This is a genomic window from Stenotrophomonas sp. GZD-301, from assembly GCF_049310345.1.
In the GTDB taxonomy this organism is placed as follows: Bacteria; Pseudomonadota; Gammaproteobacteria; order Xanthomonadales; family Xanthomonadaceae; genus Stenotrophomonas.
The window spans coordinates 1-53849 of the sequence record NZ_JBMOWY010000061.1 but is presented as its reverse complement, the minus strand read 5'-3'; the positions used below and the strand labels follow the sequence as shown (position 1 = coordinate 53849).

The following is a 53849-nucleotide window of genomic DNA, read 5'->3' as shown; positions in this document are numbered from 1 at the left end:
GGACGAACTGCTGCACCGTGGCGTCAACGAAGGCTTCTCCGGTGGCGAGAAGAAGCGCAACGAGATCTTCCAGCTGGCCGTGCTCGAGCCGAAGCTGGCGATCCTGGATGAAACCGATTCGGGCCTGGACATCGACGCGCTCAAGAGCGTGGCCGACGGCGTCAACGCACTGCGCTCGCCGGACCGCTCGTTCCTGGTCATCACCCACTACCAGCGCCTGCTCGACTACATCAAGCCGGACGTGGTGCACGTGCTGGCCGACGGCAGGATCGTGCAGAGCGGCGGCCCGGAACTGGCGCTGGAACTGGAAGCCCACGGCTACCACTTCCTGAAGGACCGCGTGGTGCCGGAGGCGGCGGTCTGATGAGCGCCCTGCTCGATTCCCTCGCCAGTGGCTTCTGCGGCAGCGACGCCCGTCGCGCCGAGCTGGATGCGGCGCTGCAGGCCGGCCTGCCGGGTCCGCGCACCGAAGCCTGGAAGTACACCTCGCTGCGCCAGCTCGAGCGCCGCAGTTTCAGCCCGGCGCCGCTGGCCGCCGCCGACGTCGATCCCGCGCTGCTGGCCGACATCCCGTCGCCGCGCCTGGTGTTCGTCAACGGCCGCCCGTCCGAGGCACTGAGCGACCTGGCGGCCCTGCCGGCCGGCGTGCAGGTGCAGACCCTGTCCGCGGCCCTGGCCGGCGGTGAAGACGCCCTGCGCTTCCTCGGCCGCCGCTTCGAGCGCAGCGACGAGATCTTCGCCCGCCTCAACGCCGCCCTCGCCGATGAAGGCGTGCTGGTGCGTGTGGACGACAAGGCGCAGATCGACCTGCCGCTTCAGCTGGTGTTCGTCAGCGTGGCCGGCAGCGCCGACCTGGCCTGGCACCACCGCCACCTGATCGAACTGCGCGCCGGTGCCTCGCTGGGCGTGATCGAGCACCACCTGCATGTGGGCGATGTCGCCCACCTGGGCAACACGCTGGTGCATGTGCACCTGGCGCAGGACAGTGTGCTGGCCCACGCCCGCGTGCAGGCCGACGGCGTGCGCGCCACCGCGCTGCTGCGCACCGACGCCGTGCTGGCCCGCAACGCCCAGTACCGCCGCATCGACCTGGAGCTGGGCGCCGCACTGAGCCGCCACGAGCTCAACGTGCGCCTGGAAGGCGACAACGCCCAGCTGACCGCCAACGGCGTGCTGCTTGGCAATGGCCGCCGCCATGTCGATACCCGCCTGGGCATCGACCACATCGCGCGTGATACCGCCTCGGAAATGCTGTGGCGCGGCGTGGCCGCCAACCGCAGCCGCGTGGTCTTCCACGGCGGCATCCACATCCGCGAAGGCGCCGATGGCACCGACGCCAACCTGTCCAACAAGAACCTGCTGCTCTCGGCCGATGCCGAGATCGATACCCAGCCGACGCTGGTTATCGACGCCGACGAGGTGAAGGCCGCGCACGGTGCCACCGTGGGCCAGCTCGACGCCAATGCGCTGTTCTACCTGCGCTCGCGCGGCCTGCCCGCCGACCAGGCGCAGCAGCTGCTCAGCGCCGCGTTCTGCCACGAACCGCTCAAGGTGCTCGACGCGCGCCTGACCGAGCAGCTCGCCCGTCACCTGGACCGCGCACTGGCACAGGCAGGCCTGGCATGAACCTGTCCACGCCGCGCCCGGTCGTGCCCACCGACAGCGCCCCCGACTGGGAGCGCGTGCGCCTGGACTTCCCGCTGCTGATGCGCGAAGTGCACGGCAAGCCGCTGGTGTACTTCGACAACGCCAATACCGGCCAGAAGCCGGTGCAGGTGATCGGCGCGGTGGACGAGTTCTACCGCCGCTACAACGCCAATGTCAGCCGTGCCGTGCACGCGCTGGGTACCGAAGCCACCGACGCCTACGAGGGCGCGCGTGCAAAGCTGGCGCGCTTCCTCAACGTGCGCGCCAGCGAGCTGGTGCTGTGCAGCGGCACCACCTTCGCGCTCAACCTGGTGGCCTACTCGTGGGCGCTGCCGCGCCTGAAGGCCGGCGACGTCATCCTGGTCTCGCGCATGGAGCACCACGCCAACATCGTGCCGTGGCAGCTGGTCGCCCAGCGCACCGGCGCGACCATCCGCGTGGCCGAGATCACCCCGGAGGGAGCGCTCGACCTGGACGCCCTGCGCAAGGCGATGACCCCCGAGGTCAAGCTGCTTGCCGTCGCCCACGTCTCCAACGTGCTGGGCACGGTGAATCCGGTCCGCGAGATCTGCCGGGAAGCGCGCAAGCGCGGCATCATCACCGTGGTGGACGGCTCGCAGGCGGTGCCGCACCGCAAGGTCGACGTCGCCGCGATCGGCTGCGACTTCTACGCCATCACCGGCCACAAGATGTGCGGCCCCACCGGCACCGGCGCCCTGTGGGCCCGGCGCGAGCACCTCGATGCCATGCCCCCGTTCCTGGGCGGCGGCGAGATGATCAAGGAAGTCAGCTTCGAGGGCACCGTGTTCAACGACGCCCCGCACAAGTTCGAGGCCGGCACCCCCAACATCGCCGGCTTCATCGGCCTCGGCGTGGCGGTGGACTACCTGGAAGCGCTCGGCCTGGAGCACGTGGAAGCACGCGAGGCCGACCTGCTGGCGCACTTCACCGAAGAGCTGAACAAGGTTGACGGCCTGCGCATTTTCGGCACCACGCCGGACAAGGCCGCCGTGGTCTCCTTCCTGATCGACGGCGCACACGCGCACGACCTGGCCACCCTGCTCGACCTGGAGGGCGTCGCCGTACGCTCCGGGCAGCACTGCGCGCACCCGCTGCTGCAGTACTACGGTGTGGCCGCCACCTGCCGTGCTTCGTTGGCGTTCTACAACACGCATGACGAAATCGAGCGCTTCATCGCGGCGTTGAACAAGGTGCGCAAGTTGCTGGGGTGATCATCCGGGGAGTACCGGGCACCAGCCAAAACGCCGCGAGAGATCGCGGCGTTTTTTATTGCCTCTGCACCGTGGCCATCCCTCTACGCCGCTACGTTGACTGGCCACGCAGACCTGGGGATTGGCGGACAAACGCGATGCGATGTCAGCGTTCGATAGTGACGCCCTCCAGGACACCCATTCGGCCCGAATCGATCGGATCTGCGTGAGCGTTGCGGACACCCTGCTGATTCCAATGAAAGACACCGCTGGCCCGGACATACCTCGCGTCATCAGGCATGGCCTTGAACGAGATTGCGCCCATGCCCGGACTCTTTCCCCGGTAGACCACCAATGAGCTGGACGATTCCCGCATTTCCAACGCCTCACGCGTCGGGAAGAGGAGAACGGCGTCGTTGACCTCATCCACCCATACGCCAACCGATATCTTCATTCCGTCGAATCGATCCGGCGCAGCAAGCACACTGGAGAGGGTGGTCATGCAGGTCGGCGGGCCATTGCCGTCACCGCGCATCCTGCATGCCGCGGGCGGCTGACGGATCTCTTTTCCATCCGGTGAATACCCGCACCCTGGAAGCGCGACGAAACCTGCGGCGAGCAGGAACAAGCGTAGATAGGACGTCATCGTAGGGTCGGTAGCCTCCATTCTGACAAGCAGCCGGCGGGAAGCAATCCCGCTGATCCATGCGGCTGGATGTATGAGCGTGAGAATGATCATGCGGCGCCGCGCAGCCTACAGACTGGCTTTATTGATCAGCTGCGTTCAACCGTCAACATTCCATTGACTATCGAAAACCGTCACGCGATGCACCTGCCCCCGCCCTCCCGGCCCGCCCCCAATCATGCAATAATGCGAACACTTCTCATTTGCATAGATCGCAATGTCGTCCCCGGTCGTCTCCCCCGATGCGCTCGCCTCGCTGTTCCGTGAGCATCACCGCTGGCTGCTGGCGCGCCTGAGCCGCCAGATGCGCTGCCGCTGGGACGCCGAGGATCTGACCGCCGAGACCTTCACCCAGGTGGCGGCCTCGCGCACGCCGCTGGCGAGCATCGTGGAGCCGCGTGCGTTCCTGACCACCATCGCCAAGCGGCTGCTGTTCCACCTGCGCCGCCGAAGGGATCTGGAGCAGGCCTGGCTGGAACAGCTGCGGCACAGCCCGGACGCGTTCTCGCCCTCGCCGGAGGAGCGCGCCCTGCTGCTGGAAACGGTGCTGCTGGTCGACCGGGCCATGCAGGGGCTGCCGGCCGCCGCCCGTGCCGCTTTCCTCTACAGCCAGCTGGACGGCCTGGGCCACGACGAGATCGCGGCTCGCCTCGGGGTGTCGGTGCGCACGGTGGGCCGCTACCTGCGCCAGGCCTGGCAGTGCTGTCTGGAGGATCTGCGCGAGGCGGCCGCTGGATGAGCGCGACCACGCCCGAGCGGGCCGCGATGGCCGCGGCGATCGACTGGATGGTGCTGCTGCAGTCCGGCCGCGCCGGGGCCGATGCGCCCGGGCGACTGCAGCACTGGCTGGATTCGGCCCCGCTGCATCGGCAGGCATGGGACGAACTGCAGCAGGTGCAGCACCGCTTCGAACGGCTGCGCGACGTCGCCGCGCAGCACCCGGGTCAAACCCAGCAGGCCCGCGAGCTGCTGCTGCGCCCGGCGCGGCGGTCCGCGCTGCGCTCGCTGGCCGTGCTCGCCGTGACCGGCGCAGGCGCCGCCGCGTGGGCCGACCGCCAGTTCCCGCTACGCGAGCTGGGCGCGGACCTGCGCACCGCTACCGCGCAGCGCCGCCGCTTCGCGCTGGACGACGGCAGCAGCGCGGTGCTTGATGCGCGCAGCGCGGTGGATGTGGTCTTCGACGGCAGCCGTCGCCAGCTGTGGCTGCGCCGTGGCCGGGTGTTGCTGGAGGCCGCTGCCGACCCGCGCCCGCTGCTGCTGCATGGCCTGTACGCGCAGGTGGCACTGCTGCGCGGCAACGTGATGCTGGAGCGCGACGATGAGGGCAGCACGCTGTCGGTGCTGCGCGACCACGCGCTGCTGCACGGCGAAGACGGCAGCCGCCTGCAGGTCCAGGCCGGCTTCTCGGCGCGCGCCACCGCGCGTGGGCTGGCCGCCAGCGGCGCGCATCCGGCGCAGGTGGCCGACTGGGTGCGCGGACAGGTCAGCCTGGACAACGCTCCGTTGTCGGCCCTGATCGCGCGGCTGCGCCCATATCGCCCGGGTTTCCTGCGCGTCTCCGATGCCGCCGCCGCGCTGCGCGTGCAGGGCGTGTTCGCGCTGGACGACAGCGACCGCACCCTGCGTGCGCTGGCCGAAACCCTGCCGCTCACGATCCGGACGTACGGCCCGATCACGCTGATCGACCGCCGATGAACGTTTCTTCGCATGTTGCTGCCGTCGCCGTGTCCGGTTTCCCGCGCTCGATACACACCTCTATCCGAACCCCCTATTCGGACGCCATATCGATGCCCGCTTCACGCCTGTTCCGCCCTTCCTGCCTCGCCCTGGCCCTGTCGCTGGCCGCCACCGCCCCGCTGGCACACGCGCAGACCGCACCCAGTGCGTCCGCCGCGCTGGACTACCGCATCGCGGCCGGCCCGCTGGGTGCCACGTTGAACCGCATTGCCGCCGATGCCGGGCGCACCCTGTCGGTGGACCCGGCGCTGGTCCGTGGCCTGCGCGCGCCGGCCGTCGAAGGCCGCATGTCCGCCGAGCAGGCCGCTGCGCAGGCACTGCAGGGCAGCGGGCTGGAGCTGGTCACCACCGCCAGCGGCGCGCTCACCGTGCAGCGCGCGCCGGCCAACGGCGTGCAGCGCGTGGGCACCTTGCGCGTGCAGGGCGACCAGGGCAACCGCACGCTGCTGGGCAATGACCACCTCAGCCCGGCCGACCGGCCCTACGCCTCGCCGCAGTCCGGCGCGTACCTCTCGCAGGAGCAGATCGAGCGCTTCCGCGGCACCCAGGCCGGCGACATCTTCAAGAGCGTGCCGGGCGTGCTCAACGGCGACAACCGCAACTCCGGCGCACTGGATCTCAACATCCGCGGCATGCAGGGTTTCAACCGCGTGCCGGTGGTGATCGACGGCAGCCAGCAGCAGGTCACCGTGTACCGCGGCTACGCCGGCGTGGCCGGGCGCAGCTACATCGATCCGGACATGATCGGTGGCATCAACATCGAGAAAGGCCCCAGCGCGGGCGCCGAAGGCGTGGGCGCGATCGGCGGCGTGGTGAGCATGCGCACGCTCAACGCCGAGGACATCATCACCGGCGACAAGGACTGGGGCATCCGCCTCAAGGGCGGTTTCAGCGACAACAGCACCTCGCCTCCCCCCGCCTACACCACCGGTGGCCTGCGCAACGGCGGGCAGTTCCTGACCGACTGCGGGGGCGGCCGCACCTGCACGCGCCAGCCGGTGCCGACCACCTTCGCCGACGACACCGGCATGGACCGTCCGAGCACCGGCACGCCCACCGGCGGCAGCGGCAGCCTGGCCGTGGCCAGGCGCTGGGACCAGTTCGAGGTGGTGGGCGTCTACGCGCGCCGCAAGACCGGCAACTACTTTGCCGGCGAGAACGGCCCCAACGCACCGGAACCGGTGTTCTCCACCCGGCGCACCACCGACAGCCGCGGACGCTGGGTCGAGTACACAACGGTCAACTTCGAGGGCCTGAACCGCTTCCGTGCCGGCGAGGAAGTGCTCAACACCTCCGTGGACAACCAGTCGTGGCTGCTCAAAGGCACCTGGAAGCCCACCGCGCACCAGGCGCTGGAGGTGGGCCACATGAAGTTCCAGAGCCGCTACGGCGAGCTGATGCCCTCGGCGATCCTGCGCGGTGAAGGTGCGCTGCAGTCGGCCCTGAGCGATGTGGATGCCGATACCTGGACCGCGCGCTACCGCTGGAACCCGGACAACGACCTGATCGATTTCAAGGCCAACGCCTGGAAGACGATGCTCGACAACACCATCCGCAACACCTACTCGTTCCCGGCGCTGCCGCCGGAGTTCACCTATATCGAAGTGACCTACCGCCAGGCCGAACGCTGGGGCATCGACGCCACCAACACCTCGCGCTTCATCACCGGCTGGGGCGACATGGCGCTGCAGTACGGGTTCACCCACGGCAAGGAAGACGTGCATCCGATCAGCGAGACGCAGAGCTTCAGCAGCAACAACGCCAAACGCGAGGAAAGCAGCGCCTTCCTGAGCGGTGAGTGGGTGCCCACCGACTGGCTGAAGGTGGATGCCGCCGTGCGCCACACCCGCTACAAAAGCTACGACCGCCTGATCAGCCAGGTCCCGTCGAACACGCGGCCGATCACCTATACGCCCACACACCTGGAAGGGCGCGGCAATGGCACCACGCCGATCGCCGCGCTGACCTGGACGCCCCTCGACGGGGTGCAGGTGTACGCGCGCTACGCCGAAGCCATGCGCATGCCCGGGCTGTTCGAGACCAGCTCGGGCCCGGTGCCGACCACGCGCCCGATGGATCTGCGTCCCGAGCACGCCAAGAACCGCGAGTACGGCGTCAACCTGCTGCGCGATGGACTGTTCACCGGCAGCGACAAGGCGCGCCTGAAGGTGGCCTACTTCGACAACCACGTGAAGGACTACCTGACCCGCACCACGATGCAGCTGGACGGCTGGGTCTCCGCACCGGTGATCGAGAGCATCGACCGCGCCGACTTCAAGGGCTATGAGCTCAGCGCCGAGTACAGCACGCCGCGCTTCTTCGGCGAGCTGTCGGGCACGTACTACACGTACACCAACTTCTGCCACAGCGGCCGCGCGTATCCCACCCGGACCGAGGCGTGCCACGCCGGCGGCGTCAACGAGAGCTATGCCAGCAACCACATCCCGCCGCGCGCGGCCGGTGCGCTGACCCTGGGCACCCACCAGTTCGAGCAGCGCCTCACCGCCGGCACGCGGGTCAGCTACACCGGCCACCGGCCGATGCGCGAGGCCGGCGCCAGCCTGATTCCGGTGGTGGATTGGGGCTCCTACGTGCTGGTGGACCTGTTCGCCAACTACCGCCTCAACGACCACGTCGCCGTCGACCTCACCGTCGACAACCTCACCGACCGCTATTACATGGACGCCATGACGCTGGGCCTGATGGCCTCGCCGGGGCGCACGGTGCGGTTGGGCTTCACCGTGAACTTCTAAGGAGCGCCCGCCCATGTCCACGACCTCGCCCATTGCCGTCACCCCCACCCGCAGCCAGCGGCTGAAGGCGGCGACCCACGCCACCCACGACCGGCTCGACCAGCGCATCATGCGTGGCGATCCGTTCGCCTCCACCGACAACTACCGCCGCTTCCTGCGCGTGCAGTACCGCTTCCACCGTGACATCGCCGCGCTGTACGCGATGCCGGCGCTGCACGCGCTGGTGGACGATCTGGCCGAGCGCCAGCGTCTGCAGGAGCTGGTGGCCGACCTGGCCGATCTCGGCGAGCCGGTGCCGGCCGATGACGGCCGCGCACTGCCGGCCGACGTCGATCTGGCCACGGCGCTGGGATGGCTGTACGTCGCCGAGGGCTCCAACCTCGGCGCGGCGATCCTGTTCAAGCTGGCCGCACGCATCGGTCTGGATGACACCCGCGGCGCGCGTCACCTGGCCGGGCATCCGGAAGGGCGCGCCCGGCACTGGCGGCAGTTCACCGCCGCGCTGGACGGCGCCGCACTGGACCCGGCGCAGGAGCAGCACATGATCGACGGCGCCACCCAGGCATTCGTGCGCGTGCACGGCTATGTCGAACAGGCGTTCGCTGCCTGAGATGGACGCCACCCTGCCCACCCTCGCCATCCCGGCCGCCCGCCCACGCCACCGCGTGGTGCGCGTCGGTTACCTGCTGCTCGGGCTGCTGATGGTGGGCCTGGGCATCATCGGCGCGCTGCTGCCGGTGATGCCCACCACCATTTTCATGATCCTGGCAGCGGCCTGCTTCGGCAGATCCTCGCCCCGCTTCGAACGCTGGCTGCTGCAGCACCCCAGATTCGGCCCGCCGCTGGTGCTGTGGCGCGAGCAGGGAGCGATGTCGCGCCGCGCGAAGGCATTCGCCTGCGGTGGCATGGCCGTCGGCTTCGCCACGTTCTGGACCTTCGCCCATCCCTCATTCGTGCTGTGGATCGCCGTGGCGATCGGCATGGGCGGCTGCGCGCTGTACCTGCTGTGCCGCCCGGTACCGCGCGGCACCCCGCCCAGCCGGCTGCTGCAGATCGCCGAACGCCATGCACATGGCCTGGCCGCGGTACTGACAGTGCTGGCCCACGTCACCTTCTTCGCCCTGCTGCTGTGGACCCGCGCGCATACCGCGCCGGACCTGCCGCCGCCGCCCACCGAACGCACCCAGCTGGTGCTGTTGCCACCCCGTGCGCCGGAGGTGCCGCTGGAAGAGATCGTTGCGCCCACCCCGAGCACCGCCGCGTCGGTGCAGAAGCAGAAACCCGAGCCACCTCGCCCGCTGCCGGACACCCCGCCGCGCGCCGCGGCGAACTGGGTGATTCCGCCGCCGACGCCGCCGCTGCCCACCGTCGAATCGCCCGCGCCGCGACAGCAGGAGGCCTCGGTCGCCGCCGCACCGGTCACCCCGCCGCTGCCGCCCGGCCCCAGTGAAGCCACGCCCGGCCGGGACAGCTGGGAAGGCCGCGTCATGGCCCGGCTGGAGCGCTTCCGCCGCTACCCCAATGCAGCGCGCGCGCGCCGCCAGGAAGGCATCGCGCAGGTGCGCGTGAGCCTGGCCCGCAACGGCACCCTGCTGGCGCTGTCGCTGGAACAGTCCTCCGGCTTCCCGCTGCTCGACCAGGCCGCGCTGGAAACCTTCCGCCGCGCCGCGCCATTGCCGGCCGTGCCGGACGAACGCCCGGCGCCGGTGGAACTGTCGTTCCCGGTGGAGTTTTTCATGCGCTGAGGGCGGCCGACACGGCGATGGCGGGTTCCGGGGCCGCGCATGCCCGCCTAGAATGTGCCCATGACCACCCTCACCTTCCGTGCGGCCACGCTGGCCGACATCCCCGCCCTCGTCGCCCTTGTCACCTCTGCCTACCGGGGCGATGCCAGCCGGGCCGGCTGGACCACCGAGGCGGACATGCTCGACGGCGCCCGCATCGACCCGCAGGGCCTGCAGGCCGATATCGACCGCCCGCGCAGCACCATCCTGCTGGCCGAACGCGAGGGCCGCCTGCTGGCCTGCGCGCATGTGGCCGACGACCAGGGCAAGGGCTATTTCGGCATGTTCGCGGTCGAACCGACCCTGCAGGGCGGCGGCGTGGGCAAGCAGGTGATGGAGGCCGCCGAGGCCCATGCGGCCGCGACCTGGCAGCTGGACGTGATCCAGATGACGGTGATCGACATCCGCGACGAGCTGATCGCCTTCTACGAGCGCCGCGGCTACCGCCGCACCGGGATCAAGAAGCCGTTCCCCTACGGCGACGAACGCTTCGGCATTCCCAAGCGCGACGATCTGCAGTTCGAGATCCTCGAAAAGCCGCTGGTGGCCCAGGCATGAGCGAGACCTGGACCTTCGTCTGCGCCAGCGCCGAGCTGCTGCCCGGCGAGATGAAGAGCACCTTCGACGAGGTGACCGGCACGCCGATCGTGGTGTTCAACCTGGACGGCGAGCTGTATGCGCTGGAAGACCAGTGCACGCACGACGAGTTCGAGCTGTCCTCGGGCACCTTCGACACCGCCGAGGGCAGCATCGAGTGCGTGCTGCACGGCGCGCGCTTCGACATCCGCGACGGCCGCGCCCTGTGTGCGCCGGCCTACTCGCCGGTGGCCCGGTTCCCGGTCAAGCGTGAGCACGATGCGGTCTGGGCCCGCGACGACCGCGACTGACCGGTTCTGACGCCTGAATGGCGGGTCTTTGATAACGCGAATTGTTGCTATTAACATAGGCGTTGCGGCACTACGCCCGCTCCTGCCCGGTCCTTCGTGCTTCGTCGCCGCCCCAGCTTCGGTATCGCCGCCCTGTGGGCCACGCTCTGCGTGGTGCTGCTTGGCCTGGCGTGGCTGGGCGACAGCGGCCGCCCCGGCACGCCGGGCAGCCCGGCCGCCGCGTTCGAGGCGCCCGGCCACAGCGCCCTGAGTCTCCTGTCCCATGTCCCGCCTGCGCCGGCACCCGGCCCCGAAGCGGTACACACCGCCGGCCTGGGCAGCGAGAGCGGCGGCGACGCCGAGTCGGACCGCACCGCCATCCGCCGCGCCAGCCACCGTACCCCGTGGATCGCCCGGGTGCCGTTGTGGCGCGCCGACGCGCTGCGTTGGCAGCGGCCGGAACCCGCACTGCGGCTCAACCCCGGCCACGCCCCTCCCTACGCCTGATTCCGGCGTCAACGCCCTGCGTTGATGCCCTGCACGCCTGCGCGCCGCGCCGTTGTGGGCCGCGCCTGCCCGTTCGTTTCCGCTGTCTTCCCGCCTATCCCCAGGAAATCCCATGACCGTCCGTCCCACGCCGCTGTCGTCCGCCCTGCTGCTGGCCATCGCCGCCCCCGCCCTGGCCCACGCCGAAACCGATGCCGCCGCCGATCCGCAGCGCGCCACCGAGCTGGATGGCGTGGATGTGCACGGCGAGCGTGTGCGCCCGCAGTCGTCCAAGTTCACCGCGCCGCTGCTGGACACCCCCAAGTCGGTCAGCGTGATTTCCCAGCAGGTGATCGAGCAGACGGCCGCCACCACCCTGCTCGATGCGCTGCGCACGGTGCCGGGCATCACCTTCGGTGCCGGTGAAGGCGGCAACCCGACCGGTGACCGTCCCTTCATCCGTGGCTTCGACTCGGCCTCGGACATCTATGTGGACGGCCTGCGCGACGCCGGCAGCCAGACCCGCGAAGTGTTCGCGATCGAGCAGATCGACGTGGTCAAGGGCCCGAGCTCGGCCTACTCCGGGCGTGGCTCGGCCGGCGGCACCATCAGCCTGGTCAGCAAGACCCCGAAGCTGGACAGCTTCGTGCGGGGTTCGCTGGCCGCCGGCACCGACAGCTACCGCCGCGGCACGCTGGACGCCAACGAGGTGATCGGCGACGGCATCGCCGCCCGCGTGAACATCATGAGCCACGACGCGGACGTGGCCGGCCGCGATGCGGTCAACACCAGCCGCTGGGGCATCGCGCCGTCGCTGGCGTTCGGCCTGAACGGCCCGACCCAGGCGGTGATCAGCCATTACCACATGGAAACCGACGACCTGCCCGATGCCGGCGGCTTCCCGTTCAACAACCCGTTCAACAGCGGCGCCAACGTACCGCTGAACGGCGACGGCAGCCCGATCGTGACCAACCGCGATGCGTTCTATGGCCTGGTCGACCGCGACTTCCAGAAGACCCGGGCGGACATCACCACGCTGAACCTGTCGCACGACTTCGGCGGCATCGTCCTGCGCAACATCACCCGTTACGGCGACACCCGCAACAACTACCTGTGGACCCAGCCGGACGACAGCAAGGGCAACCCGAACCTGTTCGGCACCGTCTGGCGCCGCACCAACTCGCGCGCCACGCAGACCGACAGCTTCGTCAACCAGACCAGCGTCACCGGCGAACTGGAGACCGGCCCGCTGCGTCACAGCTTCACTGCCGGTGTGGAATACAGCGATGAGAAGACCGTGCGCGGCAGCTACCTGATCGGCGATGTGGTGCGTCCGAACGGCCAGACCACCGGCGGCACCAACAATCCGGTCACCGGCAACCAGAGCTGCCCGACCACCGGCGCCGCCACCGGCTACAACTGCACCGACCTGACCAACCCGAACCCGAACGACCCGTGGTCGGCGACCCACACGGTGACCCGCAGCAATCCGCTCAACGATGTGCGCCAGACCACCCGCACCACGTCCGCGTACGTGTTCGACACCATCAGCTTCAACGACCAGTGGATGCTGAACCTGGGCGCGCGCTTCGACGACTACAGCACCCACCTGTTCAACCCCACCGCAGCGGCCAACGTGCAGTACCTGCGCAACGACAGCTCGTTCTGGAACGGCCAGGCCGGCCTGGTCTACAAGCCGGTCGCCAACGGCAGCATCTACCTGTCGTGGGGCACCTCGTCCACCCCGGTGGGCGTGGACGGCGGCGACGGTGCCGACGGCATCACCGCCACCATCAAGGATCTCGAACCGCAGCGCAGCCGCAACATCGAGCTGGGCACCAAGTGGGACCTGTTCGATGCCCGCCTGTCGCTGACCGGTGCGATCTTCGAGACCGAGATGACCAACGCGCGCGTGCTCAATGACGCGGGCACCACCCAGAACGCCGGCCGCAAGAAGGTCAAGGGTGCCGAGATCGGCTTCAGCGGCACCATCGTGGAGGGCTGGCAGGTCTTCGGTGGCTACACCTACCTCGACGCGGTGGTCGAAGACAACGGCTTCCTGCTGGTCAACGGCGCGTACGTGCCCTCGCCGTACAACGGCAATCAGTTCCCCAACACCGCCAAGCACAGCGCCAGCCTGTGGACCACCTGGGCCCCGTCGTTCGTGCCCGGCCTGAGCCTGGGCGCCGGCGCCAACTACGTGGACAAGGTGTACGGCAACGTCAACAACACCAAGTGGGTGCCGTCGTATACCCGCTGGGACGCGATGGTGGGCTACCAGTTCAACCCGCGCTACAGCCTGCAGTTGAACGTGCAGAACCTGACCAACAAAACCTACTTCACCAAGGCGTACGCTTCGCACTACGCCGCCATCGCGCCGGGCCGCTCGGCAACGCTGGCGTTCAACTTCTCGTTCTAAGCCACACGCCACCTCCCGCGCACCGGCGCGGGAGGTGCGGGAGCCGACCATGCTGCTGCACATTCCCGACGTTCTCACCGCCGAGCAGGTCAGCCTGGCCCGCCGGCAACTGGCCACTGCCGGCTGGACCGACGGGCGCCTGACGGCGGGCTACCAGTCCGCACAGGCCAAGCACAACCTGCAGCTGCCCGAGTCCGACCCGGCCGCCCGCGCGATCGGCTCGATCATCCTCGACGCGCTCGGCCGCAACAGCACGTTCTTCTCCGCCGCACTGCCGCGCCGCATCTTCCCGCCGCTGTTCAACTGCTACCAGCCGGGGCAGACGTTCGGGTTCCATGTGGACAACGCCGTGCGCTACGACTACAGCGCCGCCGGCCAGCCGCAGCCTGTGCGCACCGACCTGTCGGCCACCCTGTTCCTGAGCGATCCGGACGAGTACGAGGGCGGCGAACTGGTCATCGAAGACACCTACGGCAACCAGCGGGTCAAGCTGCCGGCCGGCCACATGGTGCTCTACCCCGGCACCAGCCTGCACCAGGTCACCCCGGTCACCGCCGGTGCGCGGCTGGCGTCCTTTTTCTGGATCCAGAGCATGCTGCGCGACGACGGCCAGCGCCGCCTGATGTGGGATCTGGACGTGTCCATCCGCCGCCTCACCCACGATCACCCCGAACACCCCGCGCTGGTCAATCTCACCGGCGTGTATCACAACCTGCTGCGGCAATGGGCCGATGTCTGAGCCGACCGCCGACGCGCTGGACACCGATGCGCTGGTCGCCCTGATGCAGCGTGATCCTGCAGCGGCGCTGGCCGTGCTGGAAGCCACGGCGCAACGCGGCGACGCGCAGGCGCAGTTCCTGCTCGGGCAGGCGCGCATGGAAGGCCGCGGGGTGGCGCAGGATGCCGCCGCCGCCATGCACTGGTTCGAGCGCGCCGCCAACGGCGGGCTGGCCATTGCGGCCAACATGCTGGGGCGCTGCCATGAGCTCGGCACAGGCACCCCCGTCAACCTGGAACTGGCCGTGGTCTGGTACCGCGCTGCCGCCGAGGCGGGGCTGGACTGGGGGCTGTACAACCTGGCCAACCTGGTGGGTACCGGGCGCGGCACCGCCCGCGACGAGCGCGCCGCGTACACGCTGTACCTGCAGGCGGCCGAGCGCGGCCATGCCAAATCGATGAACCTGGTGGGCCGCTGCCTGGAAGACGGCATCGGCGTGGCGGCCGACCCGGCTGCCGCACCGGCGTGGTACCGGCGCTCGGCCGAGGCCGGCGACTTCCGCGGCCAGGCCAGCCATGCCTCGCTGCTGCTCGCGGCAGGCCAGGTGGACGCAGCCGTGGGCTGGCTGCAGCGCGCGCTCGCCACCGGCAGCCCCTCGTTCCAGGCGCATATCCGCCCGCTGCTGGCGGCCTCCCCGCATGCGCAGGTCCGCGGCCTGCTGGGCGACGGCAACACCTGACTACAGTCGCAAATCATTCGCATTTGCGTCGGATAACCAATCTCACCTACAATCCCGCCGCCCCACGCCCCACCCTGCGCCGTTGGCCACCCGCCTGCGCCGCTGCCGGCGCGTGGCCGCCGAGGCGAGTTGCCTCACCCACCGCCTTGCAGGGAATCGTCTTGCGCCATCCGCACCGCCACCGCAGCTTCGCTCCCGCCATGCGCGGGCAGCGTCCGGCGTTGGCGACGGTGCTGGCCTGGCTGGCCCTGCTGTCGATGCTGCTGGCCGTCCTGCCGATGCTCGGGCACGCCGTGCCCGGCAGTGCGCACCTGGTGCAGGCGCCGATGGAAGAACGCCTGCCCGGCGGCGGCGAATCCGCCCCGCAGGAAGAGGCCCCGGCCAAGCCGCGCCGGCTCGCCAGCGCGCGTGCCGCCGTTGCACCGCCCCTGGTTCCGTCCGCCACTGCGGCCGACGGACTGGACGCGCTGATGGCCACCCTGGTGGCCGCGCCACCGCAGGTGGCCCCCTCGATCGATTCGGCACCGGCCACGCCGCTGCCTGCTGCCCCCGGCCTGCGCGTCCAGCGCGGCCAGGCGCCCCCGCAGGGCTGATCCCGGCCACGGCCGACGCTACCGCGTCGCGCTGCCGGTACCGCCGCTGCCGGCCCGCCTTGCGGGCCCACCCCTGATCTCCAGCAGGTGCCGAGGCCGATGGCCCGCGCACCGCGCATCCGTCTTTTTCTTTCGAGGTATTGCTCATGGCCCTGCGCCAGCGTCGCCGCACGTCCCTGTCCCGCCACACCCTGTCCATCGCCCTGCTCGGCGCGCTGTCGGCGCCGGCCTTCGCCAGTGGCAGCGGCGCCCCGCAGACCCTGGACAAGGTGGTGGTCACCGCCTCGGGCTTCGAGCAGAAGATCACCGACGCGCCGGCCAGCATCAGCGTGGTCAGCCGCGAAGAGCTCAGCAAGCGCCCCTACACCAGCCTGGTCGATGCGCTGCGCGACGTCGAAGGCATCGACGTGGGCATGGAAACCACCGACAAGAACGGCCGCGCCACCATCTCCATGCGCGGCATGCCGTCGGAGTACACCCTGGTGCTGATCGACGGCCGCCGCCAGAGCAACGTGGGCCAGCTGTACCCGAACAACTTCGGCGGCGGCCAGTTCGCCTACCTGCCGCCGCTGGATGCCATCGAGCGCATCGAAGTGGTGCGCGGCCCGATGTCCACCCTGTACGGCTCGGACGCGATGGGCGGGGTGATCAACATCATCACCCGCCGCAACCAGGACACCTGGCACGGCTCGGTCACCCAGGGCTTCACCGTGCAGCAGGACGACCAGTTCGGCGATGCGCGCACCACCGACGTGTACCTGAGCGGCCCGCTGGTCAAGGACCGCATCGGCCTGTCGGTGCGCGGCAGCTATTACGATGCCAAGGCCTCCAACCCGGAATGGGACGACCTGCCGCTGCCCGACGGCACGCTGTGGGCGCGCAGCATCGGCTTCGGCGGCGGCGGCAAGGCGGTGGCCAACACCAACTGGAACACCGGCCTGCGCCTGAGCTTCACCGTCAACGATGACCACGACCTGTGGCTGGACTACGACGTGTCGCGGCAGAAGTACGACAACAGCCAGGGCCAGACCGGCACGCTGGACAGCCTGGCCAGCCTGTGGCGCGTGGGCAATGCCACCCTTCCCAACCCCAACGGCACCGGCACCATCACCCGCCGCGTGGTGCAGCCGCGCGTGGGCTACACCGCCTACCAGCGCTATGAGCGCGACCAGGTGGCCCTGACCCACCAGGGCCGGTACGACTTCGGCACCTGGCAGACCACGCTGACCCACACCACCAGCAACAACCTGGGCCGCTCGCTGCCGCTGACCCTGGACGAGCGCGCCGATCTGCAGACCCTGTGGAACGACGTGTGCCGCCGCACCGGCGCGGCCAACAACTGTGCCGCCGGCCGCGGCAACGCACTGACCGCCCTGAACCCCGCCGAGCTGGCACGCCTGCAGGCCTTCCTGCCGCGTCCGCTGCGCACGATGGAACTGGAAGGCATCGTGCTCGACACAATGCTGGACATGACCTTCGGCGCGCACAAGCTCACCGTGGGCGGCCAGTACACCGACACAGACATGACCGACGGCGTGTTCGGCATGGACGGCAACGGCTACCAGGACAACGTGAAGCAGAAGCACCGCATGTGGTCGGTGTTCGCCGAGGACAACTGGTCGCTGACCGACACGCTGACCGCCACCGTCGGCCTGCGCTACGACCACCACAACATCTTCGGCAGCCACCTCAGCCCGCGCGGCTACCTGGTGTGGAACGCCAGCGACGCGTGGACCGTCAAGGGTGGCGTGAGCACCGGCTACAAGACCCCGCGCCCGGACCAGCTGTTCCCCGGCGTCACCGGTTTCGGTGGCCAGGGCGTGCTGCCGCTGGTGGGTTCGCCCAACCTCAAGCCGGAAACCAGCACCAACTATGAGCTGGCCGCCTACTACGAAGGCGCCGACTGGGGCTTCAACGTCACCGGCTTCTTCAACCAGTTCGACGACAAGATCGCCAGCGGCGGCACGTTCCCGAACTGCGAGGTCGCCCCCGCCGGCGGCGGCTACTGCGTGGACGTGGGCCCGGGCTGGGCCGAGCTGGGCTACAGCACGTTCACCCAGAGCGTGAACGTGGACAAGGCCGAAACCAAGGGCGTGGAAGCGGCGGCCTACGTGGACCTGCTGGACAACCTGCAGCTGCGCGGCAACTACACCTACACCCGTTCCGAGCAGACCAGTGGCGTGGACAAGGGCAAGCCGGTGGGCGGCACCACCACCCCGGCCCGGCACATGGCCAATGCCAGCCTGAACTGGCAGCTCAACGACGCGGTCAGCCTGTCGCTGATCGGCGAAGGCCGCTACGACCGCTACCGCGACACCCTGGTGACCAACGTCGGCGGCGTGAGCACCTCGCAGGTGCGCTACTACGAGGACTACACCATCTTCCACCTCGGTGGCAGCTGGAACATCACCCCGTGGCTGACCCTCAACGCACGCGTCAACAACCTGTTCGACAAGGACTTCGTGTCCCAGTCGTGCGTGCTGATCAGCGACAGCGAGTACAACTGCGTGGACGACTACGCGACCAAGGACCAGCGTCGCAGCTACTGGATGTCGCTGAACGCCAAGTTCTAAGGTAGGTGCCGACCGTTGGTCGGCACACATGCCTGGTAGGTGCCGACCGTTGGTCGGCACACATGCCTGGTAGGTGCCGACCGTTGGTCGGCACACCCCTCCCGCCCAAAATTGCGAACCATTCTCATCAATGGTGTAATTCGCCATTCAGTTCCTCATCCCCTGCCTGTGGCCACTCCCTCCTCCAGCGTGCAGCAACAACAAAGCCGCGGCTTCTGGCTGCGCACGCTGCACCAGTGGCACTGGATAAGCTCGGCCGTCTGTCTGATCGGCATGCTGCTGTTTGCCGCCACCGGCATCACCCTCAACCACGCGGCGAAGATCGAAGCCAAACCGGTGGTGGTCAGCCAGCAGTTGACGCTGCCGGCCGACCTGCTGGGCACGCTCGGCGACCGCGCCGACGGCCATGCCCCGCTGCCGCGCAAGGCCAGCCGCTGGCTGGATGCCCAGCTCGGCATCGCCATCGGCCGCCGCCCGGCCGAGTGGTCCGACGGCGAAATCTATCTCTCCATGCCCAGCCCCGGCGCCGACGCCTGGCTGAGCATCGACCGCGACTCCGGTGCCGTGGAATACGAATCCACCGCGCGCGGCTGGGTCTCCTATTTCAACGACCTCCACAAAGGCCGCAACGCCGGCCCGGCCTGGGGCTGGTTCCTGGACATCTTCGCCGTCGCCTGCCTGGTCTTCTGCATCACCGGCCTGTTCCTGCTGCATCTGCACGCGCGCCAGCGCCGCATGACCTGGCCGCTGGTCGGGCTGGGCCTGCTGGTGCCGCTGCTGATCGCCCTGATCCTCATCCATTGACCGTCTTCCCTTCCGGAGCCGCACCATGCGCGTCACCCTGACCATCGCCCTGAGCGGCCTGCTGGCCACCTCGCCGGCCTATGCCACCACCCTGGACATCACCGTCGAGGTGCCCAAGCTCAACGTCGCCGAGTACCACCGGCCCTACGTCGCGGTGTGGCTGGAAGGCGCCGATCAGAAGGTCGCGGCCAACCTGTCGGTCTGGTACCAGCAGACCAGCAACAGCGAAGGCCACGGCACCAAGTGGCTGCCCGACCTGCGCCAGTGGTGGCGCAAGAGCGGCCGCACGCTGGACGTGCCGGTCGACGGTGTCACCGGCCCGACCCGCCCGGTCGGCAAGCATGCGCTGTCGTTCAACGATCGGCAGCCGGCGCTGAAGGCCCTGGCCCCGGGCAACTACACGCTGGTAGTGGAAGCGGTGCGCGAAGTCGGCGGCCGTGAACTGCTCAAGATCCCGTTCACCTGGCCTGCCACGTCCGCACAGACCGGCAAGGCCCAGGGCAGCACCGAGCTCGGCCTGGTCACGCTGTCGGCCAAGCCCTGATTCTTTCCCTTTCCCTGGAGTTGTTGATGAAGCGCACGCTCGTCCTAGCCGCCGCCCTGGCCGCCGCCCTTCCGTTCTCCGCACTGGCCCACAAGGCCTGGCTGCAGCCCTCGCAGACCGTCATCGCCGGCACCAACCCGTGGATCACCGTCGATGCGGCCGTGTCCAACGACCTGTTCTATTTCAACCACGTGCCGCTGCGCCTGGACAACCTGGTGATCACCGCGCCGGACGGCACCACCGTGCAGCCGCAGAACGCCTCCACCGGCAAGTTCCGCAGCGTGTTCGACGTTGAGCTGACCCAGCAGGGCACCTACCGCCTGGCCACCGTCAACAACGGCCTGTCGGCCACCTGGGACGAAGACGGCAAGCCCAAGCGCTGGCGCGGTACTGCAGCCACCTTCGCCAGCGAAGTGCCGAAGAAGGCCAAGAACCTGAAGGTGTCGCAGTCGGTCGGCCGCGTGGAAACCTTCGTCACCAACGGCACCCCGAACGACACCGCACTCAAGCCCACCAGGCAGGGCATCGAGATGGTCGCACTGGCCCATCCCAACGACCTGGTTGCCGGCGAGCCGGCCTCCTTCCGCGTGCTGGTCGATGGCAAGCCGCGCGCCGGCCTGGCGTTCGAGATCACCCGCGGCGGCACGCGCTATCGCAACGCCCAGGAAGAGATCAAGGTCACCACCGACAAGAAGGGCGAGTTCACCGTCACCTGGCCCGAGGCCGGCATGTACTGGCTGGAAACCGGCACCGAAGACAGGAAGGTGTCCGTCAAGCAGGCCAAGACCCGTCGCCTGAGCTACGTTGCCACCCTGGAAGTGCTGCCGCAGTAACCGCGCGCCGGGCCCTGCCCGGCGTGTCTGCCCTTGCCCATGAACGACACGCTCCTCGACATCGCCCGCCTCGGTGGCCACAGCATGGGGACCACCTGGCAGGTAACGCTGGCGGTGGCGCGCACGCGTGACCTGCACCCGCTGCATGGCGGCATCCAGGCCCAGCTCGACGCCATCGTGGCGCAGATGAGCACCTGGGAAGCCGGCAGCGACATCACGCGCTTCAACCGCGCCGATGCCGGCAGCTGGCAGACCATCCCGCCGCTGTTCGATACCGTCGCGCAGTGCGCGCTGGACATCGCCCGGCGCAGCGGGGGCGCCTTCGATCCCACGGTCGGCCCGCTGGTAGCGTTGTGGGGCTTCGGCGCGCAGGCACAGGCCCAGCGCGTGCCGGATGCGCCGACGCTGGCCGCCACGCGCGCACGCTGTGGCTGGCAGCGCCTGCGGCATGAACCCGGCCGGCTGTACCAACCCGGTGGTCTGGAACTGGATCTCTCGGCCATCGCCAAGGGCTTCGGTGTCGACCAGATCGTCGAGTGGCTGCGCCGGCAGGGCGTGCACGCCGCGCTGGTGGAAGTGGGCGGCGAACTGCATGGCTACGGGCGCAAGCCCGACGGCCAGCCGTGGCGCGTGCTGGTCGAATCGGCCCCGGAGGACGATGCACAGGCAACCCACCCGCCGCGCGTGCTTGCGCTCGATGGCCGCGCCGTCGCCACCTCGGGTGACCGCTGGCATCACTTCGAACAGGACGGCGCGCAGTTCAGCCACACCCTGGATCCGCGCCTCGGCACGCCGGTGGCGCGTGCGGCCGCCGCGGTCACCGTGGTCGCGTCCGATGCGATGCAGGCCGATGCCTGGGCCACCGCATTGACCGTGATGGGCGTTGACCAGGGCCTCGCCTTCGCGCGCACCCACGGCCTGGCTGCCCGCTTCGTGATCCGTGGCGCGCAGGGCATCGATGAACACCTGAGCCCGGCCTTCGCGCAGCTGCTGGCCGATGATGCGGCGGGCAGCGCATGACCTTCCCCTCGCGCGCCGCCTTGGGCAACGCCGCCGTGATCGCGCTGCTGGCGCTGATCGCCGGACTGCTGCTGCGCCTGCACCAGCACGACGGGTGGTGGCAGAGCGCACCGCTGCCCGCGCAGTGGCGCTGGGCCGCCGGCAGCGTGGTGGCGTATGCGGCGTTCTGCGCCACGGTGTGGTGGCGTGGCCGTCCCCGCGACGACACCGCCGGCAGCGGCGGCCCGCCGCCGCTCCTGCTGGTGTGGGCCAGCCAGACCGGTTTCGCCCAGCAGCTGTGCGAACGCAGCGCCGACGCCCTGCGCGCAGCCGGCGTGGCGGTCCGCGTCCGCGGCCTGCACCAGATCGACGCGGCCGCGCTGCAGCAGGCCACGCAGGCGTTGTTCATCGTCAGCACCACCGGCGAAGGCGATGCTCCGGACCATGCCCTGCCGTTCCTGCGCCGGGTGATGCCGCAGACGCTGGCCCTGCCCGGGCTGCACTACGGCGTGCTGGCGCTGGGCGACCGCAGCTACGGGCATTTCTGCGCGTTCGGCCACCAGCTCGACGCGTGGCTGCGCCAGCACGGCGCCCATCCGCTGTTTGATGCGGTGGAGGTGGACAACGCCGACCCCGCCGCGCTGCGCCATTGGCAGCAGCTGCTCGGCCAGCTCGGCGGCACCGCCACCGACCTGCCCGACTGGACCCCGGCCGAGTACCGGCACTGGTGCCTGCAGGCGCGCGCACTGGTGAACCCCGGCAGCCCGGGCACCGGCACCTGGCAGATCGCGCTGGTGCCGGCCGACGGCGCCCTGCCCGCCTGGCAGGCCGGCGATGTGGTCGAAATCGGCCCCCGGCACGCCCCCGCCGACGTGGCCGCCTGGCTGACCACCCACGCACGCGACGGCGCAGCGATGGTCGGCGGCGAGCCGCTGTCGGCCCACCTGGCGCGCGCGCACCTGCCCACCCTGCCGGAGGCGGTGCCCGCCGACGACACGGCGCTGGTCGCGTCGCTCACGCCGCTGCCGCACCGCGAGTACTCCATTGCCAGCATGCCGGTCGAAGGACAGGTGACGCTGTTGCTGCGCCGCCACCTGCGCCCGGACGGCACGCCCGGCCTGGGCAGCGGCTGGCTCTGCGATCACGCCGCACTGGGCGGGCGCATCGATCTGCGCTTCCGCAGCAATCCGAATTTCCACCCGCCGTCACCGCAGGCACCGTTGATCCTGATCGGCAACGGCACCGGCATCGCCGGATTGCGTGCGCATCTGCGTGCCCGCATCGACGCCGGGGCACGCCGCAACTGGCTGCTGTCGGGCGAACGTACCGCCGCGCACGACGACTTCTTCGGCGATGACCTGCGCACCTGGCAGCGCGAGGGCTGGATCGAGCGCCGCGATGCGGTGTTCAGCCGTGACGGAGGCGAGCATCGTTACGTGCAGGACCACCTGCGCGCGCATCTCGACGTGCTGCAGCGCTGGGTCGCCGACGGCGCCACGATCCTGGTCTGCGGCAGCCTGCAGGGCATGGCCCCGGCGGTGGATGCGGTGATCGAACAGGCACTCGGCCGCGAAGGCAAGGAAGCCCTGATCGTGGCCGGCCGTTACCGCCGCGACGTGTACTAGGTGCCGGCGGCGCCGGGCGCCACGCGGATGGCAAGCAGCTCGCCACCGCCACACAACGCGTAACGCCGGCGCGGCCCTGCGCCCAGCCAGGCGGTATCGCCGGCCTGCAGCGGCGGCAGCGCCGGTTCGCCCTCGAACGCGGCCTGCCCGGCCAGCAGGTGGATCGCCCAGGCGGTGGTCGGTTCGGTGAAGAAGAACATGCTGCCCACCAGCGGGCGATGCAGCAGTTCGGCGTTCACCGCATCGCGGCGCCACATCAGGTTGAAGTCGTGGGTGACACCGTCCACCAGCTCGCCGCTCAGCTCGGCTTCGCCGGCAAAGCGCAGCCGATCGTGCGGCGGCATCAGGGTGTGCAGCGTGCCATCGGCAAAGCGCAGGCGCAGGCCTTCGCCGCGCAGCAGCACCAGCTCACGTTCGATGCCGGGAAAAGCGGAGAAGGCGGCGTCCTGCTCGATCTCGGCGATCGACAGGCGCAGCTGCCAGTCATCGGTGTCGGGCACGCGCAGAATCTCGCGGGTCCAGCCCAGGCCATTGCGCCAGCGCTCGCGGCGGTACTCCACCGTGGGAATCACGCGCGTGGCCGCGCTCAGGAAGGTATCGGTCGACATGCCGGCATTGTGCCTCAGCCGGCGCTGCCACCGCAGTCCGGCGCCAGCAGCCGCGAGCGCGCCAGCCAGTCCTTGTCCGGGTAGTAGGCGAACACCATCGCGCCACCGCGCAGGCTGTCGATCAGCGGTTTGGCCACCGTCAGCCGCACGGCCGGGCAGCCGAGGCTGCGGCCGAGCCGGCCCTGCATGCGGGCGAACGTGGGGTTCACGTACGGCGCACCGTGGATGACGATGGCCCGGTCGCGCGCGTTGTCATTGAAGCCCGGCTCCAGGCCTTCCAGGCGCAGCGAGTAGCCGTTGCCGCCCATGTAGGTTTCCTTCGCCGTGAACGCGCCCAGGCTGGACATGAAGCTGCCGTCGCGGTTGGAGAAATGCTCGGTGCGGTTGCCGCCGCTGTTGCGGCCGTGCGCCACCCATTCCTCGAACAGCAGCGTCTGCCGGGACAGGTCGAAGACCCACATGCGCGGTTCGGTTGAGGGACGCGAATAGTCGATCACGCTCAGCCGCGCCGGGTCGACGCCGAGGTCCGGCCGGCGCTGCGCGCACGACATCGCCTTGGCTGCCAACTGCAGCACGCTGCGGTCGGCCGACGGGGCCGCGCGCGCCAGCATCTCGGCCAACTGGGCCGGGTCGTGCGCCGCCGGCCGCGCCGCGCTCGTCGCGGCAGGCGCAGCGGCCGCCACGGGCACCGCGCCTGCGCCCGCCGAAGCGGACGCAATCAGGCCGAACGCAACGGCGGACAAGGCGTTCACAGCAGACATGGGCAACCACCAGCCAGGGAAGCAGTCCTTACAAGGTGGACCCCGGGGCGTCGGATTCCAAGACCGGCTGCAGGTTCTGTTCATCGGCCACCGGGCGTACCGCCGGCAGGCTGGTCACCAGCAGCGTGGTGCCCGGCACCAGCGCCTTGTACAGCTGCTCTGCAAAGGCCGGTGGCAGCGCCATCGGCAGGCTCGGCGTGGCCAGCAGGTCCGGGCTGGCGTTGCCCTCGCTCTGGCCCAGCAGCGGGTACGCCGTCCACTTGTGCAGGCGCTGGTGCGCGTCCAGTGGGCTGGGCACATCCGAGTACCCCTGCTGCATCACAAACAGCGTGGTGCCCTCGAAGGCCGGCAGCGCCTTGGCTTCCAGCCGTGATTCGCCGATCAGCACGCCGTCGCGCAGCACGTACAGCCGCTGGTCGTGCAGGCTGACCAGAATGCCGACCTGCCCGGACGGCGCAGCGGCGTCATTCCAGTAGTGGTCCGGTGCAGCGGTGGTTTCGACCAGCGGTTTGCCGGTGCTGTTGACCGGCGCCAGCACCGCCGGATACGCCAGCGTCATCGGTGCGCTCTTGGCATCGGCCACCACCACGGTGTCGCCGCGTTTGGTCTCGCCGAACAGCTTCTGCGCGAACGCCTGCGGCAGGCGCACGCAGCCGTGCGATGCCGGATGTCCCGGCAGGCTCCCGCCATGCAGCGCGATGCCATCCCAGGTCAGCCGCTGCATGTACGGCATCGGCGCGCTGTTGTAGAGATTGGACCGGTGGTCCTTGTCCTTCTGCAGGATGGTGAACACCCCGGTCGGCGTTTCGTGCCCGGTCTTGCCCGAGCTGATGGTGCTCAGCCCGATGGCGATGCCGTTCCGGTACACGTACGCGCGCTGCTCATCCAGGCTGACCACCAGCACGATCGGCCCGGCCGGCGAGATCTCCGGATGCCAGAGGAACTCGCCGGGCTTGAGGTCGGTGGGGCCGCGTACGGCCGGGGTGGTGAGCGGCGTCGCCGTGGGCGGCGGCGTGGCGGCATGGGCCAGCGACAGTGCAGCGACAAGCGCGCATGCCAACCCGCTCAACAGACAACGACGTACGCGCATTGCTTCATTCCTTTGCAGTGACGCGCCGAGGCTACACGATGCGTCGCACTGCAGTGGTGATTCCCGCCTGCGCGTTGCGCTGCGCGCGCGCAAAAAGAAATTGCCCGGCCATACGTCCTGTACGGTACCGGGCAATCTTTACGTCCTTGTCGGCATCCCGCCTTCCCCCTTTCGCATCCTGCCAAATGGGTCCCGACCATGCTCCCTGCACTGGGTCGTTGTTCAATCCGCCATCGCATTCCCTTCCCGGGTCTGGATGCCACCGTCCTGGTGGTGTCCTGCCTTCCATTGGCGCCGCGTCCGTGCGGCATGCGCGTCCCTGCAGCGTTGGGCACCACCCGGGCGTCCTGCCCGGGTGGCCGACCAGCGTCCTGCCGGTCTCCCGCAATCCTGTCCGTCAGCGCCTGGGTACGGAGCGCGGAGCCTCCTTCCGGGGAGGTTCCCCGGCGGGCATCGTCCTGATGCCTGCCGTCATCCGCTGTCGATTCCGTTCGACGGTTGCTGTCCCTATCCCCTTCACCCGAGTCAGATCCTCGACTCGAAGAAAAGGGCCGTGTTGTCGCCGGTATGCAACGATCGCCTCAGCCCGTCTGGGCCCTACGTTCGCCAGTCCCTGCTCCAGCATCGACGCGTCGGCGGTATTGATGTCGATCCGGTCCGCCGCGAAGGCAGGCCACATCAACAGCATTCCCAGCGCGAGCGCCTTCCACGAAACCCAAGGCCCCACAGTGAAACTCCTTGTGACTTGGAAACAGTGCCTGCCGACATTCCCTTCGGCTGAAACAGTGTCCCGCGCCACATACACACAGCCTATCGTCCACTGCGCCTTCACACAGCCGGCCAAATACCCGACGTGATGTAGGGAAATCCCTACCCCGGTCGGAGGCGTAGAATGTGAGGACTAGCCATTGCACTCGGAGCTTCAGATGGACAGCGCCAAACTCGGCCAATTCCTCAGTGACAAGTGGGACAACGACATCGTCCCGCAACTGGTCGATTACATCCGTATCCCCAACAAATCGCCGATGTTCGACGCTGATTGGGTGGCGAACGGGTACATGGAACAGGCGGTCACGCTGATGGAGAACTGGGCCAAGGCCCAGAACCTGCCCGGCCTGAATGTGGAGGTGGTGCGCCTGGAAGGCCGCACGCCGCTGATCCTGCTGGAAATCCCCGCCACCGGCGCCGAGACCGGCGACGACACCGTGCTGCTGTACGGGCACCTGGACAAGCAGCCGGAAATGACCGGCTGGGACGACGACCTCGGCCCGTGGGTACCGGTGCTGCGCGGTGACAAGCTGTACGGCCGCGGCGGCGCCGATGACGGCTATGCGATCTTCGGTTCGCTGGCCGCGGTGCTGGCGCTGCAGGAACAGGGCCTGCCGCACGCACGCTGTGTGGTGCTGATCGAAGCCTGCGAGGAATCGGGCAGCTACGACCTGCCCGCCTACGTGGATCACCTGGCCGACCGCATCGGCAAGCCGTCGCTGGTGGTGTGCCTGGATTCGGGCTGCGCCAACTACGACCAGCTGTGGTGCACCACCTCGCTGCGCGGTCTGACCGGCGGCAATTTCTCGGTGAAGGTGCTCAACGAAGGCGTGCATTCCGGTGATGCCTCCGGCGTGGTGCCGTCCAGCTTCCGCCTGCTGCGCCAGCTGCTGTCGCGCATCGAAGACGAGAACACCGGCCGCATCCTGATCGACGGCATGAACGTGGAGATTCCGGCCGAGCGCCTGGAACAGGCCAAGCGCGCCGCCGATGTGGTGGACACCGCGATCTTCGAGAAATTCCCGCTGGTCGACGGCCTCACGCCGATGAACGACGACCTCACCGAGCTGGTGCTCAACCGCACCTGGCGCCCGGCCCTGTCGGTGACCGGCATCGACGGCATGCCGCCGCTGGCCTCGGCCGGCAACGTGCTGCGCCCGCATACCGCGGTGAAGCTGTCGCTGCGCCTGCCGCCGACCGCCGACGGCAAGACCTGCGGCGAGCTGCTCAAGGACGCGCTGCTGCGCGATCCGCCGAACGGCGCCGAAGTGACCCTGGACCTGGAAAAGGCCTCCACCGGCTGGAACGCACCGGCGATGGCGCCGTGGCTGACCAAGGCGATCGACGACGCCAGCCAGACCTTCTTCGGCAAGCCGGCCATGTACATGGGCGAAGGCGGCTCGATTCCGTTCATGGGCATGCTCGGCGAGAAGTTCCCCGGCGCGCAGTTCATGATCACCGGCGTACTCGGCCCGCATTCCAACGCGCACGGTCCGAACGAGTTCCTGCACATCCCGATGGGCAAGCGCGTGACCGCCTGCGTGTCCAAGGTGATCAGCGAGCACTACGCGGCCAGCCTGCGCGGTGAGACCAGCGGCTCGCCGGTGGCTGCCGACAGCGGCACCCGCCACGGCGGCCACGGCTGCTGCTGATCGCACCGGTGACGGACGCAGCCTGCACTTGGTAGGCTGCGTCCATCTCCTGCGGGAAACGGCGTCATGAATAGTCTGTTTGGCAGCACCAGCTGGCTTTACATCATCCTGGTCGGCTTCATCGTCGGCGTGCTCGGGCGCTTTTTCATGCCGGGCAACAACCGCATGGGCTGCCTGCTGACCATCGTGCTGGGCATCGGTGGCGCACTGTTCGCCGGCTGGTTCGGCCAGTACATGGGCTGGTATGCACGTGGCGAACCGGCCGGCTTCATCGGTGCGGTGGCCGGTGCGATCGTCATCCTGGCCGTGCTGCGGCTGGTCAGCGGCAAACGCTGACGTCCTGCGACATCCCTCTTTCCGCGCGCCCCCGGCGCCGCTTCGACGTACCCGTCCATGAACGATCCCGCTTCCGACCCGCTGCGCGCCGACCTCCGCCGGCAGTGGGCAAGTTCCATGCTTGGCGACCCGCACCTGGCGCTCGACCGCGCCTCGGTGGACGCCGGCTTCCGCAGCTACTGGCGTGCCACCAGTACGCGCGGCAGCCACATCGTGATGGACTCCCCGCCCGGCCTGGAAGACGTGCGGCCGTGGCTGCGCATGCATGACCTGCTCGAACCCAACGGCGTGCGCGTGCCGCAGGTGTTCGAGCGCGATGTCGAACAGGGGTTCCTGCTGCTGGAAGACCTCGGCGGCCCCACGCTGGCCCGCCACATCGACGATGCCAACGCCGATGCATGGTTCGATGCCGCCTTCGCACAGCTGATCCGGCTGCAGTCGATCGCGGTGCCCGAGGGCATGGGCAGCTTCGGCGAGGCGCTGCTGCAGCGCGACGCCGGCCTGTTCGACGAGTGGTTCCTGCAGCGCCACCTGGGCCTGCAACTGGACTGCGGCGAGCTGGAAGGCCTGCAGCTGGTGCATCGCCGCCTGATGGACAACGCACTGGGCCAGCCGCAGGTGCTGACCCACCGTGATTTCATGCCGCGCAACCTGATGCCGATTGATGGCGGGCCCGCCGTGCTCGACTTCCAGGACCTGGTGCGCGGCCCGATCGCCTACGACCCGGTCAGCCTGTTCAAGGATGCCTTCCTGAGCTGGCCGCTGGCGCGCGTGGATGCCTGGCTGGCGCGCTACCACGCGCAGGCGCAGGCCGCCGGCCTGCCGGTGCGGCCGTGGCCGCAGTTCCTGCGCGACGCCGACTGGATGGGCGTGCAGCGGCACCTGAAGATCCTCGGCCTGTTCGTGCGCCTGCGCGACCGCGACGGCAAGGGCCATTACTTCGACGATGCGCCGCGCTTCATCCGCTACCTGGACGAAGTGCTGCCGCGCCACCCCGAACTGGCACCGCTGCTGGCGCTGCTGGACGACCGCATCAAGCCTGCGCTGGCCCAGCTGGCGCAACCGCGGCCGGCACGCGCATGAAGGCCCTGGTGTTCTGCGCCGGCAAGGGCGAGCGCATGCGCCCGCTGACCCTGCACACGCCCAAGCCGCTGCTGGTGGCCGGCGGCAAACCGCTGCTGGTGTGGCACCTCGAGCGCCTGGCCGCGGCCGGCATCGACGAGGTGGTGATCAATACCTCGTGGCTGGGCGACCAGTTCGCGCCGGCGCTGGGTAACGGCGCACGCTGGGGGCTGCGCCTGCACCTGATCGACGAAGGTCCGGTACCGCTGGAGACCGGCGGCGGCATTCTCAACGCGCTGCCGGTGCTGGGCGACGCCCCGTTCCTGGTGGTCAACGGCGATGTCTGGACGGACGTGGATTTCGCCGCGTTGCCGGCACACCCGCAGGGCGATGCGCACCTGGTGCTGGTCGACAACCCGGTGCAGCATCCGCGCGGGGATTTCATCCTGCACGACGATGGCACGGTGGGCGATGCCGGCGATGCGCCGCGCCTGACCTATGCCGGTGTCGGCGTGTTCCGCCCGGGGATTGTGCAGGGCTGGCGCGAGGTCATCGGCAGCACCGACGGTGCCGCTGCCACGCCGCCGCAGTTCGGGCTGGCGCCGTTGCTGCGTCACGCGATGGGCGACGGCCGGGTCACCGGGCAGCATCACCGCGGGCACTGGACCGATGTGGGCACGCCGGAGCGGCTGGCGGCACTGGATGCGGCGCTGCGCCGGTAGCGGCAGCGGCAGCGCGCGTTACAGGCGGTGCGAGCCTTCTTCCACCACCTGGCGCAGGAACGGCACGGTGATGCGCCGCTGCGCGGCCAGTGATTCGCGGTCCAGCCAGTCCAGCAGGCTGACCAGGCTGCCCAGTTCGCGGCCGGTGCGGGTCAGCAGCCATTCGATCGCCGCCTCGTCGATGGCCAGGCCACGGCGCGCCGCGCGCTCGCGCAGCACCGCCGCGCGGCCTTCGTCGTCCAGCGGCTGCAGCACCACGCGCACGCACTGCTGCAGGCGCGAGCGCAGGTCCGGCAGCACCAGGCCAAGCTGGTCCGGGGCGTGCTGGGCGGTATACAGCAGGGTGATGCCGGCACTGCGGGCGCGGTTGTGGAAGTCGAACAACGCCACTTCATCGTCGCGGTGCCCGGCAACGGCATCCAGGCCATCGAGCGCGACCAGATCGCGCCCTTCCAGCGATTCCAGCGCGGCGCGCGTGCGCCCGACCACCGCCTTCAGCGGCAGGTACGTCGGCTGCCGGCCGGCCTGCTCGGCCAGCGAGCACATCGCCAGCGCCTGGTGGGTTTTGCCAGTGCCTGCCGCGCCTTCCAGGTAGACCCAGTCCGACGCCGCGCCGATGGCGATCGCGCGCAGCTGCGCCAGCGCCCCGTCCGGGGCGCCGATGAAGGTTTCCAGGCGCTCGTCCTGCGGGTAGCGCAGGGCAAGCGGCAGCTGCGGGACCACGCTCACTGGCCGTCCGGATCCTTCGGCACCACGATCACCACGTCGGTCTTGTCGATGTAGGAATCGAGCACGATCGCCGAGCGCTCACCGGCATACAGTTCGCTTTCGCGGTAGCGCTGGTGCGCGTAGCGCAGCAGCACGTTGCTCACCGCCGCCACCGGCAGCGCCAGCAGCATGCCCAGGAAGCCAAACAGCTGGCCACCGGCCATCACCGCGAAGATGACGGCCACCGGATGCAGGCCGATCTTGTCGCCCACGATGCGCGGGGTCAGCACATAGCTTTCCAGCAGCTGACCCACGGTGAACACCACGCCGACCAGGATCAGCAGCTTCAGGTCGAAGCCCTGCGCCTGCACCAGTGCCGCCACCACGGCCATGACGATGCCGGTGGTCGCGCCCAGGTAGGGAATGAAGCTGATCAGACCGGCAACCAGGCCGATCAACAGGCCCAGCTTGAGCCCCACCAGCGACAGCCCGGCCGCGTAGACCACGCCCAGCGCGATCATCACCAGGAACTGGCCGCGGATGAACGCACCGAGCACTTCATCCGACTCGCGCGCGAGCTTGGTGATGGTGGCGATGTGGTTGCGCGGGATCATCGAGGCCACCCGCTCCACCAGCTTGTCCCAGTCACGCAGGAAGTAGAACGCCAGGATCGGCAGCAGCAGGATGTTGACCACCCAGGTCACCATCGTGAAGCCCGAACGCGACACGTAGCCGAAGAAGGTCTTGGCAAAGCCGCCGGCCTGCTGCCAATGGCTGCGCACCCATTCGATCAGACGGTCCGGGTCCATCCACTGCATGACCTCCAGGCCGGTCTTCTGCTCGAACCACGGAATGCCGGTCTGCATCAGCCACTGCTGCGCCTGTGGAACCGCCGCGATCAGGGTGGCGATCTGGCGCTCGATCATCGGCACCAGGATCAGCAGTGCCGCGGTGATCAGCAGGATCATCGCCACGAACACCAGCACCACGCCGGTGTTGCGCGAGCGGCCGGTGGCCTCGATCCGGTCGACCAGCGGGTCGCCCAGCCAGGCCAGGGCCAGCGCCAGCACGAACGGGGTCAGGATCGGGCCGAGCAGCCAGATCACCCAGCCCGCCGCCAGCGCGACCAGCACGTACTTGAGGCGGCGCAGGAACTGCGCGATTTCCGCTTCGGGGCTGAGAATCATCGCAGACGGTACTCGTTGCTGGCCGGCGCGGGCGCGGCGGTGGGTTCGTCGCCATCGACCGGGACGGGCAGCGGCAGCGGTGCGACCGGCACCAGCACGCCGTTGTCGCCGAGCATGCGGTTCAGGCCGGCCAGGCCGGTGGTCATCTCCAGCGCCAGTTCCAGGCGGTCGCCGGCAGCGCGCACGGGCACGACGTTGCGCACCACCGGGGTCTCACGCAGCCCGGCCGCCAGGCGCATGTAGTCCTCGGCGCTGTGGATGCCGGTCACCACGATCCTGTAGGTACCGGCCGTACCGGTGGCCGCACCGGCCTTGGCATAGCGGCGCACCAGCGCGTCGGCGGCCCCGTCGGCACCACCGGCCATCGCGCGGCGGGCATCGGTGTCCTTGGTGGACCACTTGTTCAGTTCCTTGCCGCCATCGACGAACACCCAGTCGGCTACCCAGCCGCCGCTCTTGTCGCGGTACAGCTTGCCCACCAGCTGCATCGGCGGGGCATAGCGCGCCGACGCACGGGCCACCGCGGCGGTGTCCTGGCGCCAGATCGCGCCGACCAGGGCCTGCTCGGCCGCGCTGCCCGACGGCAGGCCCAGCTTGTAGCCGCGCTCGATCGCCCGGTTCAGCAGCGGGCGGGCCGCATTGGCCTGCTGCACGGTGACCAGGCGCGGGCCCGAGCCGTCATCGATGGCCAGCCAGACCACCGGCTTGGGTCGCGGCTGCGGCCACAGCGGCAGGCCCAGCGCGCCGATCAGGCCGTCCACGTCATCCTGGCGGAAGCGCGCCACCAGCACCGTCCGGTAGCTGGGGGCGCCGCTGGCCGAGGTGCTCTGGTCCTGGCGGTAATCGTAGCTGGCCACGTAGTCCTTGGCCCCGCGCAGCGACTGCGCCACGCCCGGCCGGGCCATCACGCCACGGTCGCCGGAGAGCTTGGCCAGCACATTGCCCAGCGCGCGCGCCAGGGCGCCATTGCGGTCGGCATCGCTCTGGCTGTTGACCGGTACCTCCGCCTCATAGGCGCCCGAGGCGCTGGCGACATCGCCCTCGGTCCGCAGGCCACTCTGGGCCATCGTGGCCACCGGCAGGCACAGGGCGAGGAACATCACAAACAGGAGGCTGCGGCGCATCAGGACTTTCCATAGAGCGTATCCAGGGGGAATTGTTGCCCGAATAGGGCCTGTGCGCCAACGTGGCCTGTTAAAATCCCGCTTTCACCCCAGCGCAGCGCCCACGCCCGTGACCAACTCCCCGTCTTCGACCCCTCCTTCCCTGACCTACCGCGACGCCGGTGTCGACATCGACGCAGGCAACGAGCTGGTCGAACGCATCAAGCCGCTGGTCAAGCGCAGCTTCCGTCCGGAAGTGATGGGCGGCCTGGGCGGTTTCGGCGCCCTGTTCGACCTGTCCAACAAGTACCGCGAGCCGGTGCTGGTCTCGGGCACCGACGGCGTGGGCACCAAGCTGAAGCTGGCCCAGCAGCTGGGCCGCCATGACACCATCGGCATCGACCTGGTGGCCATGTGCGTGAACGACGTGCTGGTGCAGGGCGCCGAGCCGCTGTTCTTCCTGGATTATTTCGCCACCGGCAAGCTGGACATCGACACGGCCGCCGCCGTGGTCGGCGGCATCGCCAATGGCTGCACCGAGGCCGGTTGCGCGCTGATCGGTGGTGAAACCGCCGAAATGCCGGACATGTACCCGCCGGGCGAATACGACCTGGCCGGCTTCACCGTGGGCGCGGTGGAGAAGTCCGAGCTGCTGGACGGTGCGCGCGTGGCCCAGGGCGACGTGCTGATCGGCATCGCCTCCTCCGGCCCGCACTCCAACGGCTACTCGCTGATCCGCCGCATCTACGACCGCGCCGGCCAGCCGGCCGACCTGGTGCTGGACGACGGCAAGCGCCTGGTCGACGCGCTGATGGCACCGACCGCGCTGTACGTCAAGCCGGTGCTGGCGCTGCTCAAGGCCCACGGCGAGGCCATCCACGGCATGGCCCACATCACCGGTGGCGGCCTGACCGAGAACATCATCCGGGTCGTGCCCGACGGCCTGGGCCTGGACATCCGCGCCAGCGCCTGGACCCTGCCCCCGGTGTTCCAGTGGCTGCAGCGCGAAGGCGCCGTGGCCGACGCCGAGATGTGGCGCACCTTCAACTGCGGCATCGGCTTCGTGCTGGTGGTGCCGCCGGCGCAGGCCGAGCGCATCGGCACCGCGCTGGACGGCCTGGGCCTGGCGCACTGGACCATCGGTGAGGTCACCGCCGCCACCGACGGCGCCGAACGCGTCCACATCGGCTGATCGGGGAGAAACGCATGGACGCTGCCCCTGCCCCTGCCCCGGTTGGCCCGCCCGCGCTGCTGCCGCTCGAGGATCAGGGCTACCTTCGCCTGCTGTCGATCTTCCACTACGTAGTGGCCGGCCTGATGGCCCTGTTCTCGCTGTTCCCGCTGCTCTACATCGGGATCGGCCTTGGCATCGTCAACGGCTGGTTCCCGGCCAACAACCAGGCCTCCGGCGGCCCCAGCGACCAGATGGCCGGCTGGTTGTTCGTCGGCATGGGCGCGCTGTTCCTGGTGACCTGCCTGACCATGACGTCGCTGATGGTGCTGGCCGGGCGCAGCCTGGCGCAGCGCCGCCGCCACACGCTCTGCCTGGTGGTGGCGGCCCTGTCGTGCCTGTTCACGCCGTTCGGCACCGTGCTGGGCGTGTTCACCCTGGTGGTGCTGTTGAAGCCGGCGGTGAAGGCCGCCTTCCAGCCCCTGCCGGCCCTGCCCTGAGCGCCCGATGACCCCGACCCCGCCGCCGTTGCCCGCCCCGTCCTCGCAGTGGACGCCGCTGCAGATCCGTTCGCACCTGCAGAACCTCAACATCCTGTTCTACGTGCTGGCCATCCTGCACATTCTCGCCAACGGCGCGTTCCTGCTGATCAGCCTGGCCGGCTACGTCAGCGAACGCGGCTCGACCAGCCCGGACGCCGCGCCCCTCGGTCTGTTCATTTTCCTGCTGGCGGTCTCGGTGCTGTGCGCCATCCTGGGCGTGGTGCAGTTCTTCACCGCCCGTTACATCGGCCGGCGGACCCGCCTGCAGTACTGCATCGGTGCCAGCTTCCTGGCCTGCTTCGCCGGGCCGCTGGGCATGGCGTTGTGTGCGTACGCCTACGTGGCCCTCAAGCGCCCGGAAGTGCGCGCGGCCTTCGACGACGGCAACGCCCTCCCGGCATGAGTACGCGCATCGCGGTACTGGCCTCCGGCCGTGGCAGCAACCTGCAGGCCATCCTGGATGCCCAGGCGGCCGGGCAGCTCGACGCCGACGTGGTCGGCGTGCTGTCCGACCGCCCCGGCGCGGCCGCACTGCTGAAGGTGGCACCGGAACGGCGCTGGGCGCGCGCGCCGGCCGACTTCGCCGACCGCGCCGCGTTCGATGCGGCCCTGGCCGATGCGCTGGCCGCGTTCGCGCCGGACTGGGTGGTCTGCGCCGGCTACATGCGCATCCTCGGGCCGGCCTTCGTGCAGCGCTTCAGCGGTCGCCTGGTCAACATCCATCCCTCGCTGCTGCCGCTCTACAAGGGCCTGCACACCCACGCCCGCGCGCTGGAGGCCGGCGACGCCGAGCATGGCGCCAGCGTGCACTTCGTGGTGCCCGAGCTGGATGCGGGCACGGTGCTGGCCCAGGCGCGGGTCCCGGTCCTGCCCGGCGACAGCGCCGACGCGCTGGCCCAGCGGGTGCTGGCGGTCGAGCACCCGCTGCTGATTGCCAGCCTGCGCCTGCTGGTGGCCGGGCGCGTGTCTGAACGCGACGGTCAGGTTGCCGTGGACGGTCACCCCCTGTTTAATCCGCTGCGCCTAGATTGCGCCGGACAGCTGAACCGCTGACCGCGGCGCACACATGCCGCTGACCCCGGCGCTGGCATCCTCCCTCTTCCGATCTTCCTGACCGCATGAGAACGCCCTTGTTCAAGCCAGCGCTGCTGATCGCATCCCTGCTGTGCACCGCCGCCATCGTGCACGCGCAGGAGGCCCCGGCCGCGCCCGAGCCGCCGCTGCCGGCCCTGCCCGCAACGCCGTGGGAAGCACCGCCGCTGCAGCCGTTCACCGCCACCTACCAGGCCGTGTACAAGGGCAAGGAGGCTGGCGATGCCACGATGCGGGTCACCCATACCGGCGGCGCGCAGTGGCGCGTGGACATGCAGGTGGTCGGACGCCGTGGCTTCGCCAGTGTGCTCGGCCTGAACCTGGAACAGAGCACCGTGTTCGAGAAGCAGGGCGACACCTATGTGCCGCTCAGCCAGGCCACCGTCCGCAAGGGGCTGTTCCTGGGCAAGAAGGTCACCGGCACCTACAACTGGCAGGCCGGCACCGCGCAGTGGCTGGGCGACCTGAAGAAGGAACGCACCGTGCCGATTCCGCTGCAGCCGGGCGACCAGAGCGCGCTGCTGCTGAACCTGGCGATCATGCGCGACGCGCGTCCGGGCGGGCAGATGCACTACCGCTACGTCGACGTGGGCCGTGTGCGCCAGCACGACTACCAGGCTGCCCCGGACACCGAGAACGTCCAGGTCGGCGACCTGTCCTACAACGCGCTGCGGGTGTACCGCACCAACGGCGGCAACGATGAAACCATCCTCTGGATCGCCAACGGCGTGCCCACGCCCGTCCGCATCCTGCAACGCGAAGACGGCGAAGATCGGATCGATCTGCGCCTGATCGAATATCAAGGAGTTTGAGCATGACCGTGATGAACCGTCCGCTGACCTGGATCGCCGCCGGCGCACTGGCCGTGGTGAGCCTGCCGGCAATGGCGCTGCAGCCCTTCAAGGCCGATTACCAGGCCAGCTACATGGGCATGCAGGCCAATGGCACCATGACCCTGGCCAGCGAAGGCGCCAACAAGTGGCGCTACAGCCTGAACGTGAAGAACCAGCTGGCCGACCTCAGCCAGAGCACGGTGTTCGAGGAAGCCGGCGGCCGCCTGCGCCCGCTGAGCAGCCATGACCGCTCGATCCTGCTGGTCAAGAAGCGCAACGTGGATGCGGCCTACAACTGGACCAGCAACCAGGCGACCTGGACCGGCGACATCAAGCCCGAACGTCGCGGCCCGGTGACGCTGAAGGCCGGCGACATGGATGCCCTGCTGATCAACCTGGCGATTGCGCGCGATCTGGCGGCTGGCAAGCCGCTGAACTACCGCATGGTCGACGAAGGCCGCATCAAGCCGATGAGCTACAAGGTGGTCGGCCAGGAAAAGATCACCGTCGAAGGCAAGACCTACGACGCCACCAAGGTCTCGCGCGGCGATGGCAACAAGGAACTGATCGCCTGGATCGTGAAGGAGTTCCCGGTACCGGCGCGCCTGCTGCAGCGCGAGGGCGGCAAGGACGCGCTGGACCTGACCATCAAGTCCTTCAAGTAAGCTGCCCCAAAAAAAACGCCCGCTTGCGCGGGCGTTTTTTCATTCCGGCTTGGCTTCGCCAAACACCGTCTTGCAGTCCACGCGGATCTGCTCGCGGTTGCCGCGCCAGTAGAAGGTGCGGCAGTGCCGGTTGCCTTCCTGGGTGTCGTCCACGCCCACCGCATAGAACGCCTGCAGCACCTCGGTGCGGCTGACGCTGCCGTCGCCGTCCCAGTCCATGTCCTGCTGCTCGATGCCGCGGGTGATGGCGATGTTGGCGTACCAGGCATAGCCCAGCCAGCCCAGCACCATCAGCACCAGGATCAGCAGCGCCTTGCGGCGGCGGGTGAACCGGCCGCGCAGGATCATGCGGCTACGCGCCGGATGGTGGCGCCCAGCGAGGACAGCTTCTCTTCGATGTTCTCGTAGCCGCGGTCCAGGTGGTAGATGCGGTCGATGGTGGTATCACCGTCGGCCATCAGCCCGGCCAGAATCAGCGACGCCGACGCGCGCAGATCGGTCGCCATCACCGGCGCGCCACTGAGCTCGACCGAGCCGCGCACGATCGCCGTGTGGCCTTCAACCTGGATGTCCGCGCCGAGGCGCAGCAGCTCGTTGACGTGCATGAAGCGGTTTTCGAAGATCGTCTCGTTGATCACGCCAACGCCGTCGGCCACGCAGTTGAGCGCCATGAACTGCGCCTGCATGTCGGTCGGGAAGGCCGGGTACGGCGCCGTGGTCAGGTTGACCGCGCGCGGACGCTTGCCCTGCATGTCCAGGGTGATGCTGTCGTCGGTGGTCTCGATGGTCGCGCCGGCTTCGACCAGCTTGGCCAGCACCGCGTCCATCGTGTTCGGGCGCGCGCGGTTCACCGTGACCTTGCCGCCGGTCATCGCCGCGGCGACCAGGAACGTACCGGTTTCGATGCGGTCCGGGAGCACTTCGTGGCGGCCGCCGGAGAGACGCTCGACGCCTTCGATCACCAGGCGGGCGGTGCCCAGGCCTTCGATCTTCGCGCCCAGCGCGATCAGGCAGTGCGCCAGATCGGTGACTTCCGGCTCCATCGCCGCGTTGTCCAGCACGGTGGTGCCTTCAGCCAGCACGGCGGCCATCAGCACGTTCTCGGTGCCGGTGACGCTGACCATGTCGAAGGTGAAGTGCGCTCCCTTCAGGCGCTTGGCGTGGGCCTTGATGAAGCCGTTCTCGACGGTGATCTCCGCCCCCAGCGCCTGCAGGCCCTTGATGTGCTGGTCGACCGGGCGCGACCCGATCGCGCAGCCGCCCGGCAGCGACACTTCGGCCGCGCCGAAGCGTGCCAGCAGCGGGCCCAGCACCAGGATCGAGGCGCGCATGGTCTTGACCAGCTCATACGGCGCCACATGCTGGTTCACCGGGCGCGGGTCGACCACGATCGCGCTGCCGCGCGACAGGGTGCCCTGGTCGATGGTGACCTTGGCGCCCAGCTCGCCGAGCAGCTTCACCGTGGTGACCACGTCGTGCAGGTGCGGCACGTTGGTGATCTCCACCGGCGCATCGGCCAGCAGGGTCGCGCACAGGATGGGGAGGACGGCGTTCTTGGCGCCGGAAATGTTCACTTCACCGTGCAGCGGCTTGCCGCCGGTCACTACGATCTTGGCCATGTGGTCTGCAAATGTAAGGAATGGGTAGAGCCGACCGTTGGCCGGCTGCTCTTGAAGGGGGTTGACGCGGACTCAGCCAGCTTCCGCCGGGGTCACGGTCTTCAGCGCCAGCGCGTGGATCGCCCCGCCCATCAGATCGCCCAGCGTGGCATAGACCATGCGGTGGCGTGCCAGCGGCAGCTTGCCCGCGAAGGCCTCGCAGACCACGGTGGCCTCGAAATGTACGCCGTCATCGCCCTGCACGTCCGCGCGGGCGCCCGGCAGGCCGGTTTCGATCAGTTTGCGGATGGTCTCAGCGTCCAACGGGCTTTCCTAATAAAATGTGCGCTCATTCTACTCTTCCGCGTGGCGCCCGCATGGCTGTATCGCCCCTTCTGCCCCATCCGGCCGACCCCGCCGCCCTGGTCGCCAGCGGCCGCCGCGTGTTCGACATCGAGCGCGATGCACTGGCCGCCGTTGCCGACCGGCTGGGCGATGCGTTCAGCCAGGCCTGCCAGCTGGTGCTGGAAAGCAAGGGCCGGGTGGTCGCCACCGGCATGGGCAAATCCGGGCACGTGGCGCGCAAGATCGCCGCAACCCTGGCCTCCACCGGCACCCCGGCCTTCTACGTGCACCCCGGCGAAGCCGGCCACGGCGACCTGGGCATGATCACCGAGGCCGATGTGGTGCTGGCCCTGTCCTACTCCGGCGAGTCCGACGAGCTGCTGATGCTGCTGCCGGTGCTCAAGCGCCAGGGCAACCGGCTGATCGCCATGACCGGCCGCCCGGCCTCCAGCCTGGCCCAGGCCGCCGATGTCCACCTGGACGTCAGCGTGCCAGCCGAGGCCTGCCCGCTGGCGCTGGCCCCCACCTCCAGCACCACCGCCTCGCTGGCGATGGGCGATGCCCTGGCCGTGGCCCTGCTCGACGCCCGTGGCTTCACCGCCGACGACTTTGCCCGCTCGCACCCGGCCGGCAGCCTGGGGCGGCGCCTGCTGCTGCACATCACCGATGTGATGCACAGCGGGGACGAACTGCCGCGCGTGGGCGCCGACGCCAGCCTCAGCGAAGCCCTGGTGGAGATGAGCCGCAAGCGGCTGGGCATGACCGCCGTGGTCGATGCCGATGAGCGCCTGATCGGGCTGTTCACCGACGGCGACCTGCGCCGCGCCCTGGACAGCGCGCTGGACGTGCGCAGCGCGCGCATCGCCGATGTGATGACCCGCCACCCGCGCACCATCGGGGCCGACCAGCTCGCCGCCGAAGCGGCGCGGCTGATGGAAACCCACAAAATCACCGGTCTGATGGTCGTCGACGCGGCCGGCCGGCTGGTCGGTGCGCTCAACATTCATGACCTGTTGCGGGCGCGGGTGGTTTAAACCACAGTTCCCCCCTTCCATTCAGCTGACCTGCCGCCCTGATGCCCTACTCCCCGTTGCCCGGTTTTCCGCCCCACCTGCATGCCATCGCCGGCCGTATCCGGCTGGCCTGCTTCGACGTGGACGGCACGCTCACCGACGGTCGGCTCTACTACGACAAGGACGGCAACGAGAGCAAGGCGTACTACGTGCAGGATGGACTTGGCCTGAAACTGCTGCAGCAGCACGGGATCCACCCGGTGCTGATCACCGCGCGCAACAGCCAGTCCGCGCTCCGGCGCGGTGCCGACCTGGGCATCGACACCCAGATCGCGGTCGGCGACAAACTGGCCAGCGTACGCGCGCTGTGCGCCCAACACGACATCGGCCTGGACCAGGTCGCCTTCATGGGCGATGACCTGCCCGACCTGGCACCGCTGTGCGCGGTCGGCCTGGCGGTGGCCCCGGCCAATGCACATCCGTGGATCGCCGAGCGCGTCCACTGGCAGACCCGCGCCGATGGCGGCCGTGGCGCGGCCCGCGAGCTGTGCGATGTGCTGCTGGCCGCGCAGGGCAAGGTGGACGCGGTCCTGGCGAGGTTCGGCGCATGAGCTGGCGAACCGGACTGGGCGCCCTGCTGCTGGTTGCCGCGCTGCTCAGCGGCTGGTCGCTGCTGCGCAATGACGGCAAGAGCGAGATCGTGGCCGGCGACGACGGCGGCAAGGACTACGTGCTGCACGATTTCCAGATCGTGGCGCTGGACGAACAGGGCAAGGAATCCACCACCCTGCGCGCGCCGCTGCTGGAACGCACCCGCAGCGATGCCACCATGAACATCACCACCCCGGTGTTCCTGCTGCCCGACCAGGACGGCAACCACTGGGAGCTGCGCAGCGACAAGGGCTGGGTCAGCGCCAAGGGCGAGCAGCTCAAGCTCACCGGCAACGTCAGCGGCGACAGCCCGAAGGTGCCCGCAGTTCCGCCGACCACCTTCCGCACCGACCACCTCGACGTGTTCCCCAAGGAGAACCGCGCCAGTACCGATGCCAAGGTGACCATGACCCGCCCGGGTATGATGCAGTCCGGGGTCGGGTTCGAACTGGATTCCAAGAGCAAGACCTACCGTTTCCTCAGTCAGTCCAAGGGCAGCTACACGCCCACCCGCTGACATCGCCGCCGGCCGTGCCGCCGTCTCCGGACAGGCGCAGGCCGGCAGCAGACAGCTTTTCCACGCGTCTGGCATGGTGCCAGCCGTGACCCTGATACCGCCCCGGCCCGACGGCCCGGCCCCAACACCGGCAGAACAGACCACCCCATGAAGATCCTCTTTGCAGCCGCCTGCGCGATCAGTCTTCTCGTCCCCGCCTTCACCGCCAGCGCCAAGTCCACCGACCGCAACGAACCGATGTCCATCGACGCCGGCGCGCAGACCGGTACGCTCGACGGCAATGGCAAGACCACCCTGTCGCAGGGCGTGATCGTCATCCAGGGCACGCTGGACCTGCGTTCGTCCGAAGCGGAGATCTACCTGAAGGACGGCGAGCCGGTACGTGCGGTATTCACCGGCAAGCAGGCCAAGCTCAAGCAGCAGCTCGACGACGGCAGCTGGATGGATGCGTCGGCAGATCGCATCGACTACGACATCAAGGGCGAAGTGCTCACGCTGACCGGCAACTACAACGTCAAGAGCGCGCGCGGCACCAATGCCGGCCAGAAGATGACCTACAACACCCGCACCGGCGAGATGAACAGCGGTGGCGATGGCACCCGCGTGCGCACCGTGATCCAGCCCAAGGCCAAGACCGCCGCGCCGGCCGCTGCCGGGAGCAAGAAGTAATGCTCGTCGCCAAAGGTCTGCGCAAGCGCTACAAGCAGCGCGAAGTGGTCAAGGATTTCGGCCTGACCCTGGAGGCCGGTGAAGTGGTTGGCCTGCTCGGCCCGAACGGCGCCGGCAAGACCACCTGCTTCTACATGATCGTCGGGCTGGTGGAAGCCGATGCCGGCAGCATCGTGCTGGACGGCAAGGACATCACCGGCGACCCGATGTACACCCGTGCCAAGCAGGGCGTGGGCTACCTGCCGCAGGAACCCTCGGTGTTCCGCAAGCTGACCGTGGCCGACAACCTGCGCCTGGTGCTGGAACTGCGCGAAGACCTGGACAAGGACGGCCGCGAGAAGGAACTGAACTCGCTGCTCGACGAGCTGCAGATCAACCACGTCGCCGACCAGCTCGGCGCCAGCCTGTCCGGTGGCGAGCGCCGCCGCTGCGAGATCGCCCGCGCGCTGGCCGCCCGCCCGCGCCTGATCCTGCTCGATGAACCCTTCGCCGGCGTGGACCCGATCTCGGTCGGTGAAATCCAGCGCATCGTCACCCACCTCAAGCAGCGCGGGATCGGCGTCCTGATCACCGATCACAATGTGCGCGAAACCTTGGGAATCTGCGACCGCGCGTATATCCTCAACGAAGGCAGCGTGCTGGCACAGGGCGCGCCGGACGAGATCCTGGCCAACGCCGACGTCCGACGCGTCTACCTTGGGGACACCTTCAAGCTCTGATCCAGCGGCCGCCGCAAGGCCTTCCCTCCGTTCGGCACAGGCATGAAAGCACGGCTGCAGACATCGATGGGGCAACAACTGGTCATGACGCCGCAGCTGCGTCAGGCCATCAAGCTGTTGCAGATGTCCAGCGCCGAGCTCGACCTGGAAATCGCCGAAGCGGTGGAGACCAACCCGCTGCTGGAATGGGCCGAGAACGCCGAACCGGCGCTGGAGGCCCTGCCCGGCGAGGCTGCCCCGACCGTGAATGCGGGCGACGGCGAGGAACGCGGAGACAGTGATGATGCCGGCACCGCCGGGCCCGGCGCGGATGACTGGGCGCCTGGCGAGGGCGACTGGAGCAGCGGCAACAGCGGCGGCTCGTTCGATGACGACGACAACGGCAGCGCCGCCGAGCGCGTAGCCGAAACCGAATCGCTGGCCGACCACCTGCTGTGGCAGCTGCACCTGTCCCACCTCTCCAGCCGCGACCGCAGCATCGGCGCGGCGCTGATCGATGCGTTCGAGGACGATGGCTACCTGCGTGAACCGCTGACCGCCATCGCCGACACCCTGCTCCCGGCCATTCATGCCGGTGAGGCCGAAATCCTGACGGTGCTGCACCAGATCCAGCGCTTCGACCCGATCGGGATCGGCGCGCGCAGCCTGGGCGAGTGCCTGCGCCTGCAGCTGGACGTGCTGCCCGCCGACACCCCCGGGCTGGCCCTGGCCCGCCGCATCGCCGACGGCCCGCTGGAGCGCCTGCCGCGCAGCGGCGTGGCCGGCATCGCCCACGAGCTGCGCGAGCCGCCGGCCGACGTAGACACTGCCGTACAGCTGCTGCGCACCCTGGACCCCCGCCCCGGCACCCAGATCGGCGAGCTCTCCCATGACAGCTACGTGGTGCCGGACTGCGTGGTCTGGCGCCAGAACGGCATCTGGCGGGCAGCCCTGGCCGGCCATGCCGGTCCCCGGGTGGTGATCCACCGGGGCTACGAACAGATGATCCGCCGCTGCGGGGAAAGCGATGCCGGCTACCTGCGCGCCCACCTGCAGGAAGCGCGCTGGCTGCTCAAGGGCCTGGAAGCCCGCGGCGAAACCCTGCTGCGGGTGGTGCGCTGCCTGCTGCAGCAGCAGGCCGCCTTCCTGGAGTTCGGCGAGCAGGCGCTGCGCCCGCTGACCCTGCGCGAGGTGGCCGGCGAGCTCGGCCTGCACGAATCGACCATCTCCCGGGCAATCGCACGCAAGTACGTCCGCACCCCCCGGGGCACCCTGGCGCTGCGCTCGTTCTTCGCCTCGGGCATCGATACCGACAGCGGCGGGGAAGCCTCCAGCACCGCCATCCAGGCCATGATCCGGCGCCTGATCGACGACGAGAACCCGCGCAAGCCGCTTTCTGACGCCAAGCTGGCTGACCTGCTCAAAACCTCGGGAATACCGGTGGCGCGGCGCACCGTGGCGAAGTATCGTGAGGCCATGAACATTTCCGCCTCGCACGAAAGAGTAAGAATCGCCTGACGCTCCACCGCGCCAGGCGGGAAGGTTCATTGGCAAATCCGAACAAAGGAGAAACCCGATGCGCATCGAAACGTATGGCCAGCAGCTTGAACTCACCCCCGCTCTGAACGAGTACGTGGAAACCAAGCTGAAGCGGCTGGGGAAGCATTTCGACCAGCACTGCGAGATTCGCGTGCAGCTGTCGATCCGCAAGCCGGAACACCATGCAGATGCCAGTGTGAACGTCCCCGGGCAGACCCTGCACGCCGACGCCAGCGGCCCGACCATGTACGCCGCCATCGATATCCTGGCCGACAAGCTCGACCGTCTCGTGATCAAGCACAAGGAGAAAAAACAGCAGCACGCACCGCTGCCGCTGCCGGTGGGCGACAATGAGGGCTGACGCCCTCGTTCTTCCCTGACATGCCTTTGACTGACCTCCTGGCGGCCGTGCGCACGCAAGTGTTGCCGGCCGCCGATCGCGACAGCGTGCTGAAGGCGGCCGCCCGCCTGCTGGCCTGCCGCGAAGCCAATGCCGAGCTGATCTACCAGAACCTGTGTCAGCGCGAAGCGCTGGGCAGCACCGGGATCGGGCACGGCATCGCCATCCCGCACGGCCGCGCGCCGCTGCTCGAGCGCCCCCGCGGCGCCCTGCTGCGCCTGGAATCCCCGGTGGAGTTCGGCAGCGACGAGCCGGTGGACCTGGTGTTCGCCATTGCCGTCCCCGCGCACTACACCCATCAACACCTGATGCTGCTGTCCGAGCTGGCCGAACTGTTCTCCGAACCGGCCATCCGCCAGGCGCTGCGCGACGCGCGCGACGGCGACGCACTGCGCCAGGTCATCGAATTCCCCCCGCCGGCGAGCGCCGCATGAATACCAGCATCACCGCGCGCGAGCTGTTCGAGCAGCAGCGCGACCGCCTCAGCCTGCGCTGGGTGGCCGGGCAGAAGGGCGAGCGTCGCGAGCTGGAGGCCGGCAACACCGTCTCGCGCCGGCCCTCGCTGGCCGGCTACCTCAACGCCATCTACCCCAACAAAGTGCAGATCCTCGGCACCGAGGAACTGTCCTGGCTGGATTCGCTGGACTCGCGCCAGCGCTGGGAGACCATCGAGCGGATCATGCAGTCGCATCCGCTGGCGCTGGTGATCACCCGCAACCAGTCCTGCCCGGAAGACCTGCGCGCGGCCGCCGACGAGTCGCAGACCCCGCTGTGGGTCTCGCCCAAACGCGGCCACGAGCTGCTCAACCACCTGTCCTACCACCTGGCGCGCACGCTGGCGCCGCGGGTGATCCTGCATGGCGTATTCATGGAGATCTACTCCATCGGCGTGCTGATCACCGGCGAGGCCGGGTCGGGCAAGAGCGAGCTGGCCCTGGAGCTGCTCAGCCGCGGCCACCGGCTGGTGGCCGATGACGCCCCCGAGTTCACCCAGATCGCCCCGGACGTGCTCGACGGCACCTGCCCGGAGCTGCTGCAGGACCTGCTGGAGGTCCGCGGGCTGGGCGTGCTGAACGTGCGGGAGATGTTCGGTGACACAGCGGTAAAGAAGAACAAGTACCTTCGGCTGATCGTCCACCTGACCAAGCCGATGACCGAGCCGACGCCCCACGGGTACGAACGCCTCACTGGCGATTCGGGCACCCGCCACGTGCTGGACCTGGATGTGCCGCTGATCACCCTGCCGGTGATGCCCGGCCGCAACCTGGCCGTGCTGACCGAGGCGGCCACCCGGCTGCACATTCTACGTACCAAGGGTATCGACCCCGCGGCGATGTTCATCGCCCGCCACAGCAACATGTTGGAACGCCGCACCCCATGAGCCTGCCCACTGCCCCCGCCACTGCCCCGCCCCCGGCCACGCTGATGATCGTCAGCGGGCTGTCCGGCTCGGGCAAGACGGTCGCACTGAAGACCTTCGAAGACCTCGACTATTACTGCTCGGACAACCTGCCGATCAACCTGCTGCCGGACTTCGTGCGCAGCCTGCTCGGCGACAGCGGCACCGAGGGCCCGCGCCGGCTGGCGGTGGGCATCGACGTGCGCGCACAGAGCGACCTGACCCAGCTCTCGCACTGGCGCGAGGATGCCAAGGCCGCCGGGCTGGACGCCCAGCTGCTGTTCTTCGACGCCACCGATGAAACCCTGCTCAAGCGCTACGCCGACACCCGTCGCCGCCACCCGCTGAGCCAGCTTGGCCTGTCGCTGCCCGAGGCGATCGCCCGCGAGCGCGAACTGACCGCCCCGCTGCGCCGCGCCGCCGATGCCGTGATCGACACCACCGACCTCAACGTGCACCAGCTGCGCCGCAAGGTGGTGACCGGGTTCGCGCTCAACCACGGCAGCAAGCTGTCGCTGCTGTTCGAATCGTTCGCCTACAAGCGCGGCGTGCCGGCCGAGGCCGACTTCGTGTTCGACGTCCGCGTGCTGCCCAACCCGCACTGGAACACGGAACTGCGCCCGCTGTCGGGCCGCGACCGCGGTGTGCGCGAGTACCTGGACGAGCAGCCGGACGTACAGCGCTACGCCGCCCAGCTGGTGGATTTCCTCGACACCTGGCTGCCGCGCCTGGGCAACGACACCCGCAGCTACGTGACCGTCGCCTTCGGCTGCACCGGCGGCAAGCACCGTTCGGTGTACCTGGCCGAGCGGATGGCCCGCCATGCGCGTGACCAGGGCTGGCCGGACGTGGCCACGTTCCATCGCGAGCTGGATTGATCCGTGGTGCCGGCCGTTGGCCGGCTCTCCGGGATGCCCGGCCCGCGCGCCACACCGACTCATCATGAATACGGGACACAGCGCCCCTGTTTTGCGGCTATCGCCAATTCACGTTGACCTGTTAACGTTTGGCAATGACCTGTGGCATTCTCCTCGTAACCCACCCCGGTGTTGGCACCTCCCTGTTGGACGTGGCGACCCGGCTGCTGCGGCACCTGCCGCTGAAGACCGAAGCTTTCGAAGTACCGTTCGACGCAGACCTGGACGTCCTGCTCCCACTCGCCTCGGCCGCCTTGCGCCGGGTGGACAGTGGACAGGGCGTGCTGATCCTGACCGACCTGTACGGCGCCAGCCCCAGCAATCTGGCCGGGCAACTGGCTCGTCTGGGCACCCCGGCTCGCCGGGTTTCGGCGCTTAGCCTGCCGATGTTGTTGCGGGTGATGAATTATCCGGAACAGGGACTGGATCAACTACCTGCCACTGCTGCGGCAGGCACTCGCAATGGAGCGATTGTCGACGATGCTTGAACGAGAACTCACCGTATCCAACCGCCTGGGCCTGCATGCCCGCGCCACTGCCAAGCTGGTGCAGGAGCTGGCGCCTTTCCGCTGCAACGTGACGATGGCCGCCAAAGGCCGTGAGATCAACGCCAAGAGCATCATGGGCGTCATGCTGCTGGCCGCCGGCCAAGGCACCCCGGTCACCGTGCGCATCGACGGCGAAGACGAAGCCGCCGCGATGGACGCGGTGGTGGCGCTGTTCGAACGGCGCTTCGACGAGGACAGCTGAGCATGCCGGGGCAACCGTCGCGACCGGCCGCCAGCACCACGTCACGGACCGCGTCCGGGGCGGTGCTGCTGGCCGGCCACGGTGCCTCGCGCGGCAACGCGCTCGGACGTGCGCGGGTACGCCTGCCGCACGCACTGGAAGTGGCCGAGCAGCGCATTCCCGCCGCCAAGGTGGACGCCGAGCTCAAGCGGCTGCATATCGCGGTGGACGCCGCCCGCGGCGAAATGCACGACCTGCGCCAGCGGCTGCATGGCGCGCTGAACCAGGAAGCCGGCGAGTTCCTCGACCTGCACGCGCTGCTGCTGGACGATCCGGAGCTGCTGTTCGGTCTGGATGAACTGATCCGCAGCGGCCCGTACAGCGCCGGCTATGCCCTGCGCGTGCAGCGCGACCGGCTGGCCAAGGTCTTCGACGGCATGGACGATGCCTACCTGAAGAGCCGCATGGACGATCTGGACCATGTGATCGGCCGCATCCATGCCTTCCTGCAGAAGCGCCCGCCGGACGTCAAAGGCATGGCCGGGGAGATCCTGGTCTGCGACAACATCGCCCCCTCCGAGCTGGCACAGCTGCAGGCGCACGGCGTGGTCGGCATCGTCACCGCCGGCGGCAGCGCGCTGTCGCACAGCGCGATCCTGGCGCGCAGCCTGCACCTGCCGCTGATCGTCAACGTGCCCAACGCGCTGCAGAAGGTGGCCGACGGCGACGTGCTGATCATGGACGGCAGCGACGGCACCGTCACCATCAACCCGCACGCACCGGACCTGCGCGACTACCGCGTGCGGCTGCGCGAGCATGCGCGCGAACAGCGCGAACTGGGCCGGCTGCGCACCAAGCCCAGCCGCACCCGCGACAACGTCGACATCGTCCTGCTCGCCAATGCCGAGTCCAGCGAAGACGTCACCCAGGCGCATGCGCTCGGCGCACAGGGCCTGGGTCTGTACCGCACCGAATTCCTGTTCCTGCAGCGCAACGAACTGCCGGACGAGCAGGAGCAGTTCGAAACCTACCGCGACGCCGCGCTCGGCATGAGCGGCCGGCCGGTCACCATCCGCACCCTGGACCTGGGCGCGGACAAGGCCGACCGCACCGGGCTGACCCTGAGCAACGAAGAAAACCCGGCACTGGGCCTGCGCGGCGTGCGCCTGTCGCTGGCCCGGCCGAAAGTGGCCGACACCCAGCTGCGCGCGATCCTGCGCGCTTCGGCCTACGGCAAGCTGCGCATCCTGATCCCGATGGTGAGCACCCGCGAGGAAGTGCTGGCGGTGCGCCGGCGCCTGAACAAACAGGCCGAGCTGCTGCGTGCCGAGGGCCACGAGGTGGCCGAGCACATTCCGTTCGGCGCCATGATCGAAGTGCCCGCCGCGGCCATCGCGCTGGAGAGCTTCATCGACCTGGTCGACTTCCTGTCGATCGGCACCAACGACCTGGTGCAGTACCTGCTCGCCGCCGACCGCAACAACGAAGCGGTCGGCGAGCTGTACTCACCGCTGCACCCGGCGGTGATCCGCCTGCTCTCGCACATCCTGCACACCGGCCAGGCCTACGACATCCCGGTGGCGGTCTGCGGCGAAATCGCCGGCGATCCGCGCATGACCCCGCTGCTGCTCGCGCTCGGCCTCACCGAGTTCAGCCTGCATCCGGGCACGCTGCTGGAAGTGCGCCGCGCCATCCGCGACAGCGACCTGTCGGCACTGCAGGCCGCCGCGCCGAAACTGCTGCAGGCCCGCGACCGGCGCGGCATCGAGCGCTGGCTGGAAAAGGCCGCCCCCGACAGGTGATGCCGGCCACAGGCCGGCACCGCGCATGCCTGTGCCTCGCCCGCGCGTGCAGACCTACCGGATTGACATGTAAGCGCGCGATAATGACGCGCTGACCACCGCCGATGCCGCATCCTCCGGGATAGCGGCCTTTTCTTTTTCCGCAGGAGCTGTGCATGGCCGAAGCCGTACGCCACGACAAGACGGCACGCCAGCTGCGGCTGTTGTCCGATGCACTGGACAGCGGGCGCCTGGGTCCGGTCCGCCGGCTGGTCAACACGCTGGCACCGGCCGAGATCGGCAACCTGCTCGAATCGCTGCCGCCAGGCAAGCGCGAGGTGGTGTGGGGCCTGGTCGATCCGGAAGACGACGGCGAGGTGCTGGTCCACGTCGGTGAGGAAGTGCGCGAGAGCCTGCTCGCGGACATGGACCCGGACGAAATCATCGCCGCGGTCGAAGACCTCGACATCGACGATCTGGCCGACCTGGTCGAAGACCTGCCGGACACGGTCATCGATGAAGTGCTCAAGTCGATGGACCGCGAGAACCGCGAGCGGCTCGAGCAGGTGCTGTCGTATCCCGAGGACAGCGCCGGCCGCCTGATGAACCCGGACGTGGTGACCGTGCGCGCCGACGTCAACGTCGACGTGGTGCTGCGCTACCTGCGCCTGCGCGGCGAGCTGCCCGATCACACCGATCACCTGTTCGTGGTCAGCCGCCGCCACCAGTACCTGGGCCGGCTGTCGCTGGCCGCACTGGTGACCCACGAGGACAACACCCCGATCAACCGGCTGATCGACGACGAGCAGCCGGCCATCGATGTCGGCGAGAGCGCCGAGGAAGTGGCCCGCCAGTTCTCCGATCACGACTGGGTGTCCGCGCCGGTGGTGGACGACAACAACATCCTGCTCGGCCGCATCACCATCGATGACGTGGTCGACATCATCCGGTCGCAGGCCGAGCACCAGGCGCTGGGCGCCGCCGGTCTGGACGAAGAGGAAGACCTGTTCTCGCCGATCAAGCGTGCCGTGCGCGGCCGCGTGGTCTGGCTGGGCATCAACCTGTGCACCGCCTTCCTGGCGGCCAGCGTGATCGGCCAGTTCGAGATGACCCTGCAGAAAGTGGTCGCCCTGGCGGTGCTGATGCCGATCGTCGCCGGCGTCGGCGGCAATGCCGCCGTGCAGGTGCTGACCCTGATGGTGCGCGGCATCGCGCTGGGCCAGGTCGGCCAGAGCAATGCACGCATCCTGCTCTGGAAGGAATCGCGGGTAGCGCTGATCAACGGCACGTTGATCGGCACCGTGGTCGGCGTCATCGCCTTCCTGTGGTTCCACAGTTTCCTGCTCTCGCTGGTCATCACGCTCGCGCTGATCATCAATTTCTGCGCTGCCGCGCTGGCCGGCGTGCTGCTGCCGTTGCTGCTCAAGCGCATGAACGTCGATCCGGCCGTGGCCGGCACCGTGGTGGTCACCGCGGTGACCGACGTCATGGGCTTCTTCAGCTTCCTCGGCCTGGCCACCCTGATCCTGCTGCACTGACCTGGACACCCCCACATGGCGCTTACCCTCGATAACTACTTCCAGCCCGGCTGGCGCGAGCAGACCCATGCCTGCCCCGCCTGTGAATGGCAGGGCAGCGCGCGCCAGATGACGATGGAGCTGCACGAGGACGAGGCCGAGTTCGACTGCCCGCAGTGCGAGAACCCCGTGCTGCTGGTGGTCCACCCCAGCCTGGCGCAGGTGCAGGCCGCCGCCGCCGAGGGCCACCCCGAAGCGATCGAACAGCTGGAGATCCTGGCGGCCGCGCCGCGCCCGGACTGATGCACTGCACGATGCCCCGGCACGCGGCGGCGCCTAGACTGAAAACGATTTCAATCGGGGCACGACAATGGCACGACGCTGGGGTGGATGGCTGCTGTGGGCGGTGGCGATGGCGATGATGACGGTGGCCGGATGCGCGACCGCGCCGGATGACGCGACCGGTGCTTTCGTCGGCCGCGCGGTCAAGGTCGATGGCCGCACGTCGTACTACCAGGTCTTCGTGCCACGCAACGCGGCGGCCTCGCGCGGTGCGCTGCCGGTGGTGCTGTTCCTGCATGGCTCGGGCGAACGCGGTCGTGATGGCCGCCGCCAGACGCTGGCCGGGCTCGGGCCGTACCTCCGCCAGAACGCAGCCAGCTTCCCTGGCCTGGTCGTGTTGCCGCAGGCGCCGGATGACCAGGAATGGTCCGGCGACAACAACCGCATCGCCCTGGCGGCCCTCGATGCGACCATCGCCGAGTTCGGGGCCGATCCCCGCCGGCAATACCTGACCGGCATGTCGATGGGCGGCTATGGCAGTTGGAACATCGCGCTGGACGCCCCCACCCGCTTCGCCGCGATCGTCCCGGTGTGCGGCGCGGTCGCGGCCCCGCGCGCGGTGCGTCCTACCCTGCTCGTGGAGGACGTCGCCCACGAAAGCGACCCGTATGCCGCCATCGCCCGGCGCCTGAAGCAGACCCCGATCTGGATCTTCCACGGCGCGCTGGACGACGTGGTGCTGCCGGACGACGACCGCCGGCTGTACGCCGCGTTCCAGCAGGCCGGCGCGAAGGACGTGCGTTACACCGAGTACCCGGAGGGCAACCACAACGCCTGGGACGCCACGTATGCCGATGCGGCAATGTGGTCATGGCTCTGGGCGCAGAAACGGCACTGACGTTCGGCCTGCAGACGCGATATCGTCGCCTCCACACAGTTTGCATGGAGGCTGACGATGCGTATGCGCCTGCGGGTAGTGCTGCTTGCCCTTGCCGTTCCCGCCCTCGGGCTGGCCGAGGAACCGCCGCCGTCCAGCTACACCGTCACCACCGCGCTGCCCGCCGCGCAGGGCGAACCCGCGCTGGGCACGCAGTACCGCACGGCCGTCCAGGACGCCGTGGACCTCAGCCTGGCTGGCAACCCTGCCGCCGCCGCGCCGGTGCTCACCGACGCCGTGCGCTACTGCGATGCGCAGCAGGCGGTCCCCGGGCGTCGCGCACTGAGCTTCCAGACCCACCGCCAGTACGCGCTGTACATGGAAGGCCCGGGGCGCGGCACCCCGACCGAATGGCTGGACCTGGCCTGCGCCAAGGCCTACAACCACCTCGGCTACATCGCCCTGGAGCGCGGCGACGTGGATGCCGCGCTGCAGTGGCTGGACAAGGCCATCGCCGTGGCGCCGTACGACGCCGAGGCACTGTGCGAACGCGGCGCGGCCCTGACCCGGCGCAAGGACTGGCAGGGCGCGATGGACAGCTACGCCCGCGCACTCGACCTGGCCCGCAGCCATCCCGAGAACCGCCGCATGGAAGCCCTCGCCCTGCGCGGCGTCGGCTTCGCCCACATCGAACTCGGCGATCTCCCAAGCGCCCGCGCCGCCTACCTCGCCTCGCAGAAAATCGACCCCGACAGCAAGACCGCCAGGAACGAACTGATCTACATCGACCAGCTGGAGCAGGCCAGGTAGTGCCGGCCGCTGGCCGGCTCCAGGCACCGGCCCACCCCGTTCGGGTAGTGCCGGCCGCTGGCCGGCTCCCAGCACCGCCCCGCCCGTTCGGGTAGTGCCGGCCGCTGGCCGGCTCTCAACACACCCTCTTCGAAACCACGCATTTCCGCGGCATTTCACCACAGGCATCCACGCGTTTGACCGACTTCACCGCGCGCGGAGATGACCGACCATGCGCCATGAGCTCCTCTCGACTGCGCGTCGGCCGCTGTTCGCTCCCCGGACACACCTACGTACTGACAACCGTGTGCCACAACCGCCGCCGCTGGTTTGAAGACCCCGATACAGCCGCCCTCGCCATGAGCCACCTGCACGGCCTCGACCGACGCGGTCACGCGCGATCCCTGGCGTGGGTGGTAATGCCGGACCATGTCCATTGGCTGCTCGAACTCAACACATCATCACTGCACGACGTCGCGCGACGCTTCAAATCCTCAAGCGCATTGGCCATCAACCGATCACACAGACGCGGCGGCACATTCTGGCAGTCGGGCTACCACGATCACGCCGTGCGCACCGACGCATCGCTGCGGCAGCATGCCCTGTACATTCTCGGCAATCCTGTCAGGGCAGGGCTGACAGCGACGATAGGTGAATACCCCTACGCGTGGTGCGCCTGGCCATTGGACCCGTAGTGCCGGCCGCTGGCCGGCTCCACACGCGGTCGTATCCCGCACCTATAGTGCCGGCCGCTGGCCGGCTCCACACGCGTTCGGATACCGCACCGGTAGTGCCGGCCGCTGGCCGGCTCC

The 53849-nt window shown here is 69.1% G+C and carries 60 protein-coding genes (1 of these 60 running past the window's edge); 49 read left to right on the top strand and 11 right to left on the bottom strand.

The genetic code is table 11. The features are described 5' to 3' along the window. The 3 genes in view from sufC to ACO6VK_RS16655 are tightly spaced (each overlapping or abutting the next) and all read left to right on the top strand, a layout consistent with a single transcriptional unit that may run on beyond the window. Nucleotides 1–364, top strand: partial view of a Fe-S cluster assembly ATPase SufC gene (gene sufC / locus ACO6VK_RS16665; protein WP_422509048.1) — the final stretch only. It extends 401 nt beyond the left edge of the window; 364 of the gene's 765 nt are visible here — the last part of the coding sequence; its start codon lies beyond the left edge, outside the window; the stop codon is at nt 362–364. Next, nucleotides 364–1626 (top strand): Fe-S cluster assembly protein SufD, encoded by a 1263-nt coding sequence (sufD, locus tag ACO6VK_RS16660; RefSeq protein WP_422509046.1) that lies wholly within the window; start codon nt 364–366, stop codon nt 1624–1626. The genes sufC and sufD overlap by 1 nt, the downstream gene beginning before the upstream one ends. After that, nucleotides 1623–2879, top strand: coding sequence for a cysteine desulfurase (locus ACO6VK_RS16655; RefSeq protein WP_422509044.1), 1257 nt, complete (start codon nt 1623–1625; stop codon nt 2877–2879). The genes sufD and ACO6VK_RS16655 overlap by 4 nt, the downstream gene beginning before the upstream one ends. A 145-nt stretch (nt 2880–3024) precedes the next feature. Here the strand turns inward: ACO6VK_RS16655 and ACO6VK_RS16650 are convergent, their stop codons facing one another. Beyond that, entirely contained in the window at nt 3025–3597 is a 573-nt protein-coding gene (locus ACO6VK_RS16650; RefSeq protein ID WP_422509042.1) for a hypothetical protein, read from the bottom strand. A 163-nt stretch (nt 3598–3760) separates the two neighbouring features. Here ACO6VK_RS16650 and ACO6VK_RS16645 point away from each other — a divergent pair, with 163 nt between their 5' ends. The 18 genes from ACO6VK_RS16645 (at nt 3761) to ACO6VK_RS16560 (ending at nt 23016) form a co-directional block, all read left to right on the top strand. Then, nucleotides 3761–4282 carry a sigma-70 family RNA polymerase sigma factor gene (locus ACO6VK_RS16645; RefSeq protein ID WP_422509040.1) on the top strand — a complete coding sequence of 174 codons (522 nt, stop codon included), beginning with the start codon at nt 3761–3763 and terminating at the stop codon, nt 4280–4282. Beyond that, on the top strand, nt 4279–5238 hold the full coding sequence (locus ACO6VK_RS16640; protein WP_422509038.1) for a FecR domain-containing protein: 960 nt from the start codon (nt 4279–4281) through the stop codon (nt 5236–5238). The genes ACO6VK_RS16645 and ACO6VK_RS16640 overlap by 4 nt, the downstream gene beginning before the upstream one ends. Nucleotides 5239–5330: 92 nt before the next feature. Beyond that, the gene (locus tag ACO6VK_RS16635) at nt 5331–8033 is read left to right on the top strand and encodes a TonB-dependent receptor domain-containing protein (RefSeq protein ID WP_422509036.1); all 2703 of its coding nucleotides are present in this window, start codon (nt 5331–5333) and stop codon (nt 8031–8033) included. Between the two features lie 13 nt (nt 8034–8046). Further along, the gene (locus ACO6VK_RS16630) at nt 8047–8643 is read left to right on the top strand and encodes a biliverdin-producing heme oxygenase (protein WP_422509034.1); all 597 of its coding nucleotides are present in this window, start codon (nt 8047–8049) and stop codon (nt 8641–8643) included. Continuing rightward, entirely contained in the window at nt 8618–9778 is a 1161-nt protein-coding gene (locus ACO6VK_RS16625; protein WP_422509032.1) for a TonB family protein, read from the top strand. Before ACO6VK_RS16630 ends, ACO6VK_RS16625 begins: the two co-directional genes overlap by 26 nt. 60 nt (nt 9779–9838) lie before the next feature. After that, complete coding sequence (locus ACO6VK_RS16620) at nt 9839–10375, top strand: GNAT family N-acetyltransferase (protein ID WP_422509030.1); 537 nt, start codon at nt 9839–9841, stop codon at nt 10373–10375. Beyond that, a complete protein-coding gene (locus ACO6VK_RS16615; protein ID WP_422509028.1) occupies nt 10372–10704 on the top strand; it encodes a non-heme iron oxygenase ferredoxin subunit in 333 nt (110 codons plus the stop codon). The genes ACO6VK_RS16620 and ACO6VK_RS16615 overlap by 4 nt, the downstream gene beginning before the upstream one ends. A 96-nt stretch (nt 10705–10800) precedes the next feature. Then, a complete protein-coding gene (locus tag ACO6VK_RS16610; RefSeq protein ID WP_422509026.1) occupies nt 10801–11190 on the top strand; it encodes a hypothetical protein in 390 nt (129 codons plus the stop codon). Nucleotides 11191–11302: 112 nt separating this feature from the next. Further along, complete coding sequence (locus tag ACO6VK_RS16605) at nt 11303–13588, top strand: TonB-dependent receptor (protein WP_422509024.1); 2286 nt, start codon at nt 11303–11305, stop codon at nt 13586–13588. Nucleotides 13589–13637: 49 nt separating this feature from the next. Beyond that, the gene (locus ACO6VK_RS16600; RefSeq protein ID WP_017357313.1) at nt 13638–14327 is read left to right on the top strand and encodes a Fe2+-dependent dioxygenase; all 690 of its coding nucleotides are present in this window, start codon (nt 13638–13640) and stop codon (nt 14325–14327) included. Then, complete coding sequence (locus ACO6VK_RS16595; RefSeq protein ID WP_422509022.1) at nt 14320–15045, top strand: tetratricopeptide repeat protein; 726 nt, start codon at nt 14320–14322, stop codon at nt 15043–15045. The genes ACO6VK_RS16600 and ACO6VK_RS16595 overlap by 8 nt, the downstream gene beginning before the upstream one ends. A gap of 161 nt (nt 15046–15206) precedes the next feature. Continuing rightward, nucleotides 15207–15638 carry a hypothetical protein gene (locus ACO6VK_RS16590; protein WP_422509020.1) on the top strand — a complete coding sequence of 144 codons (432 nt, stop codon included), beginning with the start codon at nt 15207–15209 and terminating at the stop codon, nt 15636–15638. A gap of 146 nt (nt 15639–15784) precedes the next feature. Next, nucleotides 15785–18211, top strand: coding sequence for a TonB-dependent receptor domain-containing protein (locus ACO6VK_RS16585; RefSeq protein WP_422509018.1), 2427 nt, complete (start codon nt 15785–15787; stop codon nt 18209–18211). Nucleotides 18212–18379: 168 nt separating this feature from the next. Beyond that, entirely contained in the window at nt 18380–19015 is a 636-nt protein-coding gene (locus ACO6VK_RS16580; protein WP_422509016.1) for a PepSY-associated TM helix domain-containing protein, read from the top strand. A gap of 25 nt (nt 19016–19040) precedes the next feature. After that, entirely contained in the window at nt 19041–19559 is a 519-nt protein-coding gene (locus ACO6VK_RS16575; RefSeq protein ID WP_422509014.1) for a DUF2271 domain-containing protein, read from the top strand. A 26-nt stretch (nt 19560–19585) separates the two neighbouring features. Further along, the gene (locus ACO6VK_RS16570) at nt 19586–20392 is read left to right on the top strand and encodes a DUF4198 domain-containing protein (protein WP_422509012.1); all 807 of its coding nucleotides are present in this window, start codon (nt 19586–19588) and stop codon (nt 20390–20392) included. Nucleotides 20393–20431: 39 nt separating this feature from the next. Then, complete coding sequence (locus ACO6VK_RS16565; RefSeq protein WP_422509010.1) at nt 20432–21412, top strand: FAD:protein FMN transferase; 981 nt, start codon at nt 20432–20434, stop codon at nt 21410–21412. Further along, a complete protein-coding gene (locus tag ACO6VK_RS16560) occupies nt 21409–23016 on the top strand; it encodes a sulfite reductase subunit alpha (protein WP_422509008.1) in 1608 nt (535 codons plus the stop codon). Before ACO6VK_RS16565 ends, ACO6VK_RS16560 begins: the two co-directional genes overlap by 4 nt. Here the strand turns inward: ACO6VK_RS16560 and ACO6VK_RS16555 are convergent. From ACO6VK_RS16555 to ACO6VK_RS16540, 4 genes are all read right to left on the bottom strand, one after another. After that, complete coding sequence (locus tag ACO6VK_RS16555; protein WP_422509006.1) at nt 23013–23624, bottom strand: HutD family protein; 612 nt, start codon at nt 23622–23624, stop codon at nt 23013–23015. The two genes, ACO6VK_RS16560 and ACO6VK_RS16555, sit on opposite strands and share 4 nt — an antisense overlap. 14 nt (nt 23625–23638) lie before the next feature. After that, entirely contained in the window at nt 23639–24385 is a 747-nt protein-coding gene (locus ACO6VK_RS16550) for a murein L,D-transpeptidase catalytic domain family protein (protein ID WP_422509004.1), read from the bottom strand. Nucleotides 24386–24413: 28 nt separating this feature from the next. After that, nucleotides 24414–25475, bottom strand: coding sequence for a L,D-transpeptidase (locus ACO6VK_RS16545; protein WP_422509002.1), 1062 nt, complete (start codon nt 25473–25475; stop codon nt 24414–24416). A 397-nt stretch (nt 25476–25872) separates the two neighbouring features. Continuing rightward, entirely contained in the window at nt 25873–26154 is a 282-nt protein-coding gene (locus tag ACO6VK_RS16540; RefSeq protein WP_422509077.1) for a ComEA family DNA-binding protein, read from the bottom strand. A 247-nt stretch (nt 26155–26401) separates the two neighbouring features. On the opposite strand from ACO6VK_RS16540, the gene ACO6VK_RS16535 reads away from it, so the two are divergent. From ACO6VK_RS16535 to murU, 4 genes are all read left to right on the top strand, one after another. Next, nucleotides 26402–27895 (top strand): M20 family metallopeptidase, encoded by a 1494-nt coding sequence (locus ACO6VK_RS16535; RefSeq protein ID WP_422509000.1) that lies wholly within the window; start codon nt 26402–26404, stop codon nt 27893–27895. 66 nt (nt 27896–27961) lie between these two features. Beyond that, complete coding sequence (locus ACO6VK_RS16530) at nt 27962–28231, top strand: GlsB/YeaQ/YmgE family stress response membrane protein (RefSeq protein ID WP_422508998.1); 270 nt, start codon at nt 27962–27964, stop codon at nt 28229–28231. Between the two features lie 57 nt (nt 28232–28288). Beyond that, on the top strand, nt 28289–29314 hold the full coding sequence (locus ACO6VK_RS16525) for an aminoglycoside phosphotransferase family protein (RefSeq protein WP_422508996.1): 1026 nt from the start codon (nt 28289–28291) through the stop codon (nt 29312–29314). Beyond that, on the top strand, nt 29311–30015 hold the full coding sequence (gene murU, locus ACO6VK_RS16520; RefSeq protein ID WP_422508994.1) for an N-acetylmuramate alpha-1-phosphate uridylyltransferase MurU: 705 nt from the start codon (nt 29311–29313) through the stop codon (nt 30013–30015). Before ACO6VK_RS16525 ends, murU begins: the two co-directional genes overlap by 4 nt. Before the next feature lie 18 nt (nt 30016–30033). On the opposite strand, the gene hda is transcribed toward murU, so the two are convergent. From hda to ACO6VK_RS16505, 3 genes are read right to left on the bottom strand one after another with little or no spacing between them, the layout of a single operon-like run. Further along, a complete protein-coding gene (gene hda / locus ACO6VK_RS16515) occupies nt 30034–30744 on the bottom strand; it encodes a DnaA regulatory inactivator Hda (protein ID WP_017356239.1) in 711 nt (236 codons plus the stop codon). Then, nucleotides 30741–31910: an AI-2E family transporter gene (locus ACO6VK_RS16510; RefSeq protein WP_422508992.1), complete on the bottom strand. Its 1170-nt coding sequence runs from the start codon at nt 31908–31910 to the stop codon at nt 30741–30743. The genes hda and ACO6VK_RS16510 overlap by 4 nt, the downstream gene beginning before the upstream one ends. Next, on the bottom strand, nt 31907–33034 hold the full coding sequence (locus ACO6VK_RS16505) for a DUF2066 domain-containing protein (RefSeq protein WP_422508990.1): 1128 nt from the start codon (nt 33032–33034) through the stop codon (nt 31907–31909). Before ACO6VK_RS16505 ends, ACO6VK_RS16510 begins: the two co-directional genes overlap by 4 nt. A 109-nt stretch (nt 33035–33143) precedes the next feature. On the opposite strand from ACO6VK_RS16505, the gene purM reads away from it, so the two are divergent. The 6 genes from purM to ACO6VK_RS16475 all read left to right on the top strand — a co-directional run bounded on the left by purM (nt 33144) and on the right by ACO6VK_RS16475 (nt 37316). After that, nucleotides 33144–34205: a phosphoribosylformylglycinamidine cyclo-ligase gene (gene purM, locus ACO6VK_RS16500; RefSeq protein WP_422508988.1), complete on the top strand. Its 1062-nt coding sequence runs from the start codon at nt 33144–33146 to the stop codon at nt 34203–34205. 14 nt (nt 34206–34219) lie between these two features. After that, nucleotides 34220–34684 carry a hypothetical protein gene (locus ACO6VK_RS16495; RefSeq protein ID WP_422508986.1) on the top strand — a complete coding sequence of 155 codons (465 nt, stop codon included), beginning with the start codon at nt 34220–34222 and terminating at the stop codon, nt 34682–34684. Nucleotides 34685–34691: 7 nt separating this feature from the next. Then, entirely contained in the window at nt 34692–35129 is a 438-nt protein-coding gene (locus ACO6VK_RS16490) for a hypothetical protein (protein ID WP_422508984.1), read from the top strand. Then, on the top strand, nt 35126–35779 hold the full coding sequence (purN, locus tag ACO6VK_RS16485) for a phosphoribosylglycinamide formyltransferase (RefSeq protein WP_422508982.1): 654 nt from the start codon (nt 35126–35128) through the stop codon (nt 35777–35779). The genes ACO6VK_RS16490 and purN overlap by 4 nt, the downstream gene beginning before the upstream one ends. 65 nt (nt 35780–35844) lie before the next feature. Beyond that, nucleotides 35845–36630: a DUF3108 domain-containing protein gene (locus ACO6VK_RS16480; protein ID WP_422508980.1), complete on the top strand. Its 786-nt coding sequence runs from the start codon at nt 35845–35847 to the stop codon at nt 36628–36630. Nucleotides 36631–36632: 2 nt separating this feature from the next. Next, nucleotides 36633–37316 (top strand): DUF3108 domain-containing protein, encoded by a 684-nt coding sequence (locus tag ACO6VK_RS16475; RefSeq protein WP_422508978.1) that lies wholly within the window; start codon nt 36633–36635, stop codon nt 37314–37316. Nucleotides 37317–37355: 39 nt separating this feature from the next. Here ACO6VK_RS16475 and ACO6VK_RS16470 read toward each other — a convergent pair whose 3' ends face one another. The 3 genes from ACO6VK_RS16470 to ACO6VK_RS16460 form a co-directional block, all read right to left on the bottom strand. Further along, complete coding sequence (locus tag ACO6VK_RS16470; protein WP_422508976.1) at nt 37356–37664, bottom strand: EF-hand domain-containing protein; 309 nt, start codon at nt 37662–37664, stop codon at nt 37356–37358. Further along, nucleotides 37661–38935, bottom strand: a complete 1275-nt coding sequence (gene murA / locus ACO6VK_RS16465; protein WP_422508974.1) for a UDP-N-acetylglucosamine 1-carboxyvinyltransferase — start codon at nt 38933–38935, stop codon at nt 37661–37663. The genes ACO6VK_RS16470 and murA overlap by 4 nt, the downstream gene beginning before the upstream one ends. 72 nt (nt 38936–39007) lie before the next feature. Beyond that, nucleotides 39008–39238 carry a BolA family protein gene (locus ACO6VK_RS16460; RefSeq protein ID WP_422508972.1) on the bottom strand — a complete coding sequence of 77 codons (231 nt, stop codon included), beginning with the start codon at nt 39236–39238 and terminating at the stop codon, nt 39008–39010. 53 nt (nt 39239–39291) lie between these two features. Between ACO6VK_RS16460 and ACO6VK_RS16455 the strand changes: the two genes are divergently transcribed. The 18 genes from ACO6VK_RS16455 to ACO6VK_RS16370 all read left to right on the top strand — a co-directional run bounded on the left by ACO6VK_RS16455 (nt 39292) and on the right by ACO6VK_RS16370 (nt 53732). Further along, entirely contained in the window at nt 39292–40293 is a 1002-nt protein-coding gene (locus ACO6VK_RS16455; RefSeq protein ID WP_422508970.1) for a KpsF/GutQ family sugar-phosphate isomerase, read from the top strand. 41 nt (nt 40294–40334) lie between these two features. Beyond that, on the top strand, nt 40335–40883 hold the full coding sequence (locus ACO6VK_RS16450) for a KdsC family phosphatase (protein WP_017356226.1): 549 nt from the start codon (nt 40335–40337) through the stop codon (nt 40881–40883). Continuing rightward, a complete protein-coding gene (lptC, locus tag ACO6VK_RS16445) occupies nt 40880–41440 on the top strand; it encodes an LPS export ABC transporter periplasmic protein LptC (RefSeq protein WP_422508968.1) in 561 nt (186 codons plus the stop codon). Before ACO6VK_RS16450 ends, lptC begins: the two co-directional genes overlap by 4 nt. Before the next feature lie 147 nt (nt 41441–41587). Continuing rightward, nucleotides 41588–42109, top strand: a complete 522-nt coding sequence (gene lptA, locus ACO6VK_RS16440; protein WP_422508966.1) for a lipopolysaccharide transport periplasmic protein LptA — start codon at nt 41588–41590, stop codon at nt 42107–42109. Beyond that, nucleotides 42109–42828 (top strand): LPS export ABC transporter ATP-binding protein, encoded by a 720-nt coding sequence (gene lptB / locus ACO6VK_RS16435; RefSeq protein ID WP_422508964.1) that lies wholly within the window; start codon nt 42109–42111, stop codon nt 42826–42828. The genes lptA and lptB overlap by 1 nt, the downstream gene beginning before the upstream one ends. A 42-nt stretch (nt 42829–42870) precedes the next feature. Further along, the gene (locus ACO6VK_RS16430) at nt 42871–44325 is read left to right on the top strand and encodes an RNA polymerase factor sigma-54 (RefSeq protein ID WP_422508962.1); all 1455 of its coding nucleotides are present in this window, start codon (nt 42871–42873) and stop codon (nt 44323–44325) included. Nucleotides 44326–44383: 58 nt separating this feature from the next. Then, nucleotides 44384–44707, top strand: coding sequence for a ribosome hibernation-promoting factor, HPF/YfiA family (gene hpf / locus ACO6VK_RS16425; protein WP_422508960.1), 324 nt, complete (start codon nt 44384–44386; stop codon nt 44705–44707). A 20-nt stretch (nt 44708–44727) separates the two neighbouring features. Then, nucleotides 44728–45180, top strand: coding sequence for a PTS sugar transporter subunit IIA (locus tag ACO6VK_RS16420; RefSeq protein WP_411850148.1), 453 nt, complete (start codon nt 44728–44730; stop codon nt 45178–45180). After that, nucleotides 45177–46127 carry an HPr(Ser) kinase/phosphatase gene (gene hprK / locus ACO6VK_RS16415; RefSeq protein WP_017354943.1) on the top strand — a complete coding sequence of 317 codons (951 nt, stop codon included), beginning with the start codon at nt 45177–45179 and terminating at the stop codon, nt 46125–46127. The genes ACO6VK_RS16420 and hprK overlap by 4 nt, the downstream gene beginning before the upstream one ends. A gap of 44 nt (nt 46128–46171) precedes the next feature. After that, complete coding sequence (gene rapZ, locus ACO6VK_RS16410; protein ID WP_422509075.1) at nt 46172–47023, top strand: RNase adapter RapZ; 852 nt, start codon at nt 46172–46174, stop codon at nt 47021–47023. A gap of 134 nt (nt 47024–47157) precedes the next feature. Continuing rightward, nucleotides 47158–47550, top strand: a complete 393-nt coding sequence (locus ACO6VK_RS16405; protein ID WP_038689985.1) for a PTS sugar transporter subunit IIA — start codon at nt 47158–47160, stop codon at nt 47548–47550. Further along, nucleotides 47543–47812, top strand: coding sequence for an HPr family phosphocarrier protein (locus ACO6VK_RS16400; protein ID WP_411850147.1), 270 nt, complete (start codon nt 47543–47545; stop codon nt 47810–47812). The genes ACO6VK_RS16405 and ACO6VK_RS16400 overlap by 8 nt, the downstream gene beginning before the upstream one ends. 2 nt (nt 47813–47814) lie before the next feature. Continuing rightward, on the top strand, nt 47815–49593 hold the full coding sequence (gene ptsP, locus ACO6VK_RS16395) for a phosphoenolpyruvate--protein phosphotransferase (RefSeq protein WP_422508957.1): 1779 nt from the start codon (nt 47815–47817) through the stop codon (nt 49591–49593). Nucleotides 49594–49748: 155 nt separating this feature from the next. Further along, nucleotides 49749–51110: a magnesium transporter gene (gene mgtE / locus ACO6VK_RS16390; protein WP_422508955.1), complete on the top strand. Its 1362-nt coding sequence runs from the start codon at nt 49749–49751 to the stop codon at nt 51108–51110. Nucleotides 51111–51125: 15 nt separating this feature from the next. Then, nucleotides 51126–51392 (top strand): hypothetical protein, encoded by a 267-nt coding sequence (locus tag ACO6VK_RS16385; protein ID WP_422508953.1) that lies wholly within the window; start codon nt 51126–51128, stop codon nt 51390–51392. A gap of 67 nt (nt 51393–51459) precedes the next feature. Next, entirely contained in the window at nt 51460–52269 is an 810-nt protein-coding gene (locus tag ACO6VK_RS16380) for a prolyl oligopeptidase family serine peptidase (RefSeq protein ID WP_422508951.1), read from the top strand. 57 nt (nt 52270–52326) lie between these two features. Then, nucleotides 52327–53058: a tetratricopeptide repeat protein gene (locus tag ACO6VK_RS16375; protein WP_422508949.1), complete on the top strand. Its 732-nt coding sequence runs from the start codon at nt 52327–52329 to the stop codon at nt 53056–53058. Nucleotides 53059–53276: 218 nt separating this feature from the next. After that, nucleotides 53277–53732 (top strand): REP-associated tyrosine transposase, encoded by a 456-nt coding sequence (locus ACO6VK_RS16370; RefSeq protein ID WP_422508947.1) that lies wholly within the window; start codon nt 53277–53279, stop codon nt 53730–53732. Nucleotides 53733–53849 lie beyond the last annotated feature (117 nt).

Excerpts from the sequence above, each read along its gene's own strand:
- purN (WP_422508982.1), top strand. The coding sequence starts at position 35,126 with ATGAGTACGCGCATCGCGGTACTGGCCTCCGGCCGTGGCAGCAACCTG.
- ACO6VK_RS16585 (WP_422509018.1), top strand. The coding sequence starts at position 15,785 with ATGGCCCTGCGCCAGCGTCGCCGCACGTCCCTGTCCCGCCACACCCTG.
- ACO6VK_RS16430 (WP_422508962.1), top strand. The coding sequence starts at position 42,871 with ATGAAAGCACGGCTGCAGACATCGATGGGGCAACAACTGGTCATGACG.
- ACO6VK_RS16575 (WP_422509014.1), top strand. The coding sequence starts at position 19,041 with ATGCGCGTCACCCTGACCATCGCCCTGAGCGGCCTGCTGGCCACCTCG.
- ACO6VK_RS16645 (WP_422509040.1), top strand. The coding sequence starts at position 3,761 with ATGTCGTCCCCGGTCGTCTCCCCCGATGCGCTCGCCTCGCTGTTCCGT.
- ACO6VK_RS16470 (WP_422508976.1), bottom strand. The coding sequence starts at position 37,664 with ATGATCCTGCGCGGCCGGTTCACCCGCCGCCGCAAGGCGCTGCTGATC.
- ACO6VK_RS16455 (WP_422508970.1), top strand. The coding sequence starts at position 39,292 with ATGGCTGTATCGCCCCTTCTGCCCCATCCGGCCGACCCCGCCGCCCTG.
- ACO6VK_RS16595 (WP_422509022.1), top strand. The coding sequence starts at position 14,320 with ATGTCTGAGCCGACCGCCGACGCGCTGGACACCGATGCGCTGGTCGCC.
- ACO6VK_RS16530 (WP_422508998.1), top strand. The coding sequence starts at position 27,962 with ATGAATAGTCTGTTTGGCAGCACCAGCTGGCTTTACATCATCCTGGTC.
- murU (WP_422508994.1), top strand. The coding sequence starts at position 29,311 with ATGAAGGCCCTGGTGTTCTGCGCCGGCAAGGGCGAGCGCATGCGCCCG.
- rapZ (WP_422509075.1), top strand. The coding sequence starts at position 46,172 with ATGATCGTCAGCGGGCTGTCCGGCTCGGGCAAGACGGTCGCACTGAAG.
- ACO6VK_RS16450 (WP_017356226.1), top strand. The coding sequence starts at position 40,335 with ATGCCCTACTCCCCGTTGCCCGGTTTTCCGCCCCACCTGCATGCCATC.
- lptB (WP_422508964.1), top strand. The coding sequence starts at position 42,109 with ATGCTCGTCGCCAAAGGTCTGCGCAAGCGCTACAAGCAGCGCGAAGTG.
- ACO6VK_RS16565 (WP_422509010.1), top strand. The coding sequence starts at position 20,432 with ATGAACGACACGCTCCTCGACATCGCCCGCCTCGGTGGCCACAGCATG.
- ACO6VK_RS16550 (WP_422509004.1), bottom strand. The coding sequence starts at position 24,385 with ATGTCTGCTGTGAACGCCTTGTCCGCCGTTGCGTTCGGCCTGATTGCG.
- ACO6VK_RS16640 (WP_422509038.1), top strand. The coding sequence starts at position 4,279 with ATGAGCGCGACCACGCCCGAGCGGGCCGCGATGGCCGCGGCGATCGAC.
- murA (WP_422508974.1), bottom strand. The coding sequence starts at position 38,935 with ATGGCCAAGATCGTAGTGACCGGCGGCAAGCCGCTGCACGGTGAAGTG.
- ACO6VK_RS16650 (WP_422509042.1), bottom strand. The coding sequence starts at position 3,597 with ATGATCATTCTCACGCTCATACATCCAGCCGCATGGATCAGCGGGATT.
- ACO6VK_RS16400 (WP_411850147.1), top strand. The coding sequence starts at position 47,543 with ATGCTTGAACGAGAACTCACCGTATCCAACCGCCTGGGCCTGCATGCC.
- ACO6VK_RS16605 (WP_422509024.1), top strand. The coding sequence starts at position 11,303 with ATGACCGTCCGTCCCACGCCGCTGTCGTCCGCCCTGCTGCTGGCCATC.
- ACO6VK_RS16495 (WP_422508986.1), top strand. The coding sequence starts at position 34,220 with ATGGACGCTGCCCCTGCCCCTGCCCCGGTTGGCCCGCCCGCGCTGCTG.
- ACO6VK_RS16555 (WP_422509006.1), bottom strand. The coding sequence starts at position 23,624 with ATGTCGACCGATACCTTCCTGAGCGCGGCCACGCGCGTGATTCCCACG.
- ACO6VK_RS16635 (WP_422509036.1), top strand. The coding sequence starts at position 5,331 with ATGCCCGCTTCACGCCTGTTCCGCCCTTCCTGCCTCGCCCTGGCCCTG.
- lptA (WP_422508966.1), top strand. The coding sequence starts at position 41,588 with ATGAAGATCCTCTTTGCAGCCGCCTGCGCGATCAGTCTTCTCGTCCCC.
- ACO6VK_RS16525 (WP_422508996.1), top strand. The coding sequence starts at position 28,289 with ATGAACGATCCCGCTTCCGACCCGCTGCGCGCCGACCTCCGCCGGCAG.
- ACO6VK_RS16535 (WP_422509000.1), top strand. The coding sequence starts at position 26,402 with ATGGACAGCGCCAAACTCGGCCAATTCCTCAGTGACAAGTGGGACAAC.
- ACO6VK_RS16625 (WP_422509032.1), top strand. The coding sequence starts at position 8,618 with ATGTCGAACAGGCGTTCGCTGCCTGAGATGGACGCCACCCTGCCCACC.
- ACO6VK_RS16490 (WP_422508984.1), top strand. The coding sequence starts at position 34,692 with ATGACCCCGACCCCGCCGCCGTTGCCCGCCCCGTCCTCGCAGTGGACG.
- ACO6VK_RS16540 (WP_422509077.1), bottom strand. The coding sequence starts at position 26,154 with ATGTGGCCTGCCTTCGCGGCGGACCGGATCGACATCAATACCGCCGAC.
- mgtE (WP_422508955.1), top strand. The coding sequence starts at position 49,749 with ATGGCCGAAGCCGTACGCCACGACAAGACGGCACGCCAGCTGCGGCTG.
- ACO6VK_RS16630 (WP_422509034.1), top strand. The coding sequence starts at position 8,047 with ATGTCCACGACCTCGCCCATTGCCGTCACCCCCACCCGCAGCCAGCGG.
- lptC (WP_422508968.1), top strand. The coding sequence starts at position 40,880 with ATGAGCTGGCGAACCGGACTGGGCGCCCTGCTGCTGGTTGCCGCGCTG.
- ACO6VK_RS16615 (WP_422509028.1), top strand. The coding sequence starts at position 10,372 with ATGAGCGAGACCTGGACCTTCGTCTGCGCCAGCGCCGAGCTGCTGCCC.
- ACO6VK_RS16620 (WP_422509030.1), top strand. The coding sequence starts at position 9,839 with ATGACCACCCTCACCTTCCGTGCGGCCACGCTGGCCGACATCCCCGCC.
- ACO6VK_RS16510 (WP_422508992.1), bottom strand. The coding sequence starts at position 31,910 with ATGATTCTCAGCCCCGAAGCGGAAATCGCGCAGTTCCTGCGCCGCCTC.
- ptsP (WP_422508957.1), top strand. The coding sequence starts at position 47,815 with ATGCCGGGGCAACCGTCGCGACCGGCCGCCAGCACCACGTCACGGACC.
- ACO6VK_RS16475 (WP_422508978.1), top strand. The coding sequence starts at position 36,633 with ATGACCGTGATGAACCGTCCGCTGACCTGGATCGCCGCCGGCGCACTG.
- sufD (WP_422509046.1), top strand. The coding sequence starts at position 364 with ATGAGCGCCCTGCTCGATTCCCTCGCCAGTGGCTTCTGCGGCAGCGAC.
- ACO6VK_RS16560 (WP_422509008.1), top strand. The coding sequence starts at position 21,409 with ATGACCTTCCCCTCGCGCGCCGCCTTGGGCAACGCCGCCGTGATCGCG.
- ACO6VK_RS16655 (WP_422509044.1), top strand. The coding sequence starts at position 1,623 with ATGAACCTGTCCACGCCGCGCCCGGTCGTGCCCACCGACAGCGCCCCC.
- ACO6VK_RS16420 (WP_411850148.1), top strand. The coding sequence starts at position 44,728 with ATGCCTTTGACTGACCTCCTGGCGGCCGTGCGCACGCAAGTGTTGCCG.
- ACO6VK_RS16570 (WP_422509012.1), top strand. The coding sequence starts at position 19,586 with ATGAAGCGCACGCTCGTCCTAGCCGCCGCCCTGGCCGCCGCCCTTCCG.
- ACO6VK_RS16600 (WP_017357313.1), top strand. The coding sequence starts at position 13,638 with ATGCTGCTGCACATTCCCGACGTTCTCACCGCCGAGCAGGTCAGCCTG.
- ACO6VK_RS16380 (WP_422508951.1), top strand. The coding sequence starts at position 51,460 with ATGGCACGACGCTGGGGTGGATGGCTGCTGTGGGCGGTGGCGATGGCG.
- ACO6VK_RS16505 (WP_422508990.1), bottom strand. The coding sequence starts at position 33,034 with ATGCGCCGCAGCCTCCTGTTTGTGATGTTCCTCGCCCTGTGCCTGCCG.
- ACO6VK_RS16375 (WP_422508949.1), top strand. The coding sequence starts at position 52,327 with ATGCGTATGCGCCTGCGGGTAGTGCTGCTTGCCCTTGCCGTTCCCGCC.
- ACO6VK_RS16480 (WP_422508980.1), top strand. The coding sequence starts at position 35,845 with ATGAGAACGCCCTTGTTCAAGCCAGCGCTGCTGATCGCATCCCTGCTG.
- hprK (WP_017354943.1), top strand. The coding sequence starts at position 45,177 with ATGAATACCAGCATCACCGCGCGCGAGCTGTTCGAGCAGCAGCGCGAC.
- ACO6VK_RS16545 (WP_422509002.1), bottom strand. The coding sequence starts at position 25,475 with ATGCGCGTACGTCGTTGTCTGTTGAGCGGGTTGGCATGCGCGCTTGTC.
- ACO6VK_RS16405 (WP_038689985.1), top strand. The coding sequence starts at position 47,158 with ATGACCTGTGGCATTCTCCTCGTAACCCACCCCGGTGTTGGCACCTCC.
- ACO6VK_RS16385 (WP_422508953.1), top strand. The coding sequence starts at position 51,126 with ATGGCGCTTACCCTCGATAACTACTTCCAGCCCGGCTGGCGCGAGCAG.
- ACO6VK_RS16370 (WP_422508947.1), top strand. The coding sequence starts at position 53,277 with ATGAGCTCCTCTCGACTGCGCGTCGGCCGCTGTTCGCTCCCCGGACAC.
- hpf (WP_422508960.1), top strand. The coding sequence starts at position 44,384 with ATGCGCATCGAAACGTATGGCCAGCAGCTTGAACTCACCCCCGCTCTG.